Raw genomic sequence first — 57,244 nt, forward strand, 5'->3', positions numbered from 1 at the left:
ATCGAGCTGCCCGCCGCCTCGCGGGTGGAGTACCAGATCGAGGTGCGGGTCGGCGAGGCCGTCGAGACCGTCAACGACCCGCTCAACCCGCACGTGGCGCACAGCCCCGTGGGCTCCTCCAGCGTCTGCCAGGCGGCGGGCTACGAGACGCCGCCCTGGGTCCTGCCCCAGCCGGACGCCCGCCCGGGAGAGCTGGTCGAGCTGCCGCTGCGGAGCCAGGCCCTGCGCCGCGAGACCCACAACCGGGTCTACCTCCCGGCGCGGTTCCGACGCAGCAGCCACTACCCGCTGCTCGTGGTCCACGACGGGGACGACTACCTCGACTACGCGGCGATGCGCACGGTGCTCGACAACCTCATCCACGACCTCGACATGGCCGAGACGATCGTCGTCTTCTCCAACCCCGGCGACCGGCTGCAGGAGTACCCGAACTCGGCGGCGCACGCGCGGCACCTCACCACCGAGCTGCTCCCGGCGGTCGAGGAGAAGCTGCCCGTCGTCCGGCGTGCCGACGCCCGCTGCCTCATGGGGGCCAGCTTCGGCGCGGTCGCCTCGCTGTCCGCGGCCGCCCGCGACCCCGGCGTGTGGGACAACCTCTTCCTGCAGTCCGGGTCCTTCGTCTTCACCGACATCGGGTCCGACCACGGCGGCGGGCCGGCCTTCGACCCGGTCGTGAAGTTCATGAACCGCTACCGTGAGGACCCTCAGCGGGTCGCCGAGCGGATGTTCATCACCTGCGGCGTCTACGAGCCGCTCATCGTGCCCAACCGTTCGATGGTGCCGGTCTTCGAGTCCACCGGGGCGCGGGTGCAGTACGTCGAGTCCCGGGACGGCCACTCCTGGGAGAACTGGCGGGACCGGCTCCGGGACGGCCTGTCGTGGATCTTCCCGGGCCCGCAGAAGCTCGTCTACGAATAATCGGATATATCGACAGAAAGCTTGAGGTCCCGCCATGGGCCAGCTCACCTACCTCCTCGTGGACGGGGAGAACATCGACGCCACGCTGGGCAACTCCATCCTCGGACGACGCCCGCAGCCCGAGGAGCGGCCACGGTGGGACCGGCTGCTCACCTTCACCCAGGAGACCTGGGGGCAGGACGCCCGGGGCCTGTTCTTCCTCAACGCCAGCAGCGGCCTGCCGATGTCCTTCGTGCAGGCCCTGCGCGCGCTCGGCTACACGCCGGTCCCGCTCTCCGGCACGGCCGAGGAGAAGGTCGTGGACATCGCCATCCAGCGCACCCTGGAGGCGCTGCACGAGCGGCCGGACGACGTCATGCTCGTCAGCCACGACGGTGACTTCCTCGAGGCGGTGACGCCGCTGCTGGACGGCGAGCGCCGGGTGGGGCTCATCGCCTTCGAGGAGTTCCGCAACTCGGGCTTCCACCAGCTCGTGCAGCAGGGCATGGAGTTCTTCGACCTCGAGCACGACACCCGCGCCTTCAACACCACGCTGCCCCGGCTGCGGATCATCCCGATCGACGAGTTCGACCCGGCGGCGTTCCTGCAGTAACGGCATCGGTGCAGATCACAAGGTATGGGTTTGGCAAAGAGTAGTGATCTTCTGGGGTTCCTGAGGTTACGGTGACACCGTCCCCCTGAATGTCACGCCGCGGCCGGGCGTCCCTCCGGTCAAGGAGTTCCGCCATGCCCTCGCTCCGTCGTCTCCTGCTGTCCACCCTCACCGCGGCAGCCATCGTGGTGCCCGCCGGACCCCTGGCCGTCGCCGCCCAGGACGAGACGGTCGACGGGGCGGAGCACCGCTCGGTCGCCCTCGAGCCGGTGGCCACGGCGACCTCGGCCGAGTCCGCGGACGTGCTGCGCGGCACGGTGGCGCTCGACCCCCGCGAGGTCAGCGTCGTCGGGCTGCGCTGGTCCGGCGACGCGGACTCCGGCGCGCGCATGCGGCTGCACGACGGGCAGGCGTGGGGCGAGTGGACGCCGCTGGAGAAGGGGGTGGCCACCGGGCCGGACATGCAGGGCTCCGGGGAGTGGGGGACCGAGGCCGCGGTCGTCCTCGAGGCGGACCGGGTCCAGGTCGAGCTGTCGCAGGAGGCGCAGCAGGCGACGGTGGAGACCTGGACCAGCAAGGTCACGGCGGCCGACGTCGCCCAGGTCGAGTCGATGCCCACGACCGACGCCAGCAACGAGGGCGTCATCATCGGGCGGCGCGCCGACTGGGCCGGTGACATGGAGCTCATACCCAGCTCCGGGCCGGTCCTGTCCCGCCCGAAGCTGGGCGTGACGATCCACCACACGGCCACGAGCGCCTACTACGAGCCGCAGGACGTGCCGGCCATGCTGCGCTCCATCTACAACTACCACGCGCGCACGCTGGACTGGCGCGACATCGGCTACAACGCCCTGGTCGACCGATACGGCCGCGCCTGGGAGGGCCGCTCCGGTGGGCTCGAGAACAACGTGCAGGGAGCCCACTCCTACGGCATGAACGCCGACTGGTTCGGCCTCAGCAGCCTGGGCAACCACGAGATCAGCCCGGTCCCGCAGGCCGAGCTCGGCGCCCTCGCGGTGACCACCGCCTGGGCCCTGGACCAGCACGGGGCCGACGTGAACGGCACCGTCACCTACACCAACGAGTACCTCGACTGGACCCGCCGGCTCCCGGTGCTGCACGGCCACCGGGACGTCTACGCCACGAGCTGCCCCGGCTGGCGGCTCTACCAGCTCTTCGGCACGCTGCGCTCCCAGGTCGCCGCCCAGCAGCAGCAGGACCGCTCGGCGGTCCAGCGGATCGGCGGGGCCGACCGCTACGCCGTGGCGGCCGGGCTGGCGAAGGAGGCCGCGGTGCACGGCGCGCGGACGGCATACCTCACCCAGGGCGCGGAGATCGCCGACGCGCTGGGCGTCGGCCCGGTCGCGAGCCGCACCGGCTCCGCGGTGCTGCTCACCCGGACCCAGGGGGTCCCCGGCCCGACCCTGGACGCGCTGGAGGACCTGGGCACCGAGGAGGTGGTCGTCGTCGGCGGGGAGACGGCGGTCTCGCCCGGCGTGGAGCGCTCGCTGCGGCAGCAGGGGTATGCCGTCCGCCGGGTCGCCGGGGCCAACCGCTACGACACCGCGGTCCAGCTCAGCCGCGAGCAGCGGTGGACCGGCGGGACCGTCTACCTGGCCAGCGGGAGCAACCTCGCCGACGCCCTGGGCGGCGGCGCCGCGGCCGCGCACACCGACGCGCCGATGCTGCTGACCCACCCCGGGCACCTGACGACGGTGACCGCCGCCCGGCTGGCCGAGATGCAGCCCGCACGGGTCGTCGTGCTCGGCGGGACCGGCGCGGTGGAGAACTCCGTCGTGCGGCAGGCCGAGGAGCTGCTGCCATGGGCCAGCGTGGAGCGGATCGGCGGCACCAACCGCTACACCACGAGCGCCCTCGTCGCGCAGGACGCCTTCCCCGAGGCCTCCAGCGCCGTCGTGGCCTCCGGCTCGGCCCCGGTCGACGCGGTCGCCGGCACCCAGCTCGCGGCCGACCGCGAGGCGCCCCTGCTGCTCACCCGCAAGACCTGCCGCACCAGCGCGGTCGACGAGGCCTACTCCTCCCTCGGCATCGGGCTCTCCCGGCTCGCCGGCGGGACCGGCGTGCTCGGCTGGGACGCCGGCGCCCGTCGCTGCTGACCACCGAGGTCCGCTCCGGCGGCCTCCGGCCCCGTCAGCGCTGCTGCGAGACCAGGACCGCGCTCGTCCCGGGCTCCAGCGCCTCGAAGAGGTGCTCCACGTCGCCGGGGTAGCGCAGGTAGTCCCCGGGTGAGAGGTCCTCGGGATCGTCCCGGGTGCCGGCCCGGGCCCGTCCGGTGATGACGACGACGTGCTCGACCGTGCCGGTCGCGTGCGCCACCGAGACCTTGACCGCGCCCGGCTCGGCGTCGATGCGGTAGAGGTCGCGGCGCACGTGCGGCGGGCTGTGCGAGAGGACCAGCGCGGTGTAGTCCGCCAGGTCCGAGCGGGTGGGGTCGCCGGCACCGGCGCGCACCAGGGCGCGCTCCGGCTGGGGCGGGTCGATGAGCGCCGAGAAGGGCACCCCCAGGACCGTGGCCAGCGACCAGACCGTCTCCACGCCCGGGTTGCCCCGTCCTGACTCGAGCTGGGAGAGGGTCGACTTGGACAGGCCCGCCCGCCGCGCCAGCTCGGAGAGGCTGAGCCCCGCGCGCTCCCGCTCGGCGCGCACGGCGGCGGCCAGCCGGGTGATCGCGGCACCACGTTCTTCATCGTGGCCGAATTGTTCGGTTTGACGAACGCTGCTCATGCTCTGCATCCTAGCCGTATGAGCCTGGCCGCCACCGTGCGCAACAGCCCCGCCACCCGGGCCGGCCTGTCGATCGCGGTCGCCACGGGTGCCTACGGCATCTCCTTCGGTGCGCTCGGCACGGCGAGCGGGCTCGGCGTCCTCGAGGTCTGCGCCCTGAGCCTGCTCACCTTCTCCGGCGGGTCGCAGTTCGCCTTCGTTGGCGTCGTCGCCGGTGGCGGGTCGCCCGCCTCGGCCGCCGGGGCGTCCACGTTGCTCGGCCTGCGCAACGGGGTCTACGCGATGCAGATGAACGCCCTGCTCCGGCCCCGGGGCTGGTGGAAGCTCGCCGCGGCGCAGGTGACCATCGACGAGTCCACCGCCACGGCGCTGGCCCAGGAGGACGCCGAGGAGCAGCGGCGCGGCTTCTGGGTCGCGGGCGTGGGCATCTTCCTGCTATGGAACCTCATGACCCTCGTCGGCGCGCTGGCCGGCGAGGCGCTGGGCGACCCCCAGCGCTGGGGCCTGGACGGGGCGGCGGTGGCCGCCTTCCTCGGGCTGCTCTGGCCCCGTCTCCGCTCGCGCGAGCCCTGGGCGATCGCCGCGGTGTGCGCGGTGGTGACGGTGCTGTGCATACCCCTGGTCCCCCCGGGCGTGCCGATCCTCGTGGCCGCCGCGGTCGCCGCCGGCATCGGCTGGTGGCGGCTGCGCCGTGACCGCGAGCTCGCGACGGAGCAGCCGGCATGACCCTGTGGCTGTGGATCCTCGGCGCGTGCGCGCTCGCCTACCTGACCAAGCTCAGCGGCTACCTCGTGCCCCAGCGGGTGCTCGCGTCCCCAGCGCTCATGCGGATCTCCGCCTGCATGACGGTCGGGCTCCTCGCGTCGCTCGTCATGATGAACACCGTCGCCGACGGGCAGCGGGTCGTCCTCGACTCCCGGCTGCTCGCGCTGGCCGCCGCGGTCGTGGCGCTGCGCCTGCGCGCGCCCTTCCTCGTGGTCGTGGTCGCCGGGGCGGTCGCCGCCGCCCTGGGCCGGCTGGCCGGCCTGCCCTGAGACACCTGGGCAAGGGTATGCACGGCGGAGGCCGTCGAGAAGCACGCCTACGGTGCACAACCTTGCCCAGGGTCCTGCCGGGCGCGAGAATCGCCAGGTGACCACGAGGAAAGTCCGCCGCGTGGCCTGGCTCCACGCGGTGCTCGGCCTCGTCGCGGTGGTGGTGGCCGCCTGGATCTGGCTGACCCGGGCGGGCGTGCTGCTGGCCGGCCACCCGGCCTACCTCGTCTCCGTCACCGTCGTCGGCCTCGCCGGGCTGGCCCTGCTGGTCCTGGCGGTGCGCGGAGCGCGCGGCCGGGCAGGTCGGGCGCGGGCGCCCGGATGGCTCCGCGTGCTCGGCCGTGTCGCCCTCGCCCTGGTGACGGTCCTCGTGGTCGGCGCCCTGGCGTGGTTGCGACCCTTCCCCGCGAGCCCGGAGGCGACCGGCCTGATGTCCGGGGACGCGGGCGTGGACGTGACCGACTCGGCCGGTCGGATCACGCTCACACCGACCGGGGCGGCGCCGGACGACGGGCTGATCTTCCAGCCGGGCGCGCGGGTCGACCCACGGGCATACCTGCCGCTGCTCACGGAGGTCGCCGCGCAGGGCCACCTCGTGGTCGTCGTCAAGCAGCCCTTCGACATCGGCTTCACCGCGCTCGGGGCGCCGGAGGGCATCATCGAGGACCACCCGGACGTGTCGCGGTGGAGCCTCGGCGGGCACAGCCTCGGTGGCGTCGTGGCCTCGGCGTATGCCCAGGACTACCCGGCCGAGGTCGACGGCCTGGTCCTGTGGGCGTCCTATCCCCTGGGTGACCTCAGCGACCGCGACGACCTGGCCGCGAGCACGATCTTCGGCAGCAACGACGGGCTGGCCACGCCCGCGGACATCGAGGCGAGCCGCCCGGACCTGCCGCCGGGCACCGAGGTGGTCGAGATCCCCGGTGGCGTGCACGCCTTCTTCGGTGACTACGGCGAGCAGCCCGGGGACGGGACGCCGGGAGTCACCCGCGAGGCGGCCCAGGACCAGATCGTCGAGGCCAGCCTGGCGCTGCTGGCGGCCGCCGGGTCCTGAAAGGCCGCAACTGGCGGGCTGACCTGCCCCGTCGTGGCCCGGCGCCTGGATAGGGTGGAAGGGAACCGCCCGACGTCGTGACGGCTGACGGGACGGTCGCCCCGGGGGATCCGCGTCCGTGACGGGCCGGCAGCCCTCCCGCTGGACCACACGTCATACCTGAGGAGTCCCATGGATCTCGCCGGTCCCGTCCTGATCGTCGCGTTCGTCGTCATCGTCCTGGTCGTCCTGGGGATGGTCGCCTTCGTCTACGCCAAGGTGCGGTTCAAGATCGCCACCCCCGACGAGGCGCTCATCATCACCGGACGCAAGAGCGGCACCCCCGTCATCAACCCCGAGACCGGCGACGAGACCACCGACCTGTCCGGCCAGCGGGTCGTCATCGGTGGCGGCACCTTCGTCAAGCCGATCTTCGAGCAGGTGGCGCGGCTGTCCCTCGCCTCCCAGAGCTTCCCGGTCACGGCCGAGGACGCCACCACCAAGAGCGGTGTCGGCGTCACCCTGCGCAGCATCGCCGTCGTCAAGGTCGGGGGGACCGAGCGGATGGTGCGCGCCGCGGCGCAGCGCTTCGCCGGGCGCAGCCAGGAGCAGGTCATCGAGCAGCAGACCAGCGAGGTGCTCGTCGGTGTGCTGCGCACGATCGCGGGCACGCTGACGGTCGAGTCGATCCTCTACGAGCGCCAGGACTTCTCCAAGGAGGTCAAGGACATCGCCGTGCCGATGCTGGCCGAGCGCGGCCTCATCCTGGAGAACTTCGAGATCCAGACCGTCGAGGACTCCGGCGACTACATCCGCAACCTGGGCCGTCCCCGCGCCGCCGCAGTGGCCCGCGACGCCGAGATCGCCGAGGCGCAGGCCCGGCAGGAGAGCACCGAGCGCTCCAACGAGTCCGCCGTGCAGATCGCGGAGTCCAACAAGGCGCTCGCGCTGCGCAACGCGCAGATCGCCCGCGAGACCGCTACGGCCGAGGCCGAGGCGGGGGCGGCGCAGGAGCGCGCCGAGGCCGAGGCGCAGCAGTCGGTGCTCGTCGAGCAGGAGCAGGTGGCCCAGCGCCGGGCGGCGCTGCGCGAGCAGGAGCTGCAGACCGAGGTCCGCAAGCCGGCCGAGGCGCGCAAGTACGAGGCCGCCCAGGAGGCGGACGCCCGCAAGTATGCCGCGGAGCAGGAGGCCGAGGCCGCCAAGACCACCGCGATCCGCAAGGCGGAGGCCGAGGCCCAGCGCACGACGGCCCAGGCCGACGCCGAGGCCGCGGCCCTCCGGGCGCGCGCCGAGGCCGCGCTGGTGGAGCAGCAGCGGGGCGCCGAGGGTGCGCTGGCGAAGGCCCGCGCCGAGGCCGACGGGGTGCAGGCGCGCGGCGAGGCCGAGGCGGCGGCCGAGCGGGCCAAGGGTGAGGCGCGGGGTGCCGCGATCAAGGCGGAGGCCGACGCCTACCAGACCTTCCCCGAGTCGGCACGACTGCAGATGGTGCTCGACGCGCTGCCCAAGATGGCGCAGCCCTACGCCGACGCCCTCGGCAGCATCGACGACATCACCGTCATCGACCGCGACGGGGCTTCCCGGCTCTCCGGCCAGGTCTCGACCGGGGTGCAGGAGCTGGCCAAGCAGCTGAAGTCGCAGACCGGCATCGACCTGCTCCACATGCTGCGGTCCGAGCGGTCCGCTGACGACGGGCCGGCCGGCACGGCCGTGACCGCGGACAGCGCCGTCGACGGCTGACCACGACGGTCCGGCGGGGTGTCAGCGCAGGTGGCTGGCGCCGTTGAGGTCCAGCACCGCCCCGGAGGCCCACTCCGCCCGCGGGTCGGCCAGGGCGAGCACGGCATCGGCGACCTCGTGGGGCTGGGCGACCCGGCCGAACGGGCTCTGCGCCTTCGTGGCGGCCCCTCGGTCCCCGGCCAGCGCATACCCGGCCATCTCGGTCTCGATGAAGCCCGGTGCCACCGAGGTCACCGCGATGCCGTGCCGACCCAGCCGCTGCGCCATGGACTGGCCGAAGGAGTGCAGGCCGGCCTTGCTCGCACCGTAGGCCGGGATGTCCGGTTCGCCCCGGTAGGCGCCGCGGCTGCCGACGTTGACGATGCGGCCGACGGGGACGCCGTCCGCGGGTGAGACGTCGATCATGTGGCGGGCCACCTGCCAGGTCAGGTGGGCCGGGCCGAGCAGGTTGGTCTCCAGGGTGCGCCGCCAGATCTCCACCCATTCGGGGTATGACGTCTCCTCGAGCGGGTGGTCACCGCGCCGGCTCCCGCCCTCCGACGGGGCGGCGAGCATCGCCGCGTTGTTCACCAGGACGTCGACCCGGCCCAGGGCGTCGACCGACTCGTCTGCCAACCGCTCGACGGCGTCCGGGTCGGCGAGGTCGGCCTGCACGACGGTGTGCCCGTCACCGGGGAGGGAGCGGCATACCTCGTGGGCGGCCGCCTCGCTGCCGAGGTAGTGGACGACGACCCGGTCGCCCCGCGCCGCGAAGGCCCGGGCCACTGCGGCCCCCACGCCCCGGGAGGAGCCGGTGACCAGGACGCCGCGGGAGGGGTGGGAGCTCATGCGGTCATCCTGTCAGAGGCCCTTCCCGCCCGGCGGGAAAGGCCCGGATCAGCCTGGCTGGCCGACCGTCGTGGGACGGACGCTGAGGAGATCGCCGACCTGGCAGCCCAGCACCTCGCAGATCGCGGTGAGGGTGGAGAAGCGGATGGCCTTGGCGCGGTCGTTCTTCAGCACCGAGATGTTGACCGGGGTCACCCCCACCGCCTCGGCGAGCGCGGACACCGTCATCCCCCGCGCGGCGAGCAGCTCGTCCAGGTGGCAGGACACCCGGTGCCCGTCCTCGGCCGGCATCAGACCAGACCGTCGACGTCAGCGCGCAGCTTCGTGCCGTTGGCGAAGGCCTGGGCGATCGCTGCGAGCAGCAACCCCCCGACCATCCATCCGAACGAGAACTCGAAAGCGAAGGCGCGCACATCTCTGGCCATGAGGATCTTCGCAGTGGCGACCGCTGTGACGAAGTCGGCCACGATCGGCACCACCACCAGCAGCAGAGCCATCACTCTCAACCGCCACACATTGATCCGGGTGAAGGGCTCTCCACGGCCCATGTCCCGCAGCAGACGCGTCACCAGGACGGCACCCCAGACCATCGCGGCCAGGGACAGCACCTGAGGGGCCATCAGCAGGGCGAAGTGGCCCGCCGACACGCCGTCGACCAGCACCTGTGCATCCGGCATCCCCACCACACGCCCCGTGCCTGCGGCACCCGCGTCGACCTCGAGCGGGACGCCCACGAGGGTGACCTGCCGGCGCAGCATCCAGTCCAGGCTGATGAAGAGCCCGTATGCCGCCGACACACCGACGGCCAGCCAGAGCACCGCCGTCGTCGCGATCTTGTCGGCGCGGTCGAAACGAGCCCAGTCCTTGCGGTCACGTCGGTCCTCGGATGCACGCATGGTGTCCTCCCTCACTCCGATGCCCGGGATGGGCTTATCGTTCTTCGATGCTATCGAGAAACGATATGTCATGCAAGCGGGTATGCGAGAGGCCCTCCCCGGATCTCCGGGAAGGGCCTCTGTCGTCACTCGGTGGAGGCGACCGGACTCGAACCGACAACCCTCTGCTTGCAAAGCAGATGCGCTACCAATTGCGCCACGCCCCCGAGGGGTATGCAGTTGTGCGCCCGTCACCGGGCGCGGGACGGACCGGGTCCGGGGTTACTGACCCGGCTGGTTGGGGACGTCGTCCGTGGCCTCGGCCCACAGGTCGCGCTCGGCCTGCTGGTCCTGCATCCGCTTGAGGGCGACCAGGCCGGCCGCGGCGGCGGCCACCATGAGCAGTCGCTTCATGTCTGCATCAACTCCTGCCTCCGGGTCGGCTGCTGCCGACGGGTGGTGGGCCTAACTGGACTTGAACCAGTGACCTCTGTCTTATCAGGACAGCGCTCTAACCGACTGAGCTATAGGCCCGGGCACGTGCGTGCACGCGAGGATCGAGGTTACCTCACGCCCGAGAGCGCCACCAAAACCGCGCCGGGAGCGGACCAGGGGTGTCACGGACCTTGCACGATTTGTAGCAGACCTACTACATTCCGTGCATGGAGAACGAACCCGTGATCGAGTGCCGTGCGCTCGTCATGGCCTACGGCGACCACGTCGTGCTGGACGGCGTGGACCTCACCGTCACCCGCGGCCAGGTGGTGGCCCTGCTCGGTCCGAACGGCGCCGGCAAGACGACGACCGTCGAGATCCTCGAGGGATTCCGCCACCCCTCGCGCGGACAGGTACGCGTGCTGGGGGCGGACCCCGCGTCGGCACCGGAGTCGTGGCGCTCACGGGTGGGGGTCGTGCTGCAGAGCTGGCGCGACCACGGCACCTGGAAGGTCCGTGACCTGGTCGACGTCATCGGCGCCTACTACGCCCCTTACGGCACTGCGCGGACTCCCCGCCCCTGGCCCTCCGAGGACCTCCTCGCCCGGGTGGGTCTGGCCGACCACGCCGGCAGGCGTATCGACAAGCTCTCCGGAGGGCAGCGTCGCCGGCTGGACGTCGCCATCGGACTGGTGGGCCGCCCCGAGCTGCTCTTTCTCGACGAGCCGAGCACCGGCCTCGACCCCGCCGGGCGGCGGGACGTGCACGACCTGGTGGCGGATCTGGCCGACCTCGACACGACCGTCCTCGTCACGACGCACGACCTGGCGGAGGCGGAGAAGATCGCCGACCGGCTGCTCATCCTGGCCGGGGGCCGGATCGTCGCCGACGGGACACCGGACGACCTGCGCCTCGAGCTCTCCCGCTCCAGCGAGGTGCGGCTGCGCGACCGGGCCACCGGGGAGGTCAGCGTTCACGCCGAACCGGACCCCACGGCATACCTGACCCAGGTGCTGAGCTGCCGACCCGGCGAGGTGGAGGTGCTCGAGGTCCGTGCCGCCTCGCTCGAGGACGTCTACCTCGACATCGTGCGGCGCAGCGAGACCCCCGACCCGGATCCGTCCCCCTCGCCCACGATGGAGGCCCTCCCGTGAGCACCGCCCTCCCGTCCGCGGTGCTCGGGGCCGCGGCCCACCAGGCCCGGATCACCCTGGTCCGCAAGTACACCTCCGCCGCCGGCGTCAGCACGGTCGTCGTCTCGCTCGCCGTCCTCGTGCTGCTCTGGTTCGTGCGCGACGTCCAGCTGGGGGCCGCGCAGGTGGGCGCGGGCGGCTACATCTTCAGCGGCTTCCTCGCCTTCGGCGTCATCGCCGCCGCGGTCCTCGGCGTCGCCGGAGAGCTGCAGGCCGAGCGCGAGGACGGCACCCTGCTGCGCGCCAAGGCCGTCCCCCACGGGATGACCGGCCACCTGGTCGCCAAGCTGCTCGCCGCCCCGGTCGACGCCCTGGTGCCCGTGCTCCCCGCGCTCGTGGGCGCCGCGCTGCTGCTGCCCGACTCCATGCCGCAGGACGTGGCGTCGTGGGTCCTGCTCGTCCTCGTCTTCGGCCTCGGCGTGCTGACCATGCTCCCCTGGGGTGCGGTGCTGGGGTCGGTCTTCCGCACGATGATCGGGCTCGCCTGGGCGATGATGTCGATGTATGCCCTCGCCGCGCTCTCCGGCGTCTTCTACCCGGTCGGCGGCTGGCCGGCGCCGCTGCAGTGGGTCGCGCAGCTCAGCCCGCTCTACTGGATCGGTGTGGCGGTGCGCAGCGTCCTGCTCCCGGAGGGCGCTGCGGCGGCGGAGATCGGTGGCGAGTTCCGGCTCGAGCTGGCGCTGGTCGTCCTCCTCGCCTGGGCGGTCGCGGGCCTCTTCATCGCTCCGGTGCTGCTGCGACGGATGGCGAGGCGCCAGTCGGGCAGCGCCGTCCAGGCGGCGCGCGAGCGCGTCCTCGCGAAGGGCTACTGAGCCCGTGCCGGGGGAGTCCTCCGCGCTGCACAACCGGATCGCCGTGCTCCGGGTGGAGCGGCGGATCAGCCGCCGCGAGCTGGCGCGGGCGCTCGGCGTCCACTACCAGACCGTGGGCTACCTCGAGCGCGGGGAGTACAGCCCGTCCCTCGTCCTCGCGCTGCAGATCGCCGAGTTCTTCGGGCTCCCGGTCGAGGCGGTCTTCAGCCGTGAACCCTTCCCACCCATCGGTCTCGACTGACACGGTGGAACCCTCTGGAGTGATATACTACTTTTTGTAGTAGTTACCGACGATGCACGAAGGAGTGGTGGATCATGGTGGAGCAGGTTCAGTCGACGGGACGGCCCCTGGTGGTGGGCTTCGACGGATCGGACAGCGCCGAGCAGGCGGTGCGCTGGGCGGCACAGGCTGCCGCCCGCGCCGGCCAGCCCCTCGTCGTCCTGCACGCGGCCGACCGGATCGTCTATGCGCAGGACGAGGTCGCAGGCATCTGGGACCCCGCGCAGATGCAGGAGGTCTCGCTCCGCGCGGCGGAGGCAGGTGCGCGGATCGCGCGGGAGCAGGAGCCGGGGCTGACGGCCACCGCCCAGTCCTCGCTGCTCAGCCCGCGGCAGGCCCTCGACGAGGCGTCCGCGCAGGCGGCCGGCGTGGTCGTGGGGACCCGCGGCCTCGGTCGGGTCCGCAAGGCCCTGGTCGGCACCACGGCCTACGGGGTGTCCGGGCACTCGCGCTGCCCGGTCACCGTGGTCCCCCACGACGCGCCCGTCCCGGGCCCCGGGGCGCCGGTCGTCGTCGGGATCGACGGCTCGGTCAGCGGCGAGCGTGCCCTGGCGGTCGCCGCACGTGAGGCCGAGATGTGGGGCGCCGAGCTGCACATCGTCTGCAGCTGGGAGCGGCCGCACGAGGACCCCTGGGGTCTGCCCCCGGTCGGCTTCAGCACGGTGCAGGAGGCGGCCGATGCGGCCCAGGAGGGCGCCGAGGAGATCCTGCGGGAGGCCGCCGAGCGGCTCCAGCGCGAGCACGAGGGCCTGGTGGTGAGCACGAAGGCCCCGTCCGGGCGCACCGAGGAGAGCCTGCTCGAGGCCACCGAGGGAGCCGGGCTGCTCGTGCTCGGCAACCGCGGTCACGGCCGGCTGTCGGTGATGCTGCTGGGGTCCACGACCTCGCACATGCTGCACCTGAGCAGGATCGCCGTCCAGGTCGTGCCCTGACCGGGCACTGCGCTCACTCGTCGGAGAGCGTCACCTGGGCGCCTCCGACGAGGGCGGCGCAGATGTTGTAGAGGAATGCCGACAGGGTCGCGAGCGCGGTGAGCAGGAAGACGTTGAGCACGCCCAGCACCGCGGCCAGCGACAGCACCCGGCTGAACCCGAGGTAGTCGGTGAGGTCGATCGTCGGCCCACCGGCCTCACCGCTGGTGATCTGGGTGAGGAAGTCGTTGATGGTGGAGAAGACGTTCATCCCGGACAGCACGGTCCACAGCACCGCGACCATGACCACCCCGGAGATCCCCAGGGCCACCGAGACCAGGAAGCTGATCTTGAGCACCGACCAGGGGTCGATGCGCTGAGCGGTGAGCCGGACCCGGCGCGGGCCGCCACGACGCGGGGCGGGTCTGGAGGGCACCCGGTTGCCCGAGGTCCGTGCCGTGCTGGCCGGCGAGCCGCCACGGGGGCCGGTGCCGCGGGGAGGTCCTCCCCGTCCGGCGCTCGCCCCGGCGGCCGACCCGGAGGCCAGCCCGGCGGTGGCACCGCGCAGCGCCCGCGCCTTCCGGGTCGCGAGGTCGCGTCCCTGGGCGGTGCGGGCCAGGGCACCGTCCTTCATCTTGGCGGCGGCGGAGCGGGAGTCGCCCGAGGACTCCTCACCGGACTCCGGCGTCGATCCGGACTCCGGCTCCTCCTCGGGGCTCGCCTTCTCGTGCACCTGCGTCTCGTCGGTGGAGGACGCAGCCTGCCCGGACGGGCCAGACGTGCTGCTCATGCCCCATCTCCCTCGGTGCTCTCGGGGTCGGCCTCGGTGGTCGACGCGGAGTCATCGGCCTGACCCGACGTTACGCCATCGACCGCCCCGTCCGGTGCATCCGCGCCGGGCACCGGCTCGGCCCCGGCCTCGACGAGCTCCTCCTCGGCGGCAGCCTCGGCGTTGCGCGCCACCGCGACGATGGCGTCGCCCTTGCCCGGTCGGGCGAAGATGACCCCGCTGGTGTCGCGCCCGGTCACCCGGACGCCGTTCTCGCCGCCGACGCGCGAGCGCACGACGTTTCCGCGCTCGGTGAGCACCAGCACCTCGTCGGTCTCGTCGACGAGCAGCGCGCCGACGACCTCGCCGGCCTTCTCGGTGGCCCGGGCGACCTTGATGCCCAGGCCGCCGCGGCCCTGGAGCCGGTACTGCGAGACCGGGGTGCGCTTGGCCATCCCCGACTCGAAGACGACGAAGACGAACGGGTCGGTGCCGGCGGCGACCACCTGCATGGCGAGCAGGTGGTCCTCCCCGCGGAACTTCATCCCGGTCACCCCGGAGGTCGCGCGCCCCATCGGCCGCAGCGTGTCGTCGGCCGCCGGGAAGCGCACCGACTGACCCCCGCCGGAGACGAGGAGCACGTCGTCCTCCCCGTGCGCCAGGGCGGCGCCGACCAGCTCGTCACCCTCCCGCAGGTTGACGGCGATGAGCCCGCCGGAGCGCGCGGAGTCGTAGTCCGGCAGCCGCGACTTCTTGACCAGCCCGTTCCTCGTCGCGAGCAGCAGGTAGGGCGCCTGCTCGTAGTCCCGCAGCGGCAGCACCGAGCGGATCGTCTCGTCCGGCTGGAAGGCCATGAGGTTGGCGACGTGCTGCCCCTTGCCAGTGGGCCCGGCCTCGGGGAACTCGTAGGCCTTGGACCGGTAGACCCGGCCCTGGTCGGTGAAGAAGAGCATCCAGTGGTGCGTGCTGGTGACGAAGAAGTGCTGCACCACGTCGTCGGCCCGCAGCGCAGCGCCGCGCTTGCCCTTGCCACCACGGTTCTGCGCGCGGTACTCACGCACCGGGGTCCGCTTGACGTAGCCCCCGCGGGTGATCGTGACGACCACGTCCTCCTCGGGGATGAGGTCCTCCATCGACATGTCGCCGTCGAAGAGGTCGATCTTGGTCCGCCGGTCGTCGCCGAACTTGTCGACGATCTCGGCCAGCTCGGTGGAGATGATCTCGCGCTGCCGCTCCGGGCTGGCGAGGATGGCCTCGAACTCCTGGATCTGCGCCTCGAGCGCGTCGTGCCGCTCCTGGATCTCCTGCCGCTCCAGGGCCGCGAGCCGGCGCAGCTGCAGGTCCAGGATGGCACGCGCCTGGTCGTCGTCGATGTCGAGCAGCGCCTTGAGGCCCTCGCGCGCCTCGTCCGCCGACGGGCTGCGCCGGATGAGGGCGATGACCTCGTCCAGCTGGTCCAGCGCCTTGAGGTAGCCGCGGTAGACGTGGATCTGCTTCTCCGCCTCGCGCAGCCGGTAGGAGGTGCGTCGGACGATGACCTCGACCTGGTGCTCCACCCAGTGCCGGATGAAGGCGGAGATCGGCAGCGTCCGCGGCACCCCGTCGACGAGCGCCAGCATGTTGGCGCCGAAGGACTGCTGCAGCTGGGTGTGCTTGTAGAGGTTGTTGAGGACGACCTTGGCGACGGCGTCGCGCTTGAGCACGATGACGAGCCGCTGCCCGGTCCGACCGGAGGTCTCGTCGCGCAGGTCGGCGATGCCGTTGACCTTGCCGTCCTTGACCAGCTCGGCGATCTTCTTGGCCAGGCTGTCCGGGTTGACCTGGTAGGGCAGCTCGGTCGCGACCAGGCAGGTGCGGCCCTGGATCTCCTCGACCTCGACCACGGCCCGCATGATGATCGAGCCCCGGCCGGTGCGGTATGCCTCCTCGATCCCCTTCTTGCCCATGATGAGCGCGCCGGTCGGGAAGTCCGGGCCGGGGATGATCTCGAGCAGCGCCTCCAGGAGCTCCTCGCGGGAGGCCTCCGGGTGGTCCAGCAGCCACTGGGCGCCGGCGGCGACCTCGCGCAGGTTGTGCGGCGGGATCTGGGTCGCCATGCCCACCGCGATGCCGGCCGACCCGTTGACCAGCAGGTTCGGGAAGCGCGCCGGGAGGACGGCCGGCTCCCTGGTCTTGCCGTCGTAGTTGTCGACCATGTCGACGGTGTCTTCGCGGATGTCGCGCACCATCTCCATGGCCAGCGGGTGCATACGGCACTCGGTGTAGCGCGGCGCGGCCGCCGGGTCGTCGCCGGGCGTGCCGAAGTTGCCCTGGCCCTGCACGAGCGGGTGGCGCATCGACCAGTCCTGCACCAGCCGGACGAGGGCGTCGTAGATCGCGCCGTCACCGTGCGGGTGGTAGTGGCCCATGACGTCGCCGACGACGCGGGCGCACTTGTTGAAGCCGCGGTCCGGGCGGTAGCCGCCGTCGTACATCGCGTACAGGACCCGGCGGTGCACCGGCTTGAGCCCGTCACGCACGTCCGGCAGCGCCCGGGAGACGATGACGCTCATCGCGTACTCGATGTAGCTGCGCTGCATCTCCGCGTTGAGGTCGATCGGCTCGATCCGGTCACCACCCTCGGCGGCCACGGCCGCCTCGAGCGCCGCGTCGGCGCGCTGCGCGGCGCCGGCGGCATCCGGGATCTCGGGAAGGTCGGGGGTCTGGTCGTCGTCAGCCATCAGTTCCTCGGTATGCGGTCACGCAGGTCTTCGCACTGCTCCGGTGGTCGGGGGGTCGGCGGGGGGCGCAGCCCCCCGCCTGACTAGATGTCCAGGAAGCGGACGTCACGGGCGTTGCGCTGGATGAACGCACGCCGGGACTCGACGTCCTCGCCCATGAGGATCGCGAAGATCTCGTCGGCCTTCGCCGCGTCCTCCAGGGAGACCTGGAGCAGCACGCGGGTGTCCGGGTTCATCGTGGTGTCCCACAGCTCGCTGTAGTCCATCTCGCCCAGACCCTTGTAGCGCTGCACGCCGGTGTCCTTGGGCAGCCGCCAGCCCTTGCTCTGGCCCTCGGTGACCAGGGCGTCCCGCTCCCGGTCGGTGAAGGCGAACTGGTGCTCGGCGTTGGTCCACTTGATCCGGTAGAGCGGCGGCTGCGCGAGGTAGACGTAACCGGCCTCGATGAGCGGCTTCATGAACCGGAACAGCAGCGTCAGCAGCAGGGTGCGGATGTGCATTCCGTCGACGTCGGCGTCCGCCATGAGCACGATCTTGTGGTAGCGCGCCTTGGAGATGTCGAAGTCCTCGCCGATGCCGGTGCCGAAGCCGCTGATGAGCGCCTGGACCTCGGTGTTGGCGAGGATCTTGTCCAGCCGGGCCTTCTCGACGTTGAGGATCTTGCCGCGGATCGGCAGGATCGCCTGGTTGTGCGGGTTGCGCCCGCGCACCGCGGAGCCGCCGGCCGAGTCACCCTCGACGATGAAGACCTCGGAGATCGTGGGGTCGTTGGACTGGCAGTCGCGCAGCTTGCCCGGCAGGCCGCCGGACTCGAGCAGCCCCTTGCGCCGGGTGGCGTCGCGCGCCTTGCGTGCGGCGATCCGCGCGGTCGCGGCCTGGACCGCCTTGCCGACGATCTCCTTGCCCTCCCGCGGGTGCGCCTGCAGCCAGTGCCCGAACTCCTCGTACATCGCGGCCTGGACGAAGCTGCGCACCTCGGAGTTGCCGAGCTTGGTCTTGGTCTGCCCCTCGAACTGCGGCTCGCCCAGCTTGACGCTGATGACCGCGGTCAGTCCCTCGCGGATGTCGTCGCCGGTGAGGTTGGGGTCCTTCTCCTTGAGCAGCCGCTGCTCGCGGGCGAAGTCGTTGACCAGGCGGGTCAGCGCCGAGCGGAAGCCCTCCTCGTGGGTGCCGCCCTCGTGCGTGTTGACCGCGTTGGCGTAGGTGTGGACCGCCTCGGTGTAGGCGCTGGTCCACTGCATCGCCACCTCGAGGCTGAGCGTCCGGTCCTCGTCCGAGCTCTCGAAGGCGATGACGTCCTCATGCACCGGCTCGCTGCGCTTGGACTTGTTGAGGTAGGTGACGTAGTCGAGCAGGCCGTTGTCGTAGCGGTAGGTGTGGTGCTTGCCCTTCGTGCGCGAGCCGGCAGCCCCCTGCTCCGCGCCGGGGGTGGCGCCGTCCTCGTCCTGCTCACCCTCGCCGTCGATGGGGTCGTCGTCCAGGGCGTCGACGTCGGTCTCGACCGTGCTCGGACGCTCGTCGGTGAGCCCGATGGTCAGGCCCTTGTTGAGGAAGGCCGTCTGCTGGAACCTGGCCCGCAGGGTCTCGTAGTCGAACTCGACGGTGTCGAAGATGTCGGTGCTGGGCCAGAAGGTGATCGTCGTGCCGCTCTGGCGCTCCTCATCGGTGACGGCCTCCCGCTCGGCGAGCGGAGCCTGCGGCACCCCGAGGCTGTAGGTCTGGGTGAAGACCTTGCCGCGCTGGCGCACCTCGACGTCGAGCCGCTCGGAGAGCGCGTTGACGACCGAGGAGCCGACGCCGTGCAGCCCGCCCGAGACCTTGTAGCCCCCGCCGCCGAACTTTCCGCCCGCGTGCAGCTGGGTGAGGACGAGCTCGACCGCGGGCTTCTTCTCCACCGGGTGGATGTCGGTCGGGATCCCGCGCCCGTCGTCGCGGACCCGGATGGCGCCCTCCGCGGTCATGGTGACGTCGATCTGCTCGGCCTCTCCGGCCAGCGCCTCGTCCACCGCGTTGTCCACGATCTCCCACACGAGGTGGTGCAGGCCGCGCGGGCCGGTCGACCCGATGTACATCCCGGGACGCTTGCGGACCGCCTCGAGGCCCTCCAGCACGGTGATCGCCGAGGCGTCGTAGGCCGAGGCGGTGGCGAGCGACTCCGGGTCCCCGCTCTGGACGTCGGCCTCCGGGAGCTCAGGCATCGCGACGTCCGCGGCGATGTTGTCGTCGCCGTCGCCGTCGTCGCTGACAGGGGGTGCGCCGTGCTCTGGTCCGGCAGTGGACAAGGGAGCTCCTCGGATGAACGGGCAAAGACGTCTCAGTCTACCCCGTCCGACCGGCAATTCCGAGTTCCCACAGACCGGTGGTGGCCGTTCGCGGCCCGGGAGACGGCCTGTGAGCGGAGCGACCCCGGATCAGGGATCCCCCCACGCGAGCGGCGGCCGGATCCTCTCGCAGCCCGTATGCCGTCGCGGGGTCTCCGCGTCCGGGCTCAGCCGTAGGTGTCCCGCGGCCCGCGCCCACCCGAGGAGAGCGGACCCTTGCGCCAGTGCGGGCCGGCCGGGCCCTGCACGACGATCTCGTCGACCACGTCCTCGCCGATGAGCTCCTCGATCCGGCCCAGGACGGTGGAGGTGAGCAGTCGCATCTGCGTGGCCCAGGCGGTCGAGCGCGCCCGGACCGTGAGGGTGCGGCCCTCGAAGGCCACGACCTCGACGTTCGCCGCGACCTGGTCGCCGACGATGCTGCGCCACCGGCCGACGACACCACCGACCTGCACCTCCTCGGCCCACCCCCGACCGGCGACCAGCCGGTCCACCTCGGCCCCCAGCAGCTGCGGGTCACGGCGGCCGTCCGCGCCCGGCTCCGTGGTGGCCGGACCGCCGCGGCGACGGGACCGCCCCGCGGCCCCGGGGCGCAGACCCTTGTCCCGCGCGGTCCGTCGCGCCCGCGTCAGCGCCTCCCGTGCCGCATCCATCGGCTCCACGGGGGCGGGAGGCGACGTGGCGGCATCGTCCTGACCCTCCGGCGGGGACTCCGGACGGCCCGTCACGGCAAGGCCTCCGGGGTGCCGGCTCGCGCGACGACGGAGCCGAGCGTCACGTCGAAGACGCGGGCTCCCTCCCCGAGGAGACGATCCGGGACGTCGTCGGCCACCGCGGCCGTGACGAGCACCTGCTCGCAGTCCACCACCAGGTCGGCGAGCCGTTCCCGCCGTCCCGAGTCCAGCTCGGCGAAGACGTCGTCCAGCACCAGCACCGGGTCGGTGCCCAGGTCGTGGCGCAGCAGGTGGAATCCCGCTAGACGCAGGGACAGGGCGAGGCTCCAGGACTCGCCGTGGCTGGCATACCCCTTGGCCTGGAGCGCACCGAGGCTCAGCAGCAGGTCGTCCCGGTGCGGCCCGACGAGGCAGACCCCGCGCTCCTGCTCCTGGGCGCGGACCCCCTCCATCGACTCCAGCAGCGCGGCGACCAGCTCGTCCTGCTCCGGCACCTCACCGGCCGCGACGCGGCGGGCGACGTCGGAGTCCTCGGCGAGGCTGCTCCGGTAGACCGCTCGGGCAGGGGTGTCGCTGTCGCTGATCGTGCGGTATGCCTCGTCCAGGTAGGGCTGCAGGTCCCGCAGGAGCCGGAGCCGGGCGTAGAGCAGAGCACCGCCGATCTGGGCCAGCTGGTCGTCGAAGACGGCCAGCGTGGCCAGCGCGGAGGAGCGGGCGTCCTGGAGGCTCTCGCCCGGGGCGAGGCGCGGTCCGCCGGACCGGCGCGAGGGCGCCCGCCAGAGGTGGGCGGCCTGCTTGAGCAGGGCACCGCGCTGCCGGACGGTCCGGTCGTAGTCGCCCCGCACCGCGGCCCATCTGGGCTGGCGGGCCACGAGCAGGTCGTCCAGGAAGCGCCGGCGCTCACCGGGATCACCCTTGACCAGCGCCAGGTCCTCCGGGGCGAAGAGCACGCTGCGCAGGGTCCCCAGCACGTCCCGCTGCCGCGCGACGGGGGAGCGGTTGAGCCGGGCCCGGTTGGCGCGGCCCGGGACGATCTCCAGCTCGACCAGGGACTCCCGCCCGTCACGGACGACCGTGGCGCGGATGATCGCCGGCCCGCCTGCGTCGGCACGGACCAGCGGCGCGTCCTGCGCGACGCGGTGGCTGCTCAGCGAGGCGACGTAGCCGGCCGCCTCGACGAGGTTGGTCTTGCCCTGGCCGTTGCGCCCGAGCAGCACGCTCACGCCGGGTCCCAGCTCGACCTCGGCCCGGGGGTAGCTCCGGAAGTCGGCGACGCCGAGATGGCTCAGGTGCACGCTCGTCGGGGCAGGTCGGGGTGGGTTCGCCGGCGGGGCCGGCCTCAGGACCCGTCGCCGGGGCGGGACTCGCCCGGGTCGGGACGCTGGGCCTCGGCTCCCTGGTGCACCTCGACCTGCTCGGGGTCGCGGCTGCTCTCGTCGTCGAGCATCTTCACCGCGTGCCCGCCGAACTGGCCGCGCAGCGCGGCGACGGCCTGCATGGCGGGGGAGTTCTCCTGCCGGGAGGCGAAACGGGCGAAGAGGGCGGCGCTGATGACCGGCATCGGCACGGCGTTCTCGATCGCCTCCTCGACGGTCCAGCGGCCCTCGCCGGAGTCGGTCGTGTACTCGTCGATGCCCTTGAGCTCGGGGGTGTCGTCGAGCGCGGTGACGAGCAGGTCCAGCAGCCAGGAGCGGACGACGGTGCCGCGGCTCCAGGCCTGGAAGCAGCCCTTGACGTCCTTGACGATGTCCTTGGCGAGCAGGAGCTCGAAGCCCTCGGCGTAGGCGTGCATGAGGCCGTACTCGATGCCGTTGTGCACCATCTTGGCGTAGTGGCCCGCCCCGACCTCGCCGGCGTGCACGAAGCCCTCCTCGCGGGGCCCCTCGGGCCGCAGCGCGTCGAAGACGGGCATGGCCCGCTCGACGTCGGCGTCGCGGCCGCCGCACATGAGGCCGTAGCCGTTGTCCAGGCCCCAGATGCCGCCGGACACGCCGCAGTCGACGTAGCCGATGCCCTTGGGCTCCATGATCGCGTCCAGCTCGCGGTCCTCGGTGTACTTGGAGTTGCCGCCCTCGATGATGAGGTCACCCTCCTGCAGCAGCTCGCCGAGTTTCTCCACGGTGGACCGGGTGGGGTCGCCGTGCGGCACCATCACCCAGACGATCTTGGGGCTCTCGAGCTGCTCGACCATCTCCTCGATGCTGTCCGCGTCGCGCAGGTTCTCGTCCAGGTCGTAGCCCACGACCTCGATGCCCGAGCGTCGCAGCCGCTCGCGCATGTTGCTGCCCATCTTGCCCAGCCCGATCATGCCGATCTTCATGTGCTCCTCCTTGGTCGAATCCGGACAGGCGTGCGGCGGAGAACCCTCAGCCGGCGAAGCGCACGGGCATGAGGACGTAGCGGTAGCTGTCGTCGGCCTCGCCCTCCAGCTCGGCCTGGCCGGAGATGACCGCCGGCCGGGAGGGCTGGGTGAAGGACAGCCGGGTGAAGGGCTGACCGAGGACGTTCAGCCCGTCGAGCAGGAACTGCGGGTTGAAGGCGATCTCGATCTCCGGCCCCTCGAGCGTGGACTCGACCGCCTCGCTGCCCTGGGCATCGTCCCCGGTGCCCGCCTCGATCGCGAGCTGGCCGTCGGAGAAGCGCAACCGCACCGGGGTGTTGCGCTCGGCGACGAGCGCGACACGGCGCACCGCCTCGATGAAGGCCTGGGTGTCGACGACGGCGACGGAGTCCACCGACGAGGGGAAGATCGAGGTGACCTTGGGGTACTCGCCGTCGAGCAGGCGGGTGGTCGTGCGTCGCTGGCCGGCCTCGAACCCGACCAGCCCGTCACCGCGGCCGGCCTCGCCCAGGGAGAGGTCCACCGACGCGCTTGCGCCGAGGGACTTCGCGGTCTCGGAGAGGGTGCGGGCCGGGATGAGGCACACGTGGTCGGCATCGGTCATGCCCGGGGACCAGGTGAGCTCGCGCTGGGCGAGCCGGTAGCGGTCGGTGGCGAGCATGGTGATCTTCTCGCCGGCGATCTCGACCCGCACGCCGGTGAGGATCGGCAGGGTGTCACCGCGGTCCGCCGCGATGGAGACCTGGTTGACGGCCTGGGTGAAGGAGTCCCCCGGTACCGAGCCGCTGGCCTCGGCCTGGCCCGGCAGCTGCGGGTAGTCCGCGACCGGCATCTGGATGAGCGAGAACCGGCTCGAGCCACAGGTGAGGGAGACCTTGCTCCCGTCCGTGGACACCTCGACCGGCTTCGCCGGCAGGTTGCGGGCGATGTCCGCGAGCAGCCGGCCGAGGACGAGCACCTGTCCCCCCTCGGAGACCTCGGCCTCGACGGTGACGGTCGCCGACACCTCGTAGTCGTAGGCGGAGAACGTCAACGTGCCCTCCGGGTCGGCGGTGAGCAGCACACCGGCCAGCACCGGGACGGGCGGGCGGTTGGACAGGCCGCGGACGACCCACGCCACCGCCTCGGAGAGCACATCGCGCTCGACACGGAACTTCACGACACCTCGAACCTTCCGGACATGTTGGTCTTCGGGGCAACTCTGCCACGTCCGCCGTCACCGCGCTGCAGCACGTCCCCAGGGACGGAGGAGGATCACCCGGGATGACCAGGAACTCGTCATCGTCATCGGGCCTGTGGATCCTGTGGACAACAGGGCCATGGAGGGATGTCATGGCTGGTCGGCGTGCCGATCCGGGCGCGTTCGGACTGTGTATGCCCGGTGGACACCCTGGGAGACGCGGCTCCCCGTCTGGGGACGGACGCCGGCGGTCCCCACGGGTTCCGTCGCCGTGCACCACTCATCCCCAGCCTGACCTGCGACGATCCGCACGTCGTCCACACCCCCTGCACAGGCCGCAGCGAGGCGGGGAGGCGTCGAGGGAGCCCGGTCGTCGGGACGGGTGTGACGAAGGTGAACGCTGAGCCACAACGCACAGGGTTGTCCACAGCTGTGGACAACGTGGGGTCGGCTCAGCGCTGGGAGGCGCGGCGGATGCTGCCGGTGAGCTCGGCGATCTGGTCGTAGAGCGCGCGACGCTCACCGATCTGAGCCCGGATCTTGCGCTCGGCGTGCATGACGGTGGTGTGGTCCCGGCCGCCGAACTCCTGCCCGATCTTCGGCAGCGAGAGGTCGGTCAGCTCCCGGCACAGGTACATCGCCACCTGGCGGGCGTTGACCAGGGTGCGTGACCGGGAGGTGCCGCAGAGCTCGTCGATCGTGATCTGGAAGTACTCGGAGACCTCGCGGATGATCGTCGAGACGGTGATCTGGGCGGTGTCGCTGCCCGGCACGATGTCCTTGAGGACGTGCGCCGCCAGGTCGGCGTCCGCGCGCTGCGAGGACAGCGAGGCGAAGGCCGTGACCCGGATGAGGGCACCCTCCAGCTCGCGGATGTTGGTCGAGATGCGGCTGGCGATGTGCTCCAGGACCTCGTCCGGCAGCTGCATACCCTCCTGCGCCGCCTTCTTGCGCAGGATGGCGATGCGGGTCTCCAGGTCAGGGGGCTGCACATCGGTGAGTAGACCCCACTCGAACCGGCTCCGCATCCGCTCGGCGAAGCCGGAGAGCCGCTTGGGCGGCTGGTCGGAGGTGATGACGACCTGCTTCTCGCTGTTGTGCAGCGTGTTGAAGGTGTGGAAGAACTCCTCGACCGTCTGCTCCTTGCCCTGCAGGAACTGGATGTCGTCGACGAGGAGGAAGTCCACGTTGCGGTAGCGCCGCTGGAACGCCCCGGCCTTGTCGTCGCGGATCGAGTTGATGAAGTCGTTGGTGAACTCCTCGGAGTTCACGTAGCGCACCCGCACCCCCGGGTACAGCTTGCGGGCGTAGTGCCCGATGGCGTGCAGCAGGTGGGTCTTGCCCAGACCGGACTCGCCGTAGATGAACAGCGGGTTGTAGGCGCGCGCCGGGGACTCGGCGACCGCCAGCGACGCGGCGTGCGCGAACCGGTTGGAGGGGCCGGACACGAAGGTGTCGAAGGTGTACTTCGGGTTGAGCCGGGCCTCGTCGGCCGCCCCGGTCACGGCCGGACCGGCCGGGGTGGCCGGCCGGGGTATGCCGTTGGTCGCCCTGGACCGGGCGTCGTCGGGGGCAGGGTCGGCGGAGGTGCTGGAGCTGGGTGCCGAGGCTGGCCTGGTGAGGGACTCGCGGGTGGTGGCGCCGCCCGACGTGTCGTCGGCCTCGTCGTCCGCCTCCTCCTCGACCCGCTCGCGCAGGGCGTCGTCGACGGTGATGGCCACCCGGATCTCGAGGTCGAGCTCGCGCGACAGGCCGTCCTCGATCGGCTGGCGCAGGCTGGTCTCGAGCATCTCCTTGGTGTGCGGGTACGGCACCGCAAGCAGCACGGTCGTGTCGATGACCCCCACCATCCGGGTGAGCTGCAGGAAGGCACGCTCCCGGGCGTTGATACCCGCGGTCTCCAGCTGGTCGACCACCCGGGCCCAGACGTCCTCGGAGGTGGTCGTGGGCTGGGACATGGGTGGGCTCAGCCCCTCTCGGAAACGGACCGGACGTCGACAAGAACAGTTGTCCACAAAGTTGTCCACAGGGTGTGGACGAAGCGGTGGAGATCTGCCGGAAGCGCCGACGCTAACAAGCGTGACCGCGGCCCCGCAAGTGACCGGTTCGACCGGATCCGTGCCTCCTCGGCGTGTCGCCGCCGAACCTGCTGATCGGGTCGGTGAGGATGCCCGGTTCGGGTGTCTCGGCCGCTGGACGCTCGCGCGTTTGACCGGTGTGGACCCGCTCCCGTACCGTGGAGCAGGCCGTTTTTCGGCCGCTTTCGCCTGCCCGTGCAGCGTCCTCGTTGACGATGACGGGCTTCCGTTGGCGGCCGAGCCGGCATCACCGACCCGTCCGTCACCACCCCGACCGGAGCACCGATGAGCAAGCGCACCTTCCAGCCGAACAACCGCCGTCGCGCCAAGAAGCACGGCTTCCGTCTGCGGATGCGGACCCGCGCGGGCCGCGGCATCCTCGCCGCGCGTCGTCGCAAGGGCCGTTCCGCCCTCTCGGCCTGAGCGCGACCGAGCGGTCCTCCGGCTGCGATGCTGCCACGCCGGCACCGGTTGACCTCGAGCCAGGACTTCAGGTCCGTGCTGCGGGGCAGCCGTGACGGGCGGCGGCGACGTCGGGCCGGCACCCCTTTCCTCGTCGTGCACGTCTCCGTCCCCGCGGTCAGCGCCACCGACGACGCGTCGTCCCCGTGCCCACGCGTCGGCCTCGTCGTGTCCCGTGCCGTCGGCAACGCCGTGGTGCGCAACCGGACCAGCCGGCGCCTCCGCTCCCTCGTGCGGGAGCGGCTGAAGGACCTTCCGGACGGCACGGACCTGGTCGTGCGAGCCCTGCCACCGGCGGCAGCGGCGAGCACGCAGCAGCTCGCCGGAGCGCTCGACGAGGGCCTGGCACGGGTCATGGAGCGGGTCGCATGAGCGGGCAGCTGCGCGACGTGCATCGTGGTGGCGTCGCTCGTGGGGAACCCCGCAGCGTGCTCACTCGTCCTCTCGTGTGGTTGATCAGGCTCTACCAGTTCACCATCTCGCCCCTGCTCGGCCCGGTCTGTCGCTACTACCCGTCCTGCTCCGCCTACGGGGTGACGGCCCTCGAGCGGCACGGCCTGCTGCGGGGCGGCTGGTTGACCGTGCGCCGCGTGCTGCGCTGCCACCCGTGGGCGGCCGGTGGGGTCGACCACGTGCCACCGCCTCCCGGTGCGGCTGCCCGCGCCCGACCTGAGACGATCCGGGAGCAGCACGCTCCGACGACCACCCCGGGCGGCGAGCCCCTCGCCCCCCGCCGAGACTGAGGACTCCATGGGATTCTTCGACACCATCCTGTTCCCCTTCATCTGGTTCGACTCCGCGATCCTCGTCGGCCTGGAGTGGCTGCTCACCCGGCTGGGGCTCCCGGACACCAGCGGGTGGACCTGGGTGCTCGCCATCGTCGGCCTGGTCGTCACGCTGCGCGCGCTGCTGACGCCCCTGATGATCCGGCAGATCAAGAGCCAGCGCCGGCTGCAGATCGTGCAGCCGGAGCTCATGAAGATCCAGGCGAAGTACAAGGGCAAGAAGGACCAGGCGAGCCAGAAGGCCTTCCAGGAGGAGACCTTCGGGCTCTACCGGGAGGCGGGGGCGAACCCGTTCGGTGCGTGCCTGCCGATCCTGGTCCAGATGCCGTTCTTCTTCGCGCTCTTCCGGTTGCTCAACACCGCGGAGACGGTCAGCGTCGGAGAGATCGAGCCGCTGGGTCTGTTCACCCGCGAGCTGGCGGCCAAGATGGCGGGCTCGGAGATCTTCGGGGCGGGCCTGACGTCCACCTTCCTGCACGACCAGGACCTGTCCGCCAAGATCCTCTCCCTGGTGCTCATCATCGTGATGTCGGGCACGCAGTTCATCACCAGCCACCAGCTGATGCGGCAGAACATGTCGCCGGAGGCGCTGAACAGCCCGATGGCGCGGCAGCAGCAGATTCTCATCTACGTGCTGCCGGTCGTCTTCGCCGTCACCGGCGTCAACTTCCCGGTCGCCCTGCTGGTCTACTGGACGGTCAGCAACTTCTGGACGATGGGCCAGCAGTTCTTCGTCATCCGGAACATGCCGGCCCCGAACACCCCGGCCGAGGAGAAGTACAAGGCCCGCATGGCCCGCAAGGGCAGGGCCGCCACCGGGGTCCAGCTGAAGAACCCCAACTTCATGGCCGAGCGGGAGGCCGCGCAGGCGGAGGTCCGGGCGCGGACCTCGGGCCAGCGGACCCAGCCGAAGAGCAAGAAGCGCACGAAGAAGCGTTGAGGCGGTGCCGTCGCACCGGCCCGCCCCCAGCCATACCCCACCTGACGTAGGAGAGCGCATGACCACGACGAACGACAGCGACACCAACACCGAGACTCAGGATGTGACCGATGTCACATCTACCTCGGCCGCGACCGAGGACCACGGGAGTGCCAGCGGCTCGACGGCCGACCAGGGCGCCGAGCACCTCGTCCGGGAGGGCGAGGTCGCCGCGGACTTCCTGGAGACCCTGCTGGACATCGCCGACCTCGACGGGGACCTCGAGGTCGACGTCGACGGAGACCGCGCGGCCGTGGCCCTCGTCGACTCCGAGGACGGCGCGGCTCCGCGGCGGCTGGTCGGACCGGGCGGCTCGGTCCTGGAGGCGCTGCAGGAGCTCACCCGGCTCGCGGTGCAGGCGAGCACCGGCGAGCGCAGCCGGCTGATGCTCGACGTCGCCGGCTACCGTGCCGACCGCCGCCGTGTCCTGGTCACCCAGGCCCGCGAGGCGGTCGAGGCGGTGAAGCAGTCCGGTGAGCGGCAGGAGCTCGAGCCGATGACGGCCTTCGAGCGCAAGGTCGTGCACGACGAGGTGCTGGCTGCGGGGCTGAGCTCGGAGTCGGAGGGCAACGAGCCCTCCCGCTACGTCGTCGTCCTGCCCGCTGACTGATCTCGCCATGGGCCCGTCCCGCCGCGCGCCCGAGCCGACGCCCCAGGCGCTCGAGGTCTTCGGGGCGAGGTTGCCTCTCGCGCAGGACTACGCCGAGCTGCTGGCCACCACCGGGATCGAGCACGGGCTGATCGGTCCGCGGGAGACGGAGCGCCTGTGGGACCGGCACCTCGTCAACTGCGCCGTCCCCGGTGACCTCCTGGCCCCGGACTCCTCGGTCATCGACATCGGCTCCGGGGCCGGTCTGCCCGGCATCGTCCTCGCGATCGCCCGACCCGACCTGCACGTGGATCTCGTCGAGCCCCTGCTGCGCAGGACCACCTGGCTGGAGCGCGCCGTCGAGGACCTGGGCCTGGGCAACGTCTCGGTCCACCGCGGCCGGGCCGAGGAGCTGGCCGGGAGCCTCATCGCCCCCGTGGTGACGGCCCGGGCCGTGGCGTCGCTGGACAAGCTCGTGCGCTGGTCCTTCCCGCTGCTCCCGGCGGGTGGCCGCCTGCTGGCGCTCAAGGGTGAGGCGGCGGCCCGGGAGCTGGAGGAGGCGGGGCAGGTGCTGCGGCGGCACCGTGTCGAGGACTCCCGCCTGCACCTGCTCGCCGAGGGCACGGCAGCGGGGCCGGTGCGGGTCGTCGAGGTGGTCCGCCCCTCCGAGCCGGAGGGCGTGCAGGAAAGGCCGCAGGGACCACGGGCTTCACGGGGTTCACAGGGAAGGACGGGGCGCTCGCGGCGCCGACGTCGCTGACCCATCCTTCGCGGTGTCGCGATGGGCGCTCTCAGTCTGCTGAAGCGCTCTGCTCCAGCAGGTCCAGGATGCGGTCCAGGTCGTCCTTGCCGGCGAACTCGATGACCATCTTGCCCTTGCGCCGACCCATCGAGACCTGCACGCGGGTGTCGAGGCGTCCGGACCAGGTGTCGGCCACCTCGGCCAGGTCGGGCGCGGGGACGGCGGCGCCACGCCGGCGGCGGGGCGGCGCGTCGTCCGAGCCGAGGGTGATGATCTCCTCGACCGAGCGCACGGACAGCCCTTCGGCGACGATGCGCTGGGCCATCCGCTCCATGGCCGCCCCGTCGGGCAGCCCGAGCAGTGCGCGGGCGTGGCCGGCGCTGAGCACGCCGGAGGCCACGCGGCGCTGCACCATCGGCGGCAGCTTCAGCAGCCGGATGGTGTTGCTGATCTGCGGGCGGGACCGGCCGATGCGTCCGGCGAGCTCGTCGTGGGTGCACCCGAAGTCCTCGAGCAGCTGCTGGTAGGCCGCTGCCTCCTCCAAGGGGTTCAGCTGCGCTCGGTGGAGGTTCTCCAGCAGCGCGTCCCGGAGCATGTGCTCGTCCTCGGTGGCGCGCAGGATGGCGGGGATCGTCGCCTGGTCGGCGGCCTGCGAGGCACGTAGCCGTCGCTCGCCCATGACCAGCTCGTAGGCGGGCGCTCCCTCCTCCACCTCCTGCGGCGGGGTCCTGCGGACGACGACCGGCTGGAGGACCCCCAGCTCCCGGATGCTGGCCACCAGCTCGGCGAGCTCGTCCTCGTCGAAGACCTCGCGAGGCTGCCGCGGGTTGGGACGGATGTGGTCCACGGGGATCTCCACGAAGACCGCACCCGGGACCGGGGCGAGCGAGGAGTCGTCCTGCTCGATGTTTCCCGTGGAACCAGAGGTGACCGTGCTACCGGTGGGGCTGGTGGTGTCGTTGGCGTCCGGAACGTGAGCGGTGTCCGTCTTCCCCACGGCCTCCGGGAGACCAGTGTTTCCCGTGGAACGTCCTTCCTCTGTCGGCGTCTCCTGCGCGGCACGCGAGAAGAACACGTCCCGGGGACGCTCCCGCTCACTCTCGGCCGCCGGAGGGATCAGGGCTCCGAGGCCTCGTCCCAGACCTCGACGTCGTTCGCTCATGCCGACTCCTTGGTCGTGCGCATCTCGGCGGCGGCCTCGGCATAGGAGAGGGCGCCGCTACTGGCCGGATCGTAGGTGATGACGGTCTCCCCGTGGCTGGGCGCCTCGCTGATGCGGACGGACCGGGGGATGGCGGTGCGGAGCACGCGGTCCCCGAAGTGCTCCCGGACCTGCTCGGCCACGTCGGAGGCCAGCCTCGTGCGTCCGTCGAACATCGTCAGCAGGATGGTGGACACCTGCAGGTCGGAGTTGAGGTGCTGCTGGATGAGCTCGACGTTCTTCAGCAGCTGGCTCAACCCTTCGAGCGCGTAGTACTCGCACTGGATGGGGATGAGCAGCTCGCGCGCGGCGACCAGGGCGTTGACCGTCAGCAGTCCCAGGCTCGGCGGGCAGTCGATGACGACGAGGTCGACCTCCTGCGCCTGCCCCTCGAGGTAGGTGGCGAGTGCGCGCCGTAGACGGTTCTCCCGGGCGACGAGCGGGACCAGCTCGATCTCCGCGCCGGCGAGGTCGATGGTGGCGGGCGCGCACGAGAGCCCGAGGACCTGCGGACAGGGCTGCACGACGTCGGCCAGCGGAACTCCCTCGATGAGGACGTCGTAGATGCCGGCCGTCCCGCTGGAGTGCGGGATGGACAGGGCGGTGCTGGCATTGCCCTGCGGGTCCATGTCGATGACGAGCACCCGTAGGCCGCTCTCCGCCATCGCAGCCGCCAGGTTCACGGCGGACGTGGTCTTGCCGACGCCGCCCTTCTGGTTGGAGACGGTGATGATGCGGGTCCCGGTCCATGGTCGCCGTGCGGGCACGTCGTCGAGCTGGGCGATCGTGGTCGTTTCCCGTGAAACATCGTCGGCAGACCCAGGTGCCTCGGCCGACAGATTGTTCACCCGCTCCGTTGTTTCCCGTGAAACGTGACTGTCGCGCGCCTCCGCTCGCCTGCCGGCGGGCCAGCCCACCGGGGAGGACGGGTGGTCCTGCCAGGTGACGGGCGGGACCGAGGACGAGAGGGGCCATCCCAGGGGCTGAGCATCCGATGTCATGAGGGGTCCATCATCGCTGATCCAGGCCGACCGGACCAAGCCCGACGCACCACGCAAACAGCCGTCCACAGGGTTGTGGACAAACCCCGTGGACGGCTGTGGACAACCGCTGACGCTGTCGCTGAGTGTCAGGCGGTGTACGGCTCCAGCTCGGAGGCGAGCTTCTTCTTCGGCAGCGCCCCGACGATGGTCTTGACGACCTCACCACCTGAGTAGACGTGCATCGTCGGGATCCCGGTGATGCCGTAGCTCCCGGTGGTCTCGGGGTTCTCGTCGGTGTTGAGCTTGACCACCTTGAGCTTGTCGCCCCACTCCTCGGAGAGCTCCTCGAGGATGGGTGCGATCATCTTGCACGGCCCGCACCAGGGGGCCCAGAAGTCCACCAGGACGGGCCCGTCGTGCTGCAGCACGTCCTCGGTGAAGGTCGCGTCTGTCGTATTGGTGATGCTCATGAATCTCCTTCTCTCGCAACGGATGTCGTGACAAGCTGTGGTTCGTCCAGGGTGTCGTCGAGGGCGGCCAGGTAGCGCTCGGCGTCGAGGGCCGCGGCGCACCCGGTGCCGGCTGCGGTGATGGCCTGCCGGTAGGTGTGGTCGACCAGGTCACCGCACGCGAAGACGCCGGGGACGTCGGTGGCCGTGCCGCGACCCTGGACGACGACGTAACCCTCGGGGTCGAGCTCGACCTGGCCACGGACGAGCTCGTTGCGCGGGTCGTGGCCGATCGCGATGAACAGGCCGGTCGCCTCGACCTCCCGGGTCTCCCCGGTGCGGGTGTCGCTCAGCGTCACCGTGCTCAGCTTGGGCGTGCCGTGCAGCTCGGCGACCGCGGAGTTCCACGCGAAACCGATCTTCGCGTCGGACCGGGCCCGCTCGGCCATGATGCTGCTCGCCCGCAGCTCGTCGCGGCGGTGCACCACGGTGACGGACCGGGCGAACCGGCTGAGGAAGGTGGCCTCCTCCATCGCGGAGTCACCGCCCCCGACGACCAGGATGTCCTGGTCGCGGAAGAAGGCACCGTCGCAGGTCGCGCACCACGAGACACCGTGGCCGGAGAGCTCCTGCTCGCGCGGGATCCCCAGCTCGCGGTAGGCCGAGCCCATCGCCAGGATCACCGCGCGGGCCTCGTGGACCGTGCCGTCGGCGTCCGTCACGCGCTTGACCGGGCCGGTCAGGTCGACCTCGACGACGTCGTCCCGGACCAGCTCGGCACCGAAGCGCTCGGCCTGCTCGCGCATGTCCATCATGAGCTGGGGGCCGAGGATCCCCTCGGGGAACCCGGGGAAGTTCTCGACCTCGGTCGTGTTCATGAGCGCCCCGCCGGCGGTGACCGACCCCTCGAAGACGAGGGGTGCGAGATTGGCCCTCGCGGCGTAGACCGCAGCCGTGTAGCCCGCTGGACCGGACCCGATGACGATGACCTCCCGCAGCGCAGGGGTCGCGTCGTCGCCGCCGGGGGCGGGACCGCCGATGCCGGAGATCAGGTCGATGCTCATGGGGGCCTTCCTGGAGGGGTCGAGATGTTGTGGACGGCGACATGGGGTCAACCGATCCTAGGACGTCGTTGTTCCACCCCGCCGAGAGGCACCGCCCACCACCATCCGGGCGCGAGAAGGTGCAGATCAGGGGGCTGTGACCCGCTCACCGGCCGGGTCCAGCGGTGCCACTCCGGCACTGGTCATGCAGTCGGCCGGGACGGCCCAGGCACGACCCCGGTCACCCTCGAGCCCGAGGAGCAGGACGACCTCCTCGGTGCTGCCACCCTCGCCGACGAGGGTGGCCGTCGCCGCGAAGCGGTCCGACCACGGCGCGTCGGCCTCCAGCTGCTCCACCTCGCCCCAGCACTGGAGCGCCGCGGCGTGGGTGAGCTCGCCCGCGGCGCCCTGGGACGCGGCGTCGGGCTCGGAGGCGACGCGCTCGCTCGCCTCGTGCACCACCAGGGCGTAGTCCTCGGTGGGGACCTCGCCCAGCGGTGCGAGCAGCGTGGGGGTCGTCACATCGGTGACCAACGTGTCGGCGCCCGCCATGCTCGTGGCGTCGGGGCGGTCGAGCGCCGAGGAGTCCTCCTGGGACTCCTCCTGCGACCCCGCGCCCGGGCCCCCGTCGGCACCGTCGCCGCCCTGATCGGCGGCCCCGGCGTCGTCGGCACCGGCCTCGGCCCGCGAGGGGTACTGCGCCACGGCACCGTGGTCGACGCCGCCGCCACCCCCGAAGACCTGGGTGAAGGCGACCGTCGTGACGGCCAGCCCCGCCGCGGCGGCGGTGAGGATGCCGAGGGTCCGTGCAGGACGGCGACGACCACGCTCCGCCGCGAGGTCGACGACGTGGTCGGCCGAGGCGGCGAGGGGGTGGTCCGCACTGTCGCGGTGCTCCCGCTCGACCTCCAGTCGTGCGGTGATCCGGTCGACGAGGTGGGCGGGCATGGGTCCGGGGTCGGGCAGCCCGGCGAGGAGGGCCCGGACACCGGTCGGGTCGTGCTCCTCCGCAGGGTGCGGATCGCCAGCCTCAGGGTGTGGCGGGTGCGGCGGCATACCGGGTCCTCCTTCCTCGTGTCGTCGGGACGGTGTCCGACGGGGCCGGGCGCGCCCAGCGCGGCCCACGGGGGTACGACGAGCAGGACGCCGGACGGGTTCCCCAGGTGGTTCGACCACGGGGGCCGGCGCCACGGACGAGCGCGGGCCTCATGCGTCCTCCCCCAGCTGCAGGATCCTCGCCATGGCCTCACGCCCACGCGAGCACCGTGACTTGACCGTGCCCTCGGCCACCTCCAGCACCTGAGCCGCCTCGGCGACGCTCAGGCCGTGCATGTCGACGAGCACGAGGGCGAGGCGCTGGCCCTCGGGGAGCTGGTCCAGGGCGTCACGGACGTCCAGCCGCACCTCGACCGAGCGGTGGCGGTCGCGCGGGTCGACGGGTTCGTGGTCCTCGAGGTCCGCCGTGGGGCGCTGGCGTCGCAGCCGGTCCAGGCAGGCGTTGACGGTGATGCGGTGCAGCCAGGTGGTGACCTGTGCGTCCCCGCGGAAGGAGTGCGCTCTCCGGAAGGCGTTGAGGAAGGCGTCCTGGACCGCGTCGGCGGCGACCTCGGGATCGCGGGCCGTGCGCAGCGCCACCGCCCACATGCGGTCCCGGTGCCGTCGAAAGATCTCCCCGAAGGCGTCGGCGTCCCCGTCCTGGTGCCGGCGCAGCAGGGCCAGGTCGTCCAGCTCCGCGAGCTCGGTCCCCGTCACGATCCCCGCCGAGCTCACCGCACGGTGATCTCGGCCACCCGCACGATCTCGCCCTCGGGCGCGGTGTAGGCCCGGGTGAACCACAGGATGAGGTAGCGACCGGTGGCGGGCTCGTCCGGGGACACCGTCCAGGTGCCCTCCGCGGCGTCGTCGCTGCCCAGCTCGGTGGCGTCCTCGAGGGAGGGGCTGTCGGAGAGGTAGAGCGTCGCACCCATGTCACCCTCGCCGAGGACCACCTCCACCTCGCTGACGGTGGCGTCCTCCCCGAGGTCGAGGATGAGGCCGGTGCCGTTCTTCAGCGATCCCCACCCGGGCGAGAGGTAGGTGTGCGAGGTCCACTCGGTCCCCTCGTCGCCGTCGACGGCCAGCGGCGCCAGGTCGTTGCGCTCGTCCCCGTCCCCCTCGGGGTCGAAGGAGGTGATCCCCTCGACGGCGACCGCCGCGGCAGGCTCCGGGGCCTGCTCGGTGCTGCCCTCCTCCGTCGGGGTCTCGCCCGTCGCCGTGGAGGCGTCCTCGTCGGCAGCCGGCTCGCTGGCGCTGGGAGGGCTGGTCGCCCCGGCGCCGGCCGGGTCCTCGTCGCCGCCCCCGAGGCCGCGCAGCACGCTCCAGCCCAGGAAGAGGGCGATCGCCAGCAGGGCCAGGATGATGACGACGACCATGGCCGTCTGCGCGCCGGTGCCGCGCTCCTCGCGCAGCCCGTCGTCGTCCTCGGGCCGCTGCGTGGCGAGAGCGGTGGCGCCCGCGGCAGCCTGCGCCCGGTCGGCCCTCTCCTGGCGTGCCTCACCGCCGCGCAGGAGACCGCCCATCGTGTCGTCGGTCCGGTTCCCGGGTCGCTCGGGCACCGCCTGCGCGCCCGACCCCGAGCCCGCGGCAGAGCGACCCTGCGTCCGGTAGTAGGGCTGGGGCACCTCGTCGGTCGGTTCCCCGGAGGCCTGGGGGCTGTCGTCGGCGTGGCTCGGGCGTGCGGCGGTCGCGGCGGCGGAGGCCCCGGCGGTGCCCCGCAGGGCGTCCTCGGCGCGGTGGTCCTCGCCCCGCGTGCCCCGCGGCGGCTGCAGCTCGTCGGGCCGCGCGGCCCGCACGATCTCCGAGGCCCAGGGCGAGAGCTGGTGCGCCAGCTCACCCGGGGTGTGCGGGGCCGACTGGAGGTCGGCCTCCGACCCGTGCGCGAGCCGGCACAGGGCGTCCAGGTCGCCGGGGACGCCGGAGACCAGCTCCGAGGGTGCGGGCAGCGTGCCGTCCGCCAGCCGGCGGGCGGGTCGCACCCCGGCCAGGTCCTCGCCCGGCCACCGGCCGGTGAGCGCGGTGTAGAGCAGCGAGACGAGGTCGGCCGCATCGATGAGGGAGGCCTCGTCGGCGGTGACGTCGTCGGTGCCCTCGAGCGCGGAGGCGACCCCGACCCCGGACACCTTGACCGTCCCGTCCGTCGTGCGCAGGACCGAGTGGGGGTTGAGGTAGAGGTGGTGCAGGCCGCGTCGCCGCGCCGACTCCAGGGCAGCGGCGCTCTCGCCGACGATGCGCCGGGCCTCCTCCGCGGGGACCGGGTGCTGCTCGACCAGCGAGGCCAGCGACTCGGCCTCGGACAACCCCTCCTCGACGATCCAGCACAGGCCGTCCCGCTCACCGACGTCGAGCACGCGGACCAGCCGGGGGTCGTCGACGGAGGCCACCCGACGGGCACCGTCCAGGACGGCCTCGGCGATCTCCGCGGACTCGCCCTGCGAGGGCAGCACCGTCACCGCCACCAGGCGACCCAGGGTGGCGTCGCGGGCCGACCAGTACTCCAGCCCGCCGCCCTCGCGCTCGGCCAGCAGCTCGTCGAGGACGTAGCGGTCACCCAGCCGGGTGCCGACCTCGAGCCGATCCATGCTGCTGTCCTCTCCTGGCCTGCGGTGATCGCGGTCCCACCCTAGTGTGCCGGGAGCAGCGTCCTCGTCCGACGTCGCCGCGCCGGTGGGGGGTGCCGCACCGCCCGGGTCCACCGGCGGGCCCGCCGCGGCGGCCGCCGCCGGCTCCTCGACGTCCACCAGCGGCACCCCGCCCGCGGGGGCGAGGCGTCGCAGCCCCGGGATGCGGCGCAGGACCGGCGCGGCGACGTCGGTGACCTCGCGGACGCCGAAGCGGTGCGCGAGCAGGGCATACACGGCCAGGTAGACCAGCCCCGCCACCGTCAAAGTCAGGGCCGCGCTGAGGAAGGCGCTGACCCCCTGCGGATCCATGGAGGACGGGTCCGGGGGGGCACCCCGGTCCAGCACCCGGACGACGACCCAGGCGGGCACCAGGGCGATGAGCGCGGCGCCCGCGGCCCGCAGGTAGGTCGCGCCCGTCCGGCGCAGACCCAGCTCCGGCAGGCGGCGCCGGGCCGCACGGAGGCCGAGGACCGCCGCGGTGCCCTGGCCGAGCGCCTGCCCGAGGCCCAGCAGGACGGCGACCCTGGCCGGTGGGGCGAAGGCCGCCACCAGGCACACGAGCAGCAGGACGGAGGTGATGGACACCTGGAAGAGGAAGGGGGTGCGGGCGTCCTCGAAGGAGTAGAACACGCGCGAGCACAGGAGGTAGACGCCGTAGGGGACGAGCCCGACGACCATGGCCAGCACGATCGCGGCGACCGCACGGTGCTCGGCGGGGCTGCTGCCGAAGTAGACGACCCGCACGAGCAGCGGGGTCAGCAGCATCATGCCCAGGGCGATGGGCACCATGGCCGCACCCAGCAGGCGCAGCCCACGGCTGGTGTGGTCGGCCATGGAGCTCAGGTCGTCCGCCGCGGCGTCCTTGGAGAGCACCGGGTAGATCGCGGTGAGGAGGGAGAGCGCGATCAGCGAGTGCGGCAGGACGAAGAGGGAGAAGGCATAGGTGTAGGTGATCTTGCCGGGTGCGTCCGGGACCTCGTCGATGACGTTGCTCAGCAGGTTGGTGACGACGAGCATGCCGCCCTGGGAGACGGCCATGTCGGCGATCGCCCACCCGGCCATGACGGCGGCCGTCCCCAGGCCGACGCCGCGGAACCCCCACCGCGGCTGCCACCGGAAGCCCGTCGCGCGGACCGCGGGGAAGAGGACCAGCGCCTGGACGACGATCCCGAGCGTGGCCGAGCCGGCGAGCAGCCCGATCATGCCCCCGGTCCAGTCCTGCAGCGGCAGGGTGCCGGCATCGGGGTAGCGACGCATGAAGATCGCGATGCCGACGATGGCGATGACGTTCGCCAGCGCCGGGCTCCAGGTGAAGGCGGCGAAGCGGTGGTGGGCCGCCAGGATCTGACCGAGGATCGTGTGCAGGCCGTAGAAGAGCATCTGCGGGATGCACAGGTAGGCGAAGAGGACCGCCAGCTGGAGCTTGGGGTCGTCCCAGGCCCAGGAGAGGGCATACACCTTCGTGACCAGCGGTGCCGCCGCGACGAAGACGACGGTCGCGACGACGAGGATGGACACCGAGACGGTGATGAGCCGGTCGCTGTACTCCTGCCCCTCGCGGCCCCGGGTCATGGCCCGGGTGAGCTGGGGGAGCAGCAGGACGTTGAAGACCCCCGCGGCCAGGAGCAGGTAGATCGTGTTGGGGATGGTGTTGGCGGTGTCCCAGACGCTGCCGGCCGGGGTGAGCACACCGATCGCGATGCCCAGCAGCGCCATGCGGGCCATGCCGAGCAGCCGCGAGGCCAGGGTTCCCCCGGCCATGACGGCGCTGGAGCGCGCCAGGGAGGAGCTCGACCCGGCGGTCGACCGGGTCGGTGAGGTCTGCCGCTCGCTCATCGACCCTCCTCGTCCGCCGACCCACCGGTCGGGGCGGCTGCCGGTGCCGACACCCGCGGTCCCTGCCGGACGGCGCGTGCCAGGCCGAGCACGAGCACCAGCCCGGCCAGACCCCCGAGCACCCAGTAGACCCAGATGCCGGTGGGCTGCACCCGCACGTCGATCGGCACGGGCTCGCCCAGGGTGGTCCCTCCCGGCGTGCTCAGCGTCGCGGTCAGCTCGGTCTCGCCCCGGGTGATGGACCGCGCCTCGAAGGACACCGAGGCACGGCTGTCCGCGCCGATGCTGACCGGATCGGGCTGGCGGATGACCTGCAGCCGCCCGTTGGACGCGACCACCTCGAGGACGAGGTCGTCGAGGGCCACGCCGAGCTCGTTGACCACGGTGATGTTGATCTCCCCCTGGTCGGTGAGGAAGTTGACGGTGCTGGGACGCACGGCGACGCCCTCGCGGGTCGAGCCGACGTCCTCGCGCAGCACCGACCGGGCGGTGGTCCACCCCGTCTCCTCCGACCGCCAGCGGCCCGACCACAACGCGCTGAGCACCGACCTCCAGGACTGCGTGGCGGTCGTGTCGCGGAGCACGCCCTCGAGGTCGTCCAGCTCCTGCGCCGTGGTGCCCAGCGCGGCGGCGCGCTCGTCGGTGAGCGGGGACTGCCCCGGCCCGAGGAGGTCCACGAGATCACCCAGCACCGCCTCCTGGGGCGCCTCGCCGGTGAGCCGCAGCGCCTCGCTGCCCTGGGCCCCTTCCACCAGGTCCTGCGCGCTCACCGGTCGCAGCCACGGCGCGGCCCGCCAGCCCTCGCTGAGCTGACCGAGCACCTCGGGCGGCGCGGGGGATGGGCGAGGGGGTGCGACGACCAGCTCCCGCGGGTCGCCGGGTGCCTCGAGGTAGGTGCCGAGGGTGTGGGCCAGGAGCTGCTGGGCCGCGGCCCCCGAGCCGCGCAGCTCGGCCACGTCCTGGCTCTGCGCCACCAGCGCGGAGGTCCAGGAGTCGACACCGAGGGCGGTCACCCCGTCGGCCTCCTGCAGCGGGATGGCACCTCGCCGTGGCATGGCCGCGCTGTCCGCGGTGAAGCTCTCCCGGGGGAGGATCACCACACCCAGGTCCTCGCCGGTCCCGTCCTGCTCCCGAGCGGAGTCGACGAGCTCGACCATCCGCGTCATGAGGTCGCCGCTCGGCGACGGGGCGAGCGGCCAGGCCACGTCGTGCCGGCCCGTGCCGAGCAGAGGTGCCAGGGTGTCCGTGGCGCCCACCGGTGAGGTGGCCAGGAGTCCGCCCGCCTGCGCCGGCGGCACCGCGTGGCGGGTCAGCTGCACCAGGTCGGGGTCGTTGCTCGGCAGCCACCACACCTGGTCGTCCGGCAGGCCGGCCAACCGGGTGCGCAGCGTCCCCAGCGCCTGCTCCACGTCCGCGGCGGTCGCCGGGGTCGTCGGCTCGTCCTCGGTCGGTTCCGGCGTCGCCGACTGGGTGCTCGCGTCGTCGTCGGGGACGGGGGCCGGGACCGTCCCGGTCGCGCTCCCGGCATCCGCCGGAGCGCTCGGTGTGGCCGTCGTCCCCTCCGGGGCCGGCGTCGGTGCCGGGTCGCCCTCCGTGGGGTCGGTGTCCTGCGCCGCCTCCGGGGTGAAGAGCGGCGGTGCGGGGCGCAGCCCCACCAGCGCGGCCGGGTCGACGACATAGGTGACGCCCGGGAGGAGCAGGTCGTCCAGCCAGCCGGTGACGGCGGAGTCCTCGCCGATCGCCGAGAGCCACGCGGCGGCGTGCACCTCCTCCACCGGGCTGAGGAGGTCGGGGTCCGGCGGCAGCGTCAGCGGCACGACCCAGGAGGTGTCGAGCGGGGTCTGGATCTCCTCGGTCCCCGCACTGACCAGGGTGGTCCGCAGCCGGACCGGGCCGGCACCCTCCTGCGCCTCGCCGTCCTCCCCGGCGCTGATGACGAGGGGCAGCACCTGGGCGGCGGACGGCAGGTCCTCGGTCACCTCCGGGGGCACCTCGACCTGGAAGGGGACCGCCTGGGACGGGGCCACCACGGGGCCCACGTCGTCGTCGCCCAGTGCGAGCACGGGACCGTCGAGGTCCCGTCCGTCGTCGAGCCACTGCGAGACCTGGCGGCGGGAGGTCAGCCCCGTGGACGACACGCTGGCGCCCAGACTGGTGACCCGGTGCGACGTCTCACCGCGGTTGATGAGCCGCCCGGTGAGCGTGACCGCCTCCCCCGGCGTCACGACGACGGGGTCGACGTCGTCCAGCACCACGGCGACGTCGTCGGCGGCACTGGTCGCGACCGGACCCTGCCGCAGGTCGGCGGCTGAAGCCGACGGTCCGGGCTGCAGGGACGACGCGGTCAGGGCGGCGAGGAGGGCGAGCACGGGCAGGGTCCGGGAGCGGACCGCCCCCGGGGCGCGGGCAGGGACTCTGGTCACGGACGTCTCAGGCGCTCCGGGTGAGGCGGTACCACGCCTCGCGGGCGATCCGGCGCTCGTTGGGGAAGGTGAGCTTGCGGTGCACCTCGTCCAGCGGCGCCCAGACCGCGTCGATCGCCTCGTGGTCGGGGTCGTTGTCGATGGTGAGGTGGCCACCGGTCGCCTCGAGCAGGTAGTGGTGGACCATCTTGTGGATCCGGTGGGACGGGGTGGTGAACCAGTACTCGATCGTGCCGAGGGTGATGAGCACCCGGCCCTCGATGCCGGTCTCCTCGGCCACCTCGCGCTCGGCGGTCTGCACCAGCGTCTCGCCCGGCTCGACATGGCCCTTGGGAAGGCACCACTCGACCCGTCCGGAGCGGTTGCGCCGGGCGATGATGGCGATCCGGGCCCGTCCCTCCACGACGTCGATGACGACCCCGCCGGCCGAGGTCTCGTTGACCGACGGCAACCGACGCGTCCCCAGGTGCTGGCGGGGAGGCGTGGTGGTCATCTCCCCACTGTAACGAGTGGGCCCGGCCCGGATCGGGAGCGACGGCACGCCCGCACGGGCAGGCCGACTACCCTGGATCTGATGTCCGCCACCGAGATCACGAGCGACGGCGCGCTGCTCCTGCGCGCCCTGCGCGAGCTGACCCCGTCGATGGAGCTGCTGACCGAGGTCGGCGAGCTCTTCGCCGCGGCCGGCCACGACGTGGCGCTCGTGGGCGGTCCGGTCCGGGACGCCTTCCTGGGCAGGACCTCGACGGATCTCGACTTCACCACCTCCGCCGGCCCCGACGAGATCGAGCGGACGCTGGCCGGCTGGGCCGACACCACCTGGGACGTCGGGCGGGCCTTCGGCACGATCGGTGCGCGGCGCGGGGACATGACCCTGGAGTTCACCACCTACCGCGCGGACGCCTACGACGGCACGACCCGCAAGCCGGTCGTCGCCTTCGGCGACTCGTTGGAGGAGGACCTCGTCCGCCGGGACTTCCGGGTCAACGCCATGGCGCTGCGGCTGCCCGACCTCACCTTCGTCGACCCGCACGGGGGTCTGGAGGACCTGGCGGCCCGGCGGCTGCGCACCCCGCACCGCCCCGAGGTGTCCTTCAGCGACGACCCGCTGCGCATGATGCGGGCCGCCCGGTTCACCGCCCAGCTCGGCTTCGTCCCCGACGACGAGGTGCGGGCGGCGACGACCGACATGGCGCAACGCCTGCAGATCGTCTCGGCCGAGCGGGTCCGTGACGAGCTGGTCAAGCTCGTGCTGGCGGCCGACCCCCGCGCCGGGCTCGAGGTCATGGTCTCCACCGGTCTGGCCGAGCAGGTGCTCCCCGAGCTCCCCGCCCTCCAGCTCGAGGTCGACGAGCACCACCGGCACAAGGACGTCTACGAGCACAGCCTCACCGTGCTGCAGCAGGCGATCGACCTCGAGGACGCGCCGGACGCCGAGGGAGAGGACGTGGTGCCCGGACCGGACCTCGTGCTGCGGCTCGCGGCATTGCTGCACGACATCGGCAAGCCGGCCACCCGGCGCTTCGAGCCGGGCGGCGGGGTGAGCTTCCACCACCACGAGGTCGTCGGGGCCAAGATGACCCGGTCCCGGCTCCGGGCGCTGCGCTTCGACAAGGACACGGTGAAGGCCGTCACCCGCCTCGTCGAGCTGCACCTGCGCTTCCACGGCTACGGCACCGGCGAATGGAGCGACTCGGCCGTCCGCCGCTACGTCACGGACGCCGGGCCGCTCCTGGGCCGGCTGCACAAGCTCACCCGGTCGGACTGCACCACCCGCAACCGGCGCAAGGCGGCGCGCCTGGCCGCGAGCTACGACCACCTCGAGGAGCGGATCGACCGGCTCCGCGAGGAGGAGGAGCTGGCCGCCGTGCGCCCCGAGCTGGACGGCCACCAGATCGGCGAGGCCCTGGGGATCCCGCCGGGGCCGGAGCTGGGCCGCGCCTACCAGCACCTGCTGGCCGTCCGGCTGGACCAGGGCCTGCTGGGAGAGGACGGCGCCCGCGCCGAGCTCCTGAGGTGGTGGGCGGAGCAGGAGCGCAGCGGTGGGTAGGCACCGCTCCGCCCGGCACGGCGAGCGACCCGCGAGCACCCACGCGCTCCTGCTGACCGGCATACCGTGGGTCACCCTCGTCCTGGTGCTGACGCTCGTGCTCGGGGGCTGGCAGCTGCTGCGTCCGCAGACGTATGCCGCGCAGGCCACCGTCACCGCCACCGAGGAGCGCGCCGCCGACCGGACCTCGGTGCGTCTCACCGAGCCCGGGCTCGCCCGGGAGGTGGAGGCGGCCGTCGAGCTGGGCGATGACCTGCGCGGCAGCGTGGACCTGTCCGTGCGGCACGAGCAGGCGGACCTGCGGGTCCACGTCCTCGCGCAGGCGCCCGACCCGCGGCTCGCCGTCCTGGCCGCGGACACGGCGGCGGCGCTCACCGTCGCGGACAGCCCGGACGAGCTGGAGCTGGTCGAGGCGGCCGAGGTGCCCACGGAGCCGGTGGACCGGGGAGGACCCGGCTGGCTCGTGCTGGCCGCGCTGGGGCTGGTCGTGGCGCTCTGGGCCGAGGGCGTGCACCGGACGTGGTCGCGGGGCGGCGACTCTGACTCCGGTGCCGACACCGGGGCGGGGCAGCCGGCGAGGGTCTCGTGACCTCCGCGCAGGCACCGCTCACCCGGAGCCGGGCCAGGGCGCTGCACGCGGCCCGGCACGCGCTGCGGGTGCCGCCGGTCCCCCGTGACTTCCGCGCCGACATCGAGGGGATGCGCGCGGTCGCGGTGCTGGGCGTCATGCTCTGGCACGCGGGCGTGACGCTGCTGCCCGGCGGCTTCACCGGTGTCGACGTCTTCTTCGTCGTGAGCGGCTTCCTCATGACCTCGCTGCTGCTCGAGGAGGGCCGCTCCCGGGGCCGGATCGACCTCGCCCGCTTCTACGCGCGACGCGCCCGGCGGCTGCTCCCGGCCGCGCTCGCCGCGCTGGCCGGGACCGCGCTCATGACGGTGCTCTTCCTGCCGCGCGCCCGCTGGTCCGAGGTGGGCGGCGACCTCGTCGCGTCGGCCACCTACGTCGTCAACTGGCGGATGGCGTGGCGCTCGGTGGACTACCTGGACCTGGAGCGTGCCCCCAGCCCGCTCCAGCACTACTGGTCGCTGTCCGTCGAGGAGCAGTTCTACCTCGTGTGGCCGGTGATCCTGCTCGGCATCCTCGTGTATGCCGCCGGCCGGGCCCGTGTCTTCGGTGCCCTCACCTGGACGATCACCCTGGCCCTCTTCGGGGGCTCGCTCGCGCTGTCCTGGTGGTGGACGCTGCAGGAGCCGGCGGCCTACTTCGTCACCCCGACGCGGGTGCACGAGCTGATGCTGGGCGCGATCGTGGCCCTCGGGGCGCGGGCCTGGCCACGGCTGCCCCGGTGGGTCGCCGCGGCGGTCGGCTGGGTCGGGCTCGCGCTCATCGTCCTGTCCCTGCTCGTCATCACCCGGGAGACCCCCTTCCCCGGGCTGTGGGCGCTTCTCCCCACGGGAGGCACCGCGCTCGTGCTGCTCGCCGGGCCGGCCGCCGGCCGCGGCGGGCCGGTCCTCCTGCTGCGCTGGGCGCCGCTGCAGTGGGTCGGGCGGTTGTCCTACAGCCTCTACCTCTGGCACTGGCCCTTCGTCGCCGTGGCGGCCGAGCTCGCCCACGTGGGCCGGGGCGGCCCGTCCAGCCTGCCCGTCGGCTGGGGGCTGGTGGCGCTCCTGCTGTCCGTGGTCCCAGCCTGGTTGTCCTTCGTGCTGGTGGAGGACCCGGTGCGGCGGCACGGACGGGTGCTCGCCGCCCGCCTCACGCCGGGACAGGCGACCTGGCGGACCCTGCGGCTCGGGCTCAACTGCACCCTGGCGGGGGCGGTCCTCGGGGTCGCGGTCATGGTGGCCGCCCCACCGTCGGCAACCGAGAGCACGGCCGCGTGGCGGACCCCGGAGGTCGTGGACGAGATGCGCTCGCCGGTCGGGGCCGACACCCTCGCGGTCGGGGTCGACGAGCCGGCACCGGCCACGGCACCGGGCGAGCTGCCGACCCTCGCCACGAGCGCCGGCAGCGGGGTGTCCGACGCGCTCGGCGAGCCACCCGCGGTGGTCGAGGTGCCCCAGGAGGTGGGGGAGCTCGCGGTGCCCCTGGAGCAGGTGGCGGACGACATCCCGGCGCTGGAGCCGCAGGACTGCTTCGTGAGCCTGAGCGGCACCCGGGTCGGGGTCTGCGAGGGCGGGGACCCCGACGGCGCGACCACCGTCGCGCTCATCGGCGACAGCCACGCCAGCATGTGGATGACCGCCCTCGACGCGATCGGCCGGGACCGGGGCTGGAAGGTCGTCGCCATGACGAAGTCCTCCTGCCCCCCGGCGCGGGACCTCACCATCGAGCGGACCGGGCAGGCCAGTGACTACCGGCAGTGCAGCACCTGGCAGGACAACCTGGACGAGGCCCTGCGGGAGCAGGACCCGGACGTGGTGCTGCTCTCCAGCGCGTCCTACGGCGCCACCGGGGCGGAGAAGGTCGCCGCCGGGCTCGGCAGGCGGGTCGACATGCTCACGGAGGAGGGTATGCGCGCGGCCCTCGTCCGCGACGTGCCCCGGGCCCCCTTCGACGTCCCGGCCTGCCTCCTGGAGAACCGGCAGGACGTGCCGCGGTGCGCCTTCGACCGGCAGGAGGGCCTGGACACCTCCGGCACCGGCCACGAGCTGCTGGCCGAGCAGCGCCCCGAGCTGCCGGTGCTGGACTTCACCACCGCCGTCTGCCCGGGCCGCACGTGCAGCCCGATCGTCGGGGAGGTCGTGGTCTGGCGCGACAGCAACCACCTGTCGGCGACCTACGTCCGCTCGCTGCGCGACGTCGTGGAGGAGCAGGTGGCGCCGGTCGTCCTCGCCGATCAGGTCGGGGAGACCGCCCGGGCGGGCGTGGAGCTGGGCACCGGCCGCTGACCCGGCGCGACCCGGGCCGGGCGGGTGCCCACCCGCCACAGGATCCAGGCCCAGGCCGCCGCCCGCAGGACCAGCACCAGGGCATACGCGTCACCCGGCAGCCCCCGCCCCGGGTCGCTGGCGAAGGCCAGGTGCAACCAGGTGGCGAGGAAGGCGAGCCCCTCGGCGAGCGCCCAGAGCAGGTGCTCGGACCAGCGGGTCGCCCCGAGCGCCAGGAAGGGCAGCACCCACAGACCGGACTGGACCGACAACGAGGCCGCGCTGAGCGCCACCACGAGGAGCATGAGGGCGGTGACCTGCTCGACCTCCAGCCGGCGGTGGCGCGAGGCCCGGACCCCCACGACCAGCGCGGCCACCCAGCCCGCCACGGCGACGGTCGTCGTGACCCACGAGGGGACCGTCGACCCGAGGAGCCGGGGGATCGCCTGCAGGGCGCCGTTGCCGGCGGGCTGCCCCCACCACAGCTGGGCGGACGACAGCGCCTCCGGCGCCACCGTGACCAGCGGGAGCAGGACGACCAGGGCACCCAGCGCCGTGCCCACCAGGGCCTGCAGCGCCGGCAGGACCCGACCGCGACGGATCCCGACGAGCAGGATCGCCGCGAGCAGGAGCAGGGGGAAGGGCCGGACCAGCAGCGCCGCCCCCAGCAGCAGACCGCAGACCCAGGGCCGGTCGCGACGCCAGGCCCACAGCCCCAGCACCATGAGGGTGACCCCGAGCAGGTCGGTCGAGACGAGGGCCAGCAGCACGACGGCGGGGCTGGCCGCGAGGTGCGCCGCCTGCCAGGGCGAGCCGGGGAGGAGGCTCACCAGGGCCACGACCGCCGCGGCCAGCAGCGGCACGCAGGCGAGCGCCCACAGGGCGAAGACCCACTGCTGGGCGGCCAGTCCCTCACCCGCGGCGGGGGACACCTGGGCGATCAGCCACATCACCAGGCCCGGGAGCGGGGCGGTGCCGGTCGCCGCGCCCTCCCCGACCCAGGGCAGCGAGCGCTCGGCGAGCGGGGAGCTGACGTGCACGACCGGGAGGTCGGAGTAGCAGGCCCGCCAGAACTGGTCCGGGGTGCTCCAGCCCTTTATGAGGCAGTGGCCCGAGCGCCACACGCCCAGCGCCAGGGCCAGGGTCCCCAGCGACACCAGGGCCGCGGCGACCCCCGCCAGACCGGAGCCACCCACCACCGCGAGCCGGCCCAGCGGGCCGCCGATCGCCCCCGTGGCCCGGGCGACGACCGGGTCCGACCAGGAGGGCACCGCCCAGGGCGGGTCGGCCGGGCGGGCGCCCTCCCCGGGCCGCCCGGCGGGACCGCCGTCGCTCACCCGGTCGGTGAGGGGGAGGCCCCCTCGGACGGATCAGGTGACGAGGGTGCGGGCGTCGTCGGGGCCGGAGCCGGGGTGGTGGGCTCGGGCTCGGAGGGCTCGGCGCTCGTGGGCTCCGGGCTCGGCTCGGTGGTCGTCGGCTCCTCGGAGGTCTCCGTCGGCTCCTCCGAGGTCGTCTCCGCGGGCTCGGTCGGCTCCTGCGTCGTGGGCTCGGTCGTCGGCTCGGGGGCGGGAGCCGGGGTGCTCGGCGCCGGGGTCCCGGTGGGACCGCTGGTCCCGACCCGGGGCGAGAACTCCTCGACGTCCTCGCCCTCCATCGCCAGCCGCATGAACTCGCCCCACACCTGCGCGGGGAAGGTTCCGCCGGTGACCTGGTCGAGCCCGGCGACGTCCTGCATCGGCACCGTGCCGTCCCCCTTGTACATGACGACACCGGCCGCGAGCTGCGGCACGAAGCCGTCGAACCACGCCGACACGTTGCGCTCGCTGGTGCCGGACTTACCGGCGGCCGGGCGACCCAGGTCGCCGGCGGACATCCCCGAACCCTGCTGGACGACATACGTCATGGCGTCCGTGACGTCGACCGCGGCGTCCCGGTCCACGGCCTGGGTGACCTCCGGCTCGGCCTCGTAGGTCGTGTCGCCGGTGACGGTGCCGACCCGGGCGACGAGGTAGGGCGTGGCCCGCTCGCCCTCGGCGGCCAGCGTGGCGTAGGCGTTGGTCATCTGCAGCAGCGTCGGCGAGGCGGTGCCGAGGACGTTGGTCAGGTCGGTGTCGAGACCCGGCGTGTCCTCCGGCAGACCCAGGTCGATCGCCGCCTGACGGGTGGCCTCCGGGCCGATCTGCTCGTTGAGCTGCACGTAGATGGTGTTGACCGACTCCGCGAGCGCGATGCGCAGGTCGATGACGCCGAAGCTGAGGTCGCGGAAGTTGTTGACCTCCAGGCTCCCGTCGTCGCCGAAGGTCATGGGCGTCGGGCCCGCGAAGGTCTGGAGCGTGTCGACGCCCTCCTCGACGGCCGCCAGCAGGGTCACCGGCTTGAAGAGCGACCCGGCCTGGACCTGGGCGTCGGTCGCGGCGTTGAGCTGGGTCTGCTGGTAGTCCTCGCCGCCGTACATCGCGGTGATGGCACCGTCGCCGGGGCGCACCGAGGTCAGCGCGACGGTGATGTCGTCCGTGCCCTCACCGGTGGGGCGGTAGAGCTCCACCGCCTCGAGCGCGGCCTCCTGGTGCTCCTGCACGATCGTGGTCGTCACCCGCAGCCCGCCGCCGTCGATCTCGGCGTCGTCGACGCCGAGCACGTCCTTGAGCTCCTCCCGCGCCGCCTGCGCGACGTAGCCCTCGACGCCCTGCGCGGCGGTGGAGGGCTGCGGCTCCTGGACCTCGGGCATACCGAGACCCTCCCGCTCGGAGGCGTCCAGCCAACCCTCCTCGACCATGCCGTCCAGGACGTAGGCCACCCGCTCGGCGGCCCGCTCCTCGTTGCCCTCGGCGTAGTCCGGGTCGAACAGGGACGGGGCGTTGGTCACCCCGGTGAGGAAGGCGCCCTCCTCGACGTCGAGCTCGGAGACGTCCTTGTCGAAGTAGGCCCGGCTGGCGGTCTGGATGCCGTAGGCGCCACGCCCGAAGTAGATCGTGTTGAGGTAGTTCTCCAGGACCTCGTCCTTGGCGAACTCGTTGTCGATCTTGATGGCGATGATGATCTCGTTGAACTTGCGCTGCAGCGTCTGGTCGGCCGTGAGGTAGTAGTTCTTGACGTACTGCTGCGTGATGGTCGAGCCGCCCTGCAGGCCGTCGCCGGTGAGCGTGCGCCAGGCGCCGCGGGCGGTGCCGGTGATCGACACCCCCTCGTTCTCGTAGAAGGAGCGGTCCTCGGCCGAGAGCATGGCGTAGCGCACGTGCTCGGGCACCTCGGACAGCGGGACCGACTCGCGGTCGTAGCCCCCGGTGAACCGCGCCAGCTCGGTCTCGCCGTCCGCGTAGTAGAGGATCGAGCTCTGCGCCTCGGCGAAGTCGTTGGGCTCGGGGACGTCGATCCGTGCATACGCGACGGCGAAGACGCCGACCGCCAGCAGGATCGCCAGCAGCGCCAGACCGCTGACCCACAGCAGCACGCGTCGCAGCACGCTCCTGCGCCCGGTGCGGGACTTCTTCGTGTCGGACGGCGGGGAGCTGGCGGTGGTGCTGGAGCGGCTCACCTCTCCATTGTGCCCCGCACCACGCCCCGGGCCGGAATGCCGTCGCGTTCGGCGGCGTTGCACGTCGCGAGAAGGGGCGGCCCAGGTGGGCCGCCCGTGTCGTGTCAGCAAGGAGTCTCGATGTCGTCGGTGAGAGTCGCGGTCGTGGGCGTGGGCAACTGCGCCAGCTCGCTCGTGCAGGGGGTGGAGTACTACCGGGACGCGGACCCGGCCGGCACCGTGCCCGGCCTCATGCACGTCCGGTTCGGCGACTACCACGTCGGTGACCTGGAGTTCGTCGCCGCCTTCGACGTCGACGCCGCCAAGGTGGGCCAGGACCTGGCCAAGGCGATCCAGGCGGGGGAGAACAACACCGTCACCTTCGCGCAGGTCCCGGACACCGGCGTCACGGTGCAGCGCGGACCGACGCTGGACGGTCTGGGCAAGTACTACTCGCTCACCGTCGAGGAGTCGCTGGAGGAGCCGGTCGACGTCGTGCAGGCGCTGCGGGACGCGCGCGCCGACGTGCTCGTGTCCTACCTCCCGGTGGGCAGCGAGGAGGCCGACAAGTTCTACGCGCAGTGCGCCCTCGACGCCGGCGTGGCCTTCGTCAACGCGCTCCCGGTCTTCATCGCCAGCGACCCCGAGTGGGCGGAGAAGTTCACCCGGGCCGGGGTGCCCATCGTCGGTGACGACATCAAGAGCCAGGTGGGGGCCACGATCACGCACCGCGTGCTCGCGCGCCTCTTCGAGGAGCGGGGCGTCGCCCTGGACCGCACCTACCAGCTCAACGTCGGCGGCAACATGGACTTCAAGAACATGCTGGAGCGGGAGCGCCTGGAGAGCAAGAAGGTCTCCAAGACCCAGGCGGTGACCTCCAACATCTCCACCGCCCTCGCGGACCGGGACGTCCACATCGGGCCCTCCGACTACGTCCAGTGGCTGGACGACCGCAAGTGGGCCTACGTCCGGCTCGAGGGCCGGGCCTTCGGCGACGTCCCGCTCAACCTGGAGTACAAGCTCGAGGTCTGGGACAGCCCGAACTCCGCCGGCATCATCATCGACGCGATCCGGGCCGCCAAGATCGCCCTGGACCGCGGCGAGGGCGGACCGGTCGTCGGCGCCTCCGCCTACCTCATGAAGAGCCCGCCGGTGCAGCTGCCCGACGACCAGGGACGGGCCGAGGTCGAGGCGTTCATCCGCGGCTGACCGATCTGGATAGGGTCGAACCGTGCCCGCCGAGCAGCCCGACCCCCGCCCTGCCCCGCCCGGTGCACCGACCGGCGGAGCCGGACGCCGCGTCGTCGTCGTCGCCCGGTATGCCGCGGAGCTGGACGAGATGGCCCCACGGCTGCGCACCCTCACCGAGCACGGTCACCGGGTCGTGCTGGTGTGGGCCGAGGGGGAGCCCGGCCCGGCGCTGCGCTCCTTCGGCGGACGGGTCCGGCTGCAGGGACGGGGTCGCGGGCGCGGTGCCCGGCAGACGGTGCGCCGCGCGCTCCGGCCGCCGCCCACCGCCTGGATCCGTGACCGGGGCGTGCTCGCCCGGGGCCTGCGGCGGGACCTGCGGGCGCGGCGGACCGTGCACGGGGCGGACCTGCTGCTGCCGGTGGGCGCCGAGGCGGTCCGGCTCTTCGGGCGGCCCGGCGCGGCACCCGTGCCCGTGCTCACGCAGGAGGGGCTCGACGACGAGAGGCGCCTCGACGAGGTGTGGGCGAGCCTGCGCCGGCGGTCCCGCGCTGGCGGGCAGCACCTCGACCCCGAGATCGCGCACGAGGTGCTGGCCCACGTCGCGCGCACCGGGGGCCGGGTGCCCGCCCGGCACCAGCCGTTGCTCGTGCCCCTCGTCGAGGCGCTCCACGCCACCGGGGAGTATGCCCTCGCGCACCAGGTCGTGAGCCTGCTCCCGGACGGGACCTCGGAGCCGGCGCAGGACGCCCTGCGCCACGGCCTGCGCCAGCTGGTCGAGGTCTCCCGGACCGGGCGGGACCAGCCAGGGACCGCCGAGGCGGTGCGTGGGCTGCTCGAGGTGGCCGACGCCGAGCTCTCCGCCGTGCCGCCGGACGTGGACACCGTGACCCGGGCCACGACCCTCGCGCTCCAGCTGCTCTTCCACCGCGAGCTGCACGCCGACACGACCTCCTCCCCGCTGGTCACCGGTCCGGACGCCTTCCTCGCGGACTGGCGTGCCTCCCGCGTCGGCCGGCTCCTCGCCGACCCCGTGCCGCAGGCGCCGGTCCTGGAGCGGGCTGCGGGGCGCTCGGCGGCGACGCGCCCCGACCCCGACGGCCACGGGCCGCGCGTGGTCGTCGTGCCCGGCTCCTACCCGCAGTTCGCCGTCCCGGTCCGCCGCGCGCTGGCCGACCGGGCGCAGGTGCACCTCGCCGAGCTGCGCACCCGGGACCAGCTGCGCGGGCTGGGGACCCGCCGCGAGCTGGTCGCCGCCCGGCTGGGCCTGGCCCTCGGGACACCGTGGGTGCCCGACTACGAGCTGCTGGAGGAGCTCGAGGCGGCCGACGCCCTCTTCGTCGACTGGGCGGACCGCGGGTCGCTGGCGGCGGTCATGAGCGCGCCGGCGGGGGTGCGCGTCACCCTGCGCATCCACAGCATGGATGCCTTCTCCCCGTGGATCCACCTGCTCGACTGGAGCAGGGTCGACGTGCTGGTCCTCGTGAGCGAGCACCTGCGCACGATGGTGCGGACGCTGCTCGGCGACCGCCTGGCGGGCACCGAGGTCCGGGTCGTGCCCAACCTGCTCGACCCCGGCCGCATCCCCACCGGCAAGGTGGAGGGGCACCGTCGCCGGCTGCTCATGGTGGGGTGGGCCCAGCGGGTCAAGGACCCGCTGTGGGCCGTGGAGGTGCTGGCCCTGCTGCGCCAGGAGGACCCGGAGTGGTCCCTGACGCTGGTCGGCACCGACTTCCCGGACGGGAGCGTCGTGTCGCAGGGGGAGTATGCCCGCGCCTTCCGCGAGCGCATCACCCAGGACGACGTGCGGGGTGCCGTCCGCTTCGTCGGCTTCACCCGCGACCTGGCACCGCACCTCGCCGCATCCGGCTTCGTCCTGTCGACGAGCCGGCGCGAGTCCTTCGGCCTGGCCCTCGTCGAGGGCGCCGCCTCCGGTGCGGTCCCGGTCGTGCGCGACTGGCCGGTCTTCGCGCCGCTGGACGGGGCCCGGGGGCTCTTCGGTGACGACTGGGTCGTCGACACCGTGGCCGGGGCCGCCGACCGGATCCGGGCGCTCGCCGAGGAACCGGGGTGGTCCGCCGCCTCGGACCGGGCCCGTGCCGTCGTCGAGCAGCGCTTCACCGCCGGGCCTGCGGGCTCCGAGCTCGTCGACCTGATCCTCGGGTCGGCGGCCGGTCAGCCGCGGGCGATGTCGGCCAGCACCTGAACCGCGGCCGAGGTGTGCTCCACCGGGGAGCGGTGCTGCAGCGGCTGGGAGTCGAGCACGGAGCCGGGCTCGACCATCCCCCACACCGGGGTCCCGCTGCCGCGGTAGTCGCTCCACTTGCTCGGCAGGAAGGGGTTGGTGGCCAGGAGCCCGTCGGTGACGGCATCGCTGACCAGCAGGACGTCCATCCGGGTGCACAGCGCGAGGAAGTCCAGGTAGCCGACGAACGGGGCGACGCGCACGCAGTCGCCCAGCCGTCGCCGCTCGACCTCCTGCTCCACCTCCTCGCGCCGGCCCGCGAAGACGTGCAGGCATACCTGCGCGCGGAGCCGTGCCGGGAGGGCCTCGAGCGCGGCGAGCACGCTGCCCATGCCGCGGGTGGCGTAGAAGTTGCCGAAGTAGCCGATGTGCCGGCGGCCGGGGTCCAAGGGGTAGTCGGGGTCGGCCATCGCGTAGAACGACGGGGGCAGCGTCGGGTGCGGGGAGACCTGGCTGCGCCCGCGCACCCGCTCCACCAGCTCGCCGTCCTCGACCGTCTCGAGCATGAGCTCGCGCTGGTGCTCGTTGGTGAAGACGAGGGTGTCGGCGAGGGCGAAGGCGAGGTGCTCGGCCCACCGGAAGGAGTTGCCGTCGCCCGGGGGACGGAAGCCGGCCCGCTCGATGCCCGCACCGAGCGCGTCCAGCAGCGGGCCGTCCTGGGTCGGGGCGTGCCGCACCGCCCCCGTGACGTCCCGGGACAGCGGGTCGGAGAACTCCGCGGTCCACCGAATCCCCGGCCGCAGCAGCGTCAGCCGGGCCGCGAGGACGTGGCTGGCGCTGAAGTGGGCCCGGCTGTAGAGGCGGGCATAGCCGGCGCCCTCCCGGTCCCACTCCAAGGCACGTTGCAGGCCGCGCTGGGTGAACCCGGTGATGCCGCGCCAGGCGGAGAAGCGCGTCGGTGAAGGTAACTGGTGGCGACGCACCACGAGATGGTCGGCGATCCGGGCCAGCCCCGGGTCGGTGCTGCGCTCCGAAGACATGCGGTTCTGCAGCACGTCCACCGGGCGGCCCATCTCGCGGACCCGCTTGGCCGCGACGATCGCGGAGGTGTCGACGTAGGGCGGGAAGCAGTAGGAGACGACGAGGTCCTCGGCGGGCGGCGGGGGAGCGGCGTCGCCGGGGCCGGTGACGCGGTCTGCGGGGGTCGACTCAGCCATCGCCCCGCACCCTACTGCCGTCGTCGGGCGGGCCCGGGACGCCGCCGAGCCGGTGCAGCACCCGGTCGCTCCAGGGCAGCGCCACGCGCCGGACCCCCTGGAGGAGGTCCAGCGCCCGCGCCCCCGGCCGCCGAGGCTCCGCGCCCGGTCGCGCCCCGACCCACAGGACGGCCTCGGCCCCCACCTCCCGGTCCAGCGTGCCTGCCCAGTCGGCGCCGGGCGCGCGGGTGAGCACCCGCACGTCGCGCCGGTCCGCGAAGGCGCGGTCCGAGGCGTGGATCATCGCCACGGTGCCGGCCTCGGTGGCCGGGTCCCAGCACGTCAGCGCTGGGATGCTGCTCGGCAGCCCCAGCTCCAGCAGGCCGGCCCTCGGCCCGGCGCACAGGAGGGCCGGCCCCCTGCGGGACAGCAGCTCGACGTGCCGCTCGCGGCGCCGGCGGGCGTCGGTGCCGAGCAGGTCGAGGTATGCCCCCAGGTCCGGCAGCGCCTCCGTCCGCCACGACCGGTCCGGCCCCCTCCTTGAGAGGACCGCGCGCCGCTCGCCCAGGGCCTCGGCCTGCTGCCCGTCGCCCGCCAGGTCCGGACGGCTCACCAGGGTGCGCCGGTCCGGGGCCAGCCAGGCGCCGCAGGCACCCACGGGGTCGGTGAGGACGAGCGAGCCGCCGGGTCCGGTGAGCAGCACCGTCCAGGCACCCCCGAGCGCCGCGGCGCGGGTGGCGGCGCGCTCGAGGGTGGGGTCCTCGAGGACGAGGCGGTGCAGGAGGGCGGCGACCGGCGCGGCCCCGTCCCGCCCGCTCGGGAGGTCGAGCGGGTCGCCCAGCACGAGCACCGAGCCGCCCCGGCCGCCCGAGACCGCCGAGGGCAGCGCGGGGTCGCGGTGCAGCTCCAGCCGGCCGGGCAGCAGGCTGCGCAGGAAGCCGTCGGGGAGACCCACCGGGGGTGCAGCGGTCGCCGGGGCGAGGGCATACCCCCGGGGCGAGGTCGGGCTGCCGGCCGGCGGGACCGACCCGGAGGGTGACGTCTGCCGCGGCCGGCGATCGGCGAGGCGCCGCAGGCGACCCACGAGGCCGGCCCGGACGAGGGCGGGTGCGCGGGCCGGTGCCGGCGTTGTCCTCGTCCCCATGGCCGTCGTCGCCACCGCCGTCGCGGGGTCGCGGACCCCCGCCTCGCGCACGAGCCGGTGGAAGAGCACCTTGTCCCGGCGCAGCGGGTACGGCAGGGACAGCATCGTCTCCAGCAGCACCCGGTCGTTGAAGGGGAGCAGCACCCGGTGGCCGAGGTCGCCGTCGCAGAACTTCTGCCACCCCCACCGGCCCATGCGCTGCTCCCAGTAGACGAGGTCGTGGTCGTCGTAGCCGAGCAGGTCGGACCCGGGCATCGGGGCCTGCTCGAGGTAGTCGCCGTAGAGCTCCTCGGCCAGGTCGTCGTGCGCCCCCGGCCCACCCCCGGCGAAGATCTGCGTGAGCCACCGGGGGTCCAGCTCGTGCGGCGGGCGCAGGACCGCCTTGGTGTAGGTCGTCGCGATCTCGGCGCCGTTGCTCTGCAGCTGGACGAGGTCGCCGGGCAGGTCGGCCCACATCGCGTAGGCGGCGCCGCGGGAGGGGACCCGCGGGGCGTAGGTGCGCCGGTGGAGGACGTCGAAGGTGCTCCCGGGCGGGGGCCGGCGCCAGCGCAGGGTCCGGTGCCGCAGCCCCAGCTGCCGGGCGACGTCCCGCGCACCCAGGACGTCCTGCACGGCCGCGGCGCTCGTGACCGCCTCGCGCGGGTTGAGGTAGGTGAACGCGAAACCGTCGCGCTCGCGGAGCCGGGGCGCCGCGACCGCCGCCGTCACCCTGCTGTCCAGGCCGCCGGTGAGGCTGACGGTGGGGCGTCCGAGAGCGGCGAGCAGCCCGACGTGGGCGGTGAGGCGCTCGTGGACGTCGGCGTATACCGCGTCCACGTCCGGGTTCTCCACCCGGGGACGGATCGGCCAGAAGCGCTCGTAGGTGGTGCCGAGCCCGTGCCCGTCGCCGGTCACGCGGAGCAGGGTGTTGGGCAGCAGGGCCCGCACGTCCCGGTAGTCGGTCCGGACCCCGGGCAGGTAGCTCACCCGTCCCGCCATCCTCGCCTCCAGCGCCGCCCGCAGGGTCACGGCGTCGGGGTCGACCGGCAGGCCGAGGGCGTCGGCCACGAGGACGGGCGAGCTGGCGACGGCGACCCGGTCCCCCTGCCGGCCGACGAGGACGGGCTGGCTGGCCATGGTGTCGGGGACGACGAGCAGGTCACCACCCTCGTCCCCCGCGCCGCCCCGGGCGCGGGCGACGAGGGTGAACCGCCCCCCCAGGTATGCCGCCTCCCGCACCATCGCCTGCTCGCCGGCGGCCGCCCAGGTCTCGGTGAGGCGGCGGGCGATCGCGGCGGCGTCGACCAGGCCGTGCTCGACGTCGACGGGGTGCCCGAGGAGCACGAGGTCCCCGCAGGCCGCGCGGGCCCCCGCCGCGACGGTGCGGGGATGCAGCCGGAGCACGGCGCCGGGCAGGACGTCCGCGTCGCTGCGCCACCGGGCGACGTCCGCGGGCGGCGGCACGTCCCGGTCGGCGCCGAGCAGCAGGAGGTAGCCGTGCGGGTGGGCCCCCGCGAGCACCGCGTCCTCGTCCACGTCCTCGTCGGGCCCCACTCAGCCCAGCCCCAGGGAGCGGGCGAGCACGGTGGCGATGCGGGGCCCGGCCCGGCCGTCCCAGAGCGGCGGCACGGGCGTCGAGCCCGGTGCAGGGCGGCCGGCGGCCAGGGTGCCGGCCACGGCGGCGGGCAGCTGCTCGTGCGTGGTCAGCACGTTGGTGCCGTGGGTGATGGTGACCGGGCGCTCGGTGCTGGGGCGCAGGGTGAGGCAGGGGATCCCGAGGACGGTGGTCTCCTCCTGCACGCCCCCGGAGTCGGTGACGACGACCGCCGACCCCTGCACGAGGGAGAGGAAGTCGAGGTAGCCCAGGGGGTCCACGGCCACCACCTGCGGGTGGTCGGTCAGCCCGACGGCGGCCAGCTTCGGCCGGCTGCGCGGGTGCAGCGGGAGCACCACCGGGCACTGGTCGGCGACCGCGTGCAGGGAGCCGACGACGGTCCGGGCATACGCCTCCTCGTCCACGTTCCCCGGGCGGTGCAGCGTGGCGGCGACGTAGGAGCCCGCGTCCGGCAGCCCGAGCGCCGCGGTCACCCGGGCGGGGTCCAGCCGGTGCCGGTGGCGCAGCAGGGTGTCGATCATCGGGTTGCCGACGAGGTGCACCGCCGTGGGATCGGTCCCCTCGGCGGCCAGGTTGTCGGCCGCGTCCTGGCAGGTCACGAGCAGCAGGTCGCTGATCCGGTCGGTGACCATGCGGTTGATCTCCTCCGGCATCCGCCGGTCGAAGGAGCGCAGGCCGGCCTCGACGTGGGCGACCGGGATGTGCAGCTTGCTCGCCACGAGGGCCGCGGCGACCGTGGAGTTGACGTCGCCGTAGACGACGACGAGGTCCGGGCGCCGCTGCGTCAGCACCTGCTCCAGGCCCACCATGGCGGCCGCGGTCTGGGCGCCGTGCGGGCCGGAGCCCACCCCCAGGTCGACGTCCGGGCGGGGGAGCCC

Annotated in this window: 49 protein-coding genes and 2 tRNA genes (2 of these 51 running past the window's edge); 22 read left to right on the forward strand and 29 right to left on the reverse strand. The window is 73.0% G+C overall.

The window, feature by feature from the left end; genetic code table 11:
• The 3 genes from SGUI_RS09405 to SGUI_RS09415 form a co-directional block, all read left to right on the forward strand.
• On the forward strand, positions 1-918 hold the 3' portion of the coding sequence (locus SGUI_RS09405; protein WP_066639205.1) for an alpha/beta hydrolase-fold protein. 273 nt of this gene lie to the left of the window's left edge; 918 of the gene's 1,191 nt are visible here — the last part of the coding sequence; its start codon lies beyond the left edge, outside the window; it ends in the stop codon at positions 916-918.
• Positions 919-952: 34 nt separating this feature from the next.
• Positions 953-1,510 (forward strand): NYN domain-containing protein, encoded by a 558-nt coding sequence (locus SGUI_RS09410; protein WP_066639207.1) that lies wholly within the window; start codon positions 953-955, stop codon positions 1,508-1,510.
• 134 nt (positions 1,511-1,644) lie between these two features.
• Entirely contained in the window at positions 1,645-3,627 is a 1,983-nt protein-coding gene (locus SGUI_RS09415) for a cell wall-binding repeat-containing protein (RefSeq protein WP_066639215.1), read from the forward strand.
• Between the two features lie 34 nt (positions 3,628-3,661).
• Here the strand turns inward: SGUI_RS09415 and SGUI_RS09420 are convergent, their stop codons facing one another.
• Positions 3,662-4,255 carry a helix-turn-helix domain-containing protein gene (locus SGUI_RS09420; RefSeq protein ID WP_066639220.1) on the reverse strand — a complete coding sequence of 198 codons (594 nt, stop codon included), beginning with the start codon at positions 4,253-4,255 and terminating at the stop codon, positions 3,662-3,664.
• An 18-nt stretch (positions 4,256-4,273) separates the two neighbouring features.
• Here SGUI_RS09420 and SGUI_RS09425 point away from each other — a divergent pair, with 18 nt between their 5' ends.
• From SGUI_RS09425 to SGUI_RS09440, 4 genes are all read left to right on the forward strand, one after another.
• On the forward strand, positions 4,274-4,981 hold the full coding sequence (locus SGUI_RS09425) for an AzlC family ABC transporter permease (RefSeq protein ID WP_066639223.1): 708 nt from the start codon (positions 4,274-4,276) through the stop codon (positions 4,979-4,981).
• Positions 4,978-5,289 carry an AzlD domain-containing protein gene (locus SGUI_RS09430; RefSeq protein ID WP_066639226.1) on the forward strand — a complete coding sequence of 104 codons (312 nt, stop codon included), beginning with the start codon at positions 4,978-4,980 and terminating at the stop codon, positions 5,287-5,289. The genes SGUI_RS09425 and SGUI_RS09430 overlap by 4 nt, the downstream gene beginning before the upstream one ends.
• A gap of 97 nt (positions 5,290-5,386) precedes the next feature.
• Positions 5,387-6,343 carry an alpha/beta hydrolase gene (locus SGUI_RS09435; RefSeq protein WP_157621794.1) on the forward strand — a complete coding sequence of 319 codons (957 nt, stop codon included), beginning with the start codon at positions 5,387-5,389 and terminating at the stop codon, positions 6,341-6,343.
• Positions 6,344-6,514: 171 nt separating this feature from the next.
• Positions 6,515-8,059, forward strand: a complete 1,545-nt coding sequence (locus SGUI_RS09440) for a flotillin family protein (RefSeq protein ID WP_066639229.1) — start codon at positions 6,515-6,517, stop codon at positions 8,057-8,059.
• Between the two features lie 21 nt (positions 8,060-8,080).
• Here SGUI_RS09440 and SGUI_RS09445 read toward each other — a convergent pair whose 3' ends face one another.
• From SGUI_RS09445 to SGUI_RS09465, 6 genes are all read right to left on the reverse strand, one after another.
• Positions 8,081-8,887: an SDR family NAD(P)-dependent oxidoreductase gene (locus SGUI_RS09445; protein ID WP_066639232.1), complete on the reverse strand. Its 807-nt coding sequence runs from the start codon at positions 8,885-8,887 to the stop codon at positions 8,081-8,083.
• A gap of 48 nt (positions 8,888-8,935) precedes the next feature.
• Entirely contained in the window at positions 8,936-9,178 is a 243-nt protein-coding gene (locus SGUI_RS09450) for a helix-turn-helix domain-containing protein (RefSeq protein ID WP_066639235.1), read from the reverse strand.
• Positions 9,178-9,855, reverse strand: coding sequence for a DUF2975 domain-containing protein (locus tag SGUI_RS09455; protein WP_083190601.1), 678 nt, complete (start codon positions 9,853-9,855; stop codon positions 9,178-9,180). Before SGUI_RS09455 ends, SGUI_RS09450 begins: the two co-directional genes overlap by 1 nt.
• A 61-nt stretch (positions 9,856-9,916) precedes the next feature.
• Positions 9,917-9,989, reverse strand: a tRNA-Ala gene (locus SGUI_RS09460).
• Between the two features lie 55 nt (positions 9,990-10,044).
• On the reverse strand, positions 10,045-10,176 hold the full coding sequence (locus SGUI_RS18045) for a DLW-39 family protein (protein ID WP_237141317.1): 132 nt from the start codon (positions 10,174-10,176) through the stop codon (positions 10,045-10,047).
• Positions 10,177-10,219: 43 nt separating this feature from the next.
• Positions 10,220-10,296 (reverse strand) — tRNA-Ile (locus tag SGUI_RS09465).
• Between the two features lie 128 nt (positions 10,297-10,424).
• Between SGUI_RS09465 and SGUI_RS09470 the strand changes: the two genes are divergently transcribed.
• The 4 genes from SGUI_RS09470 to SGUI_RS09485 all read left to right on the forward strand — a co-directional run bounded on the left by SGUI_RS09470 (position 10,425) and on the right by SGUI_RS09485 (position 13,414).
• Entirely contained in the window at positions 10,425-11,351 is a 927-nt protein-coding gene (locus SGUI_RS09470; protein ID WP_066639241.1) for an ABC transporter ATP-binding protein, read from the forward strand.
• Positions 11,348-12,202, forward strand: a complete 855-nt coding sequence (locus SGUI_RS09475) for an ABC transporter permease (protein WP_066639250.1) — start codon at positions 11,348-11,350, stop codon at positions 12,200-12,202. The genes SGUI_RS09470 and SGUI_RS09475 overlap by 4 nt, the downstream gene beginning before the upstream one ends.
• Positions 12,203-12,206: 4 nt before the next feature.
• Positions 12,207-12,443, forward strand: a complete 237-nt coding sequence (locus tag SGUI_RS17435; protein ID WP_066639253.1) for a helix-turn-helix transcriptional regulator — start codon at positions 12,207-12,209, stop codon at positions 12,441-12,443.
• A 74-nt stretch (positions 12,444-12,517) separates the two neighbouring features.
• The gene (locus SGUI_RS09485) at positions 12,518-13,414 is read left to right on the forward strand and encodes a universal stress protein (RefSeq protein WP_066639256.1); all 897 of its coding nucleotides are present in this window, start codon (positions 12,518-12,520) and stop codon (positions 13,412-13,414) included.
• A gap of 13 nt (positions 13,415-13,427) precedes the next feature.
• Here the strand turns inward: SGUI_RS09485 and SGUI_RS09490 are convergent, their stop codons facing one another.
• The 8 genes from SGUI_RS09490 to dnaA form a co-directional block, all read right to left on the reverse strand.
• Positions 13,428-14,183: a DUF3566 domain-containing protein gene (locus tag SGUI_RS09490; protein WP_066639259.1), complete on the reverse strand. Its 756-nt coding sequence runs from the start codon at positions 14,181-14,183 to the stop codon at positions 13,428-13,430.
• The gene (gene gyrA, locus SGUI_RS09495) at positions 14,180-16,882 is read right to left on the reverse strand and encodes a DNA gyrase subunit A (RefSeq protein WP_066639262.1); all 2,703 of its coding nucleotides are present in this window, start codon (positions 16,880-16,882) and stop codon (positions 14,180-14,182) included. The genes SGUI_RS09490 and gyrA overlap by 4 nt, the downstream gene beginning before the upstream one ends.
• An 83-nt stretch (positions 16,883-16,965) precedes the next feature.
• Positions 16,966-19,080: a DNA topoisomerase (ATP-hydrolyzing) subunit B gene (gyrB, locus tag SGUI_RS09500; RefSeq protein WP_066643167.1), complete on the reverse strand. Its 2,115-nt coding sequence runs from the start codon at positions 19,078-19,080 to the stop codon at positions 16,966-16,968.
• 290 nt (positions 19,081-19,370) lie between these two features.
• A complete protein-coding gene (locus SGUI_RS09505; RefSeq protein ID WP_066643170.1) occupies positions 19,371-19,856 on the reverse strand; it encodes a DciA family protein in 486 nt (161 codons plus the stop codon).
• A gap of 71 nt (positions 19,857-19,927) precedes the next feature.
• Complete coding sequence (gene recF / locus SGUI_RS09510; RefSeq protein WP_066639265.1) at positions 19,928-21,172, reverse strand: DNA replication/repair protein RecF; 1,245 nt, start codon at positions 21,170-21,172, stop codon at positions 19,928-19,930.
• Between the two features lie 44 nt (positions 21,173-21,216).
• Positions 21,217-22,197: a phosphogluconate dehydrogenase (NAD(+)-dependent, decarboxylating) gene (gene gnd / locus SGUI_RS09515; protein WP_066639268.1), complete on the reverse strand. Its 981-nt coding sequence runs from the start codon at positions 22,195-22,197 to the stop codon at positions 21,217-21,219.
• 46 nt (positions 22,198-22,243) lie between these two features.
• Positions 22,244-23,377 (reverse strand): DNA polymerase III subunit beta, encoded by a 1,134-nt coding sequence (gene dnaN / locus SGUI_RS09520; protein ID WP_066639271.1) that lies wholly within the window; start codon positions 23,375-23,377, stop codon positions 22,244-22,246.
• Positions 23,378-23,850: 473 nt separating this feature from the next.
• Positions 23,851-25,356, reverse strand: coding sequence for a chromosomal replication initiator protein DnaA (gene dnaA, locus SGUI_RS09525; protein WP_066639273.1), 1,506 nt, complete (start codon positions 25,354-25,356; stop codon positions 23,851-23,853).
• A 405-nt stretch (positions 25,357-25,761) separates the two neighbouring features.
• Between dnaA and rpmH the strand changes: the two genes are divergently transcribed.
• The 6 genes from rpmH to rsmG all read left to right on the forward strand — a co-directional run bounded on the left by rpmH (position 25,762) and on the right by rsmG (position 29,051).
• A complete protein-coding gene (gene rpmH, locus SGUI_RS09530; protein WP_066639274.1) occupies positions 25,762-25,899 on the forward strand; it encodes a 50S ribosomal protein L34 in 138 nt (45 codons plus the stop codon).
• 75 nt (positions 25,900-25,974) lie between these two features.
• Complete coding sequence (gene rnpA / locus SGUI_RS09535) at positions 25,975-26,310, forward strand: ribonuclease P protein component (protein ID WP_237141318.1); 336 nt, start codon at positions 25,975-25,977, stop codon at positions 26,308-26,310.
• 74 nt (positions 26,311-26,384) lie between these two features.
• On the forward strand, positions 26,385-26,681 hold the full coding sequence (gene yidD, locus SGUI_RS17685) for a membrane protein insertion efficiency factor YidD (RefSeq protein WP_237141319.1): 297 nt from the start codon (positions 26,385-26,387) through the stop codon (positions 26,679-26,681).
• Positions 26,682-26,688: 7 nt separating this feature from the next.
• The gene (gene yidC / locus SGUI_RS09545; RefSeq protein WP_066639280.1) at positions 26,689-27,663 is read left to right on the forward strand and encodes a membrane protein insertase YidC; all 975 of its coding nucleotides are present in this window, start codon (positions 26,689-26,691) and stop codon (positions 27,661-27,663) included.
• A 58-nt stretch (positions 27,664-27,721) separates the two neighbouring features.
• On the forward strand, positions 27,722-28,312 hold the full coding sequence (locus SGUI_RS09550) for a Jag family protein (protein WP_066639283.1): 591 nt from the start codon (positions 27,722-27,724) through the stop codon (positions 28,310-28,312).
• A gap of 7 nt (positions 28,313-28,319) precedes the next feature.
• A complete protein-coding gene (rsmG, locus tag SGUI_RS09555) occupies positions 28,320-29,051 on the forward strand; it encodes a 16S rRNA (guanine(527)-N(7))-methyltransferase RsmG (protein WP_066639286.1) in 732 nt (243 codons plus the stop codon).
• A gap of 31 nt (positions 29,052-29,082) precedes the next feature.
• On the opposite strand, the gene SGUI_RS09560 is transcribed toward rsmG, so the two are convergent.
• The 9 genes from SGUI_RS09560 to SGUI_RS09600 form a co-directional block, all read right to left on the reverse strand.
• Positions 29,083-30,195, reverse strand: a complete 1,113-nt coding sequence (locus tag SGUI_RS09560; protein WP_066639289.1) for a ParB/RepB/Spo0J family partition protein — start codon at positions 30,193-30,195, stop codon at positions 29,083-29,085.
• On the reverse strand, positions 30,192-31,082 hold the full coding sequence (locus tag SGUI_RS09565) for a ParA family protein (protein WP_418313999.1): 891 nt from the start codon (positions 31,080-31,082) through the stop codon (positions 30,192-30,194). The genes SGUI_RS09560 and SGUI_RS09565 overlap by 4 nt, the downstream gene beginning before the upstream one ends.
• Before the next feature lie 281 nt (positions 31,083-31,363).
• Positions 31,364-31,687, reverse strand: a complete 324-nt coding sequence (gene trxA / locus SGUI_RS09570) for a thioredoxin (protein ID WP_066639292.1) — start codon at positions 31,685-31,687, stop codon at positions 31,364-31,366.
• On the reverse strand, positions 31,684-32,730 hold the full coding sequence (gene trxB, locus SGUI_RS09575) for a thioredoxin-disulfide reductase (RefSeq protein WP_066639294.1): 1,047 nt from the start codon (positions 32,728-32,730) through the stop codon (positions 31,684-31,686). Before trxB ends, trxA begins: the two co-directional genes overlap by 4 nt.
• Positions 32,731-32,856: 126 nt before the next feature.
• Complete coding sequence (locus SGUI_RS09580) at positions 32,857-33,765, reverse strand: hypothetical protein (protein WP_066639296.1); 909 nt, start codon at positions 33,763-33,765, stop codon at positions 32,857-32,859.
• A gap of 150 nt (positions 33,766-33,915) precedes the next feature.
• The gene (gene sigM / locus SGUI_RS09585) at positions 33,916-34,461 is read right to left on the reverse strand and encodes an RNA polymerase sigma factor SigM (RefSeq protein WP_237141320.1); all 546 of its coding nucleotides are present in this window, start codon (positions 34,459-34,461) and stop codon (positions 33,916-33,918) included.
• A gap of 14 nt (positions 34,462-34,475) precedes the next feature.
• Complete coding sequence (locus tag SGUI_RS09590) at positions 34,476-38,204, reverse strand: lipid II flippase MurJ (protein ID WP_066639300.1); 3,729 nt, start codon at positions 38,202-38,204, stop codon at positions 34,476-34,478.
• Positions 38,201-40,627 (reverse strand): DUF6049 family protein, encoded by a 2,427-nt coding sequence (locus SGUI_RS09595; RefSeq protein WP_157621796.1) that lies wholly within the window; start codon positions 40,625-40,627, stop codon positions 38,201-38,203. Before SGUI_RS09595 ends, SGUI_RS09590 begins: the two co-directional genes overlap by 4 nt.
• A gap of 7 nt (positions 40,628-40,634) precedes the next feature.
• On the reverse strand, positions 40,635-41,120 hold the full coding sequence (locus tag SGUI_RS09600; RefSeq protein ID WP_066639304.1) for an NUDIX hydrolase: 486 nt from the start codon (positions 41,118-41,120) through the stop codon (positions 40,635-40,637).
• A gap of 81 nt (positions 41,121-41,201) precedes the next feature.
• Here SGUI_RS09600 and SGUI_RS09605 point away from each other — a divergent pair, with 81 nt between their 5' ends.
• From SGUI_RS09605 to SGUI_RS09615, 3 genes are read left to right on the forward strand one after another with little or no spacing between them, the layout of a single operon-like run.
• Positions 41,202-42,677, forward strand: a complete 1,476-nt coding sequence (locus SGUI_RS09605; RefSeq protein WP_066639307.1) for a CCA tRNA nucleotidyltransferase — start codon at positions 41,202-41,204, stop codon at positions 42,675-42,677.
• The gene (locus SGUI_RS09610) at positions 42,670-43,266 is read left to right on the forward strand and encodes a hypothetical protein (RefSeq protein ID WP_066639309.1); all 597 of its coding nucleotides are present in this window, start codon (positions 42,670-42,672) and stop codon (positions 43,264-43,266) included. The genes SGUI_RS09605 and SGUI_RS09610 overlap by 8 nt, the downstream gene beginning before the upstream one ends.
• A complete protein-coding gene (locus SGUI_RS09615; RefSeq protein WP_066639311.1) occupies positions 43,263-45,566 on the forward strand; it encodes an acyltransferase family protein in 2,304 nt (767 codons plus the stop codon). The genes SGUI_RS09610 and SGUI_RS09615 overlap by 4 nt, the downstream gene beginning before the upstream one ends.
• Here SGUI_RS09615 and SGUI_RS09620 read toward each other — a convergent pair.
• Positions 45,515-46,882 carry a hypothetical protein gene (locus tag SGUI_RS09620; protein WP_066639313.1) on the reverse strand — a complete coding sequence of 456 codons (1,368 nt, stop codon included), beginning with the start codon at positions 46,880-46,882 and terminating at the stop codon, positions 45,515-45,517. The two genes, SGUI_RS09615 and SGUI_RS09620, sit on opposite strands and share 52 nt — an antisense overlap.
• The gene (locus SGUI_RS09625; RefSeq protein WP_066639316.1) at positions 46,879-49,080 is read right to left on the reverse strand and encodes a transglycosylase domain-containing protein; all 2,202 of its coding nucleotides are present in this window, start codon (positions 49,078-49,080) and stop codon (positions 46,879-46,881) included. Before SGUI_RS09625 ends, SGUI_RS09620 begins: the two co-directional genes overlap by 4 nt.
• Before the next feature lie 120 nt (positions 49,081-49,200).
• Between SGUI_RS09625 and SGUI_RS09630 the strand changes: the two genes are divergently transcribed.
• Together SGUI_RS09630 and SGUI_RS09635 are read left to right on the forward strand one after the other, a co-directional pair.
• Positions 49,201-50,268: an inositol-3-phosphate synthase gene (locus tag SGUI_RS09630; RefSeq protein WP_066639318.1), complete on the forward strand. Its 1,068-nt coding sequence runs from the start codon at positions 49,201-49,203 to the stop codon at positions 50,266-50,268.
• A 22-nt stretch (positions 50,269-50,290) separates the two neighbouring features.
• Positions 50,291-52,453, forward strand: coding sequence for a glycosyltransferase family 4 protein (locus SGUI_RS09635; protein WP_066639320.1), 2,163 nt, complete (start codon positions 50,291-50,293; stop codon positions 52,451-52,453).
• Here the strand turns inward: SGUI_RS09635 and SGUI_RS09640 are convergent.
• The 3 genes in view from SGUI_RS09640 to wecB are tightly spaced (each overlapping or abutting the next) and all read right to left on the reverse strand, a layout consistent with a single transcriptional unit that may run on beyond the window.
• Positions 52,423-53,649 (reverse strand): glycosyltransferase family protein, encoded by a 1,227-nt coding sequence (locus SGUI_RS09640; protein WP_066639322.1) that lies wholly within the window; start codon positions 53,647-53,649, stop codon positions 52,423-52,425. The genes SGUI_RS09635 and SGUI_RS09640 overlap by 31 nt on opposite strands.
• Positions 53,642-56,305 (reverse strand): hypothetical protein, encoded by a 2,664-nt coding sequence (locus SGUI_RS09645; RefSeq protein ID WP_066639327.1) that lies wholly within the window; start codon positions 56,303-56,305, stop codon positions 53,642-53,644. The genes SGUI_RS09640 and SGUI_RS09645 overlap by 8 nt, the downstream gene beginning before the upstream one ends.
• Positions 56,306-57,244 carry the 3' portion of a non-hydrolyzing UDP-N-acetylglucosamine 2-epimerase gene (gene wecB, locus SGUI_RS09650; RefSeq protein WP_066639336.1) on the reverse strand. It continues 168 nt past the right edge of the window, so 939 of the gene's 1,107 nt are visible here — the last part of the coding sequence; its start codon lies beyond the right edge, outside the window — the gene reads right to left on this strand; the stop codon is at positions 56,306-56,308.

Origin of the sequence: Serinicoccus hydrothermalis, assembly GCF_001685415.1 — a bacterium.
GTDB classification, from domain to species: domain Bacteria; phylum Actinomycetota; class Actinomycetes; order Actinomycetales; family Dermatophilaceae; genus Ornithinicoccus; species Ornithinicoccus hydrothermalis.

Coding starts and splice junctions, on each gene's coding strand:
- SGUI_RS18045 (WP_237141317.1), bottom strand. CDS start 10,176: ATGAAGCGACTGCTCATGGTGGCCGCCGCCGCGGCCGGCCTGGTCGCC.
- yidC (WP_066639280.1), top strand. CDS start 26,689: ATGGGATTCTTCGACACCATCCTGTTCCCCTTCATCTGGTTCGACTCC.
- SGUI_RS09605 (WP_066639307.1), top strand. CDS start 41,202: ATGTCCGCCACCGAGATCACGAGCGACGGCGCGCTGCTCCTGCGCGCC.
- SGUI_RS09470 (WP_066639241.1), top strand. CDS start 10,425: ATGGAGAACGAACCCGTGATCGAGTGCCGTGCGCTCGTCATGGCCTAC.
- gnd (WP_066639268.1), bottom strand. CDS start 22,197: ATGAAGATCGGCATGATCGGGCTGGGCAAGATGGGCAGCAACATGCGC.
- dnaA (WP_066639273.1), bottom strand. CDS start 25,356: ATGTCCCAGCCCACGACCACCTCCGAGGACGTCTGGGCCCGGGTGGTC.
- SGUI_RS09415 (WP_066639215.1), top strand. CDS start 1,645: ATGCCCTCGCTCCGTCGTCTCCTGCTGTCCACCCTCACCGCGGCAGCC.
- SGUI_RS09505 (WP_066643170.1), bottom strand. CDS start 19,856: ATGGATGCGGCACGGGAGGCGCTGACGCGGGCGCGACGGACCGCGCGG.
- trxB (WP_066639294.1), bottom strand. CDS start 32,730: ATGAGCATCGACCTGATCTCCGGCATCGGCGGTCCCGCCCCCGGCGGC.
- SGUI_RS09490 (WP_066639259.1), bottom strand. CDS start 14,183: ATGAGCAGCACGTCTGGCCCGTCCGGGCAGGCTGCGTCCTCCACCGAC.
- SGUI_RS09440 (WP_066639229.1), top strand. CDS start 6,515: ATGGATCTCGCCGGTCCCGTCCTGATCGTCGCGTTCGTCGTCATCGTC.
- SGUI_RS09420 (WP_066639220.1), bottom strand. CDS start 4,255: ATGAGCAGCGTTCGTCAAACCGAACAATTCGGCCACGATGAAGAACGT.
- SGUI_RS09640 (WP_066639322.1), bottom strand. CDS start 53,649: ATGGCTGAGTCGACCCCCGCAGACCGCGTCACCGGCCCCGGCGACGCC.
- SGUI_RS09430 (WP_066639226.1), top strand. CDS start 4,978: ATGACCCTGTGGCTGTGGATCCTCGGCGCGTGCGCGCTCGCCTACCTG.
- SGUI_RS09560 (WP_066639289.1), bottom strand. CDS start 30,195: ATGAGCGAACGACGTCGAGGTCTGGGACGAGGCCTCGGAGCCCTGATC.
- SGUI_RS09590 (WP_066639300.1), bottom strand. CDS start 38,204: ATGAGCGAGCGGCAGACCTCACCGACCCGGTCGACCGCCGGGTCGAGC.
- SGUI_RS09410 (WP_066639207.1), top strand. CDS start 953: ATGGGCCAGCTCACCTACCTCCTCGTGGACGGGGAGAACATCGACGCC.
- SGUI_RS09580 (WP_066639296.1), bottom strand. CDS start 33,765: ATGCCGCCGCACCCGCCACACCCTGAGGCTGGCGATCCGCACCCTGCG.
- SGUI_RS09450 (WP_066639235.1), bottom strand. CDS start 9,178: ATGCCGGCCGAGGACGGGCACCGGGTGTCCTGCCACCTGGACGAGCTG.
- trxA (WP_066639292.1), bottom strand. CDS start 31,687: ATGAGCATCACCAATACGACAGACGCGACCTTCACCGAGGACGTGCTG.
- rpmH (WP_066639274.1), top strand. CDS start 25,762: ATGAGCAAGCGCACCTTCCAGCCGAACAACCGCCGTCGCGCCAAGAAG.
- SGUI_RS09425 (WP_066639223.1), top strand. CDS start 4,274: ATGAGCCTGGCCGCCACCGTGCGCAACAGCCCCGCCACCCGGGCCGGC.
- rsmG (WP_066639286.1), top strand. CDS start 28,320: ATGGGCCCGTCCCGCCGCGCGCCCGAGCCGACGCCCCAGGCGCTCGAG.
- SGUI_RS09630 (WP_066639318.1), top strand. CDS start 49,201: ATGTCGTCGGTGAGAGTCGCGGTCGTGGGCGTGGGCAACTGCGCCAGC.
- gyrB (WP_066643167.1), bottom strand. CDS start 19,080: ATGCCTGAGCTCCCGGAGGCCGACGTCCAGAGCGGGGACCCGGAGTCG.
- SGUI_RS09550 (WP_066639283.1), top strand. CDS start 27,722: ATGACCACGACGAACGACAGCGACACCAACACCGAGACTCAGGATGTG.
- SGUI_RS09445 (WP_066639232.1), bottom strand. CDS start 8,887: ATGAGCTCCCACCCCTCCCGCGGCGTCCTGGTCACCGGCTCCTCCCGG.
- SGUI_RS09600 (WP_066639304.1), bottom strand. CDS start 41,120: ATGACCACCACGCCTCCCCGCCAGCACCTGGGGACGCGTCGGTTGCCG.
- gyrA (WP_066639262.1), bottom strand. CDS start 16,882: ATGGCTGACGACGACCAGACCCCCGACCTTCCCGAGATCCCGGATGCC.
- SGUI_RS09455 (WP_083190601.1), bottom strand. CDS start 9,855: ATGACATATCGTTTCTCGATAGCATCGAAGAACGATAAGCCCATCCCG.
- SGUI_RS09485 (WP_066639256.1), top strand. CDS start 12,518: ATGGTGGAGCAGGTTCAGTCGACGGGACGGCCCCTGGTGGTGGGCTTC.